Origin of the sequence: Levilactobacillus parabrevis ATCC 53295 (assembly GCF_001434055.1) — a bacterium.
Taxonomy (GTDB): domain Bacteria; phylum Bacillota; class Bacilli; order Lactobacillales; family Lactobacillaceae; genus Levilactobacillus; species Levilactobacillus parabrevis.
Genome location: NZ_AZCZ01000023.1, coordinates 1 through 41,095, shown reverse-complemented (window position 1 = coordinate 41,095; position 41,095 = coordinate 1). Strand labels below are relative to the sequence as shown.

Here is a 41,095-nt window from a genome sequence, read left to right as displayed (position 1 = left end):
CGGTCAGTTATTAGGTGCTTACCGGGGACGTACCCAGGGCAGGCAGTTGTCACCAAACCTTTACAAAAATAGGGGCCTTTCCATACAAAAACGATACATACGCTTGGTATCATGGAATTAAATCAAGGGGAAGAGGATGGTCGTATGTCCGCGACAGACACTGAGACGCTGATCATACTGATTGTTACTTGGTTACCGATGTTGTGGTTTTCCCGACCACCAGAACGTCATAACTAGCCGGTGACTAGTCTTGCCGGCAAGGTTGATTGTGCAGCGAATTCTGTGAAGTTCGCTGCATTTTTTTGCTCTTAGGATAGGACACCAGTTCTTGGCAAGTTATGATGCCCCACTTCATTCACCCCCTTCGCGAGATTGCTCACCATCTGCGGAAACTTTACACGATGTTGACATGGACCATACCGATTATTTACATAAGTTCGCTATGCTGGAACTAGCTTAGGGATTACGGTCGTCAGGGAAGGTATTTTCAACGACCGAACTTTATTTCGGGGGGAGCAACGGGGCCATGAACAAATTTACCATTGTGCATTTATCGGATCCGCAGTTAACCGCGGCCGCCGTCGAACCACAGTATCATCAGCAAGTACCACCCATTGAGAAGCTCCAGCAGATTTTTGACGATGTTTTGACACATCAGATTGCGCCGGACCTCATCGTTATCGGGGGAGATCTGATGCAGGATGGCACCGGCCAAGATTATGCGAAGCTGCGCGCATACTTAAGCGAGCAGGCCGAGCGATTACAGGCGCCAATCCAGGTGATTCTCGGTGATCAGGATGATCGGGAAGCCTTCAATGCCGGCTATCTATCACAGTCGCATCAGCCGTACTATGCGTATAAACAGATGTATCAGAATATGGATTTTTACTTTCTAGATTCCAAATGGGAGACGACCAAGGAAGCCGGCTGGCTGGACCGGGAGCAGTTGGACTGGTTAAATAAGAATTTGCACATTGCGCCGCGGCGGCGGGCCTTTATCTTTCTTCACCATCCGCTTGACGCGCCAGCATTACGGTCGATGCGCTACGCCTTACTGCAGAACAACCGGGAACTCTTGTCGATTCTTCACGGACACAACATTGGTGGCATCTTTACCGGCCATTTACATTTTGGAGCCAGTTACTTGGTCGACAACACGATTCCCGTGACGACTGTGGGTTCGGCAACCACCTACATCAATTGTCAGGATCCACACTATCATGAGGTTCATGACGCGATTAACTACAACGTCATCACGATTCAACGGGGGATGGCGAGTGTGACGAATCATCCGTTGTACTTGGGGCAGGCCGTCATCGACACCATCGCGGTGGGCAACACGGGTTTTGCCAAGCATCGCCCCCGATTGACCGGGACCCGGCGGACAGTCAACGGTCCATTTTTGTCATGACAATAAGTGGTCGTTCTCAAGGTACAACTTTAATCTGACTTTTCAGGAGGGGTGATTCCCAGCTAGACGGCGGGAATCACCCCTCTCATTATTTTCCCAGCGATAGGCGTTTCATGTGAACCGGATTTTCGGTATAATAGGAAACGACGTGATAACGAGGCGACCACCAGCTGGCAGTTTTGCCTGGCAGTTCGGTTGCGTTTCGTTTGTAAGTAAGGTAAAGTATAATCAAACGTGAAACAATTGTGTTTCACAGAAGTGAACTGGGAGATAGTGTATGAATCCAGAAGAGTTTCGTGCCGCGCTAGTCACGCAAGGCATTGAATTAACCGCAACACAGGAACAGCAATTTGCGACGTACTTTGAGTTCTTAGTTGCGACCAACGAACACGTAAATTTAACAACCATTACCGCGGAGCCAGATGTCTACCTGAAACATTTTTACGACTCACTGACGCCCGCTTTTTACGTGCCAGCGATGCGAACGGAACCTCTAACGGTCGTCGATGTCGGCGCAGGTGCTGGCTTTCCGTCGATTCCGTTGAAGATCGTCTTTCCACAGTTACAGATCAGCATCGTGGACTCGCTGAACAAGCGGATCACCTTCTTAAATGAACTCGCTGCCAAGCTCAACTTGACCGGGGTGGCTTTCCATCACGCGCGGGCCGAAGAATTCGGTGGTAAGCGTGCGGCCAACCGTGAAGGTTACGACTTAGTCTTGGCACGGGCCGTTGCCCGGATGTCCGTCCTCAGTGAACTGTGCCTGCCATTGGCTAAAGTCGGTGGGCAATTCGTTGCGCTGAAGGCCGCGGCTACCGCTGACGAATTGGCCGTGAGTCAATCGGCAATTACGACGTTAGGTGGTCAGCTTGCTGCCGACTACGCCTTCGAGTTACCGGTCAGCCACGACCAACGCCACATTGTGGTCATCGACAAGGTCAAGCACACACCCAAGCGTTACCCCCGTAAAGCGGGAACGCCGAACAAAGAACCGTTAGAAGATTAATGGGATGGGGGTAAGATAATTGCCATTTTCATTATTTGGAAATAATCGGGAAAAGGCCACGCAGCCGTCACATCCCGTGAAACAAAACGTGGTGATGATTCCGGTTGCCCAGATCATTCCCAACCGGTTTCAGCCGCGACAACGGTTTGATCCCACGGCCATCAGCGAACTGGCCCAGACCATTGAAGAACACGGGCTCCTGCAACCTATCGTGCTCCGACAGTACGAGACTGACCACTACGAGATCATTGCCGGCGAACGGCGGTTTCGGGCGGTCAATAGTCTGAAATGGACCGAAGTGCCGGCCATCGTAGAAGAAATGAGCGATGACGAGACGGCTTCCATGGCACTGATTGAAAACCTCCAACGGGAGGGATTATCCGCCATTGAAGAAGCGCACGCTTACCAGCAACTGATGACGCTCAATCATATGACCCAGGCCCAACTCGCCGAGGGGATTGGGAAGAGTCAGGGCTTCGTTGCCAACAAGTTACGCTTGCTGAAGCTGGCGGAACCGGTTCGCAATGCCATCTTGAACCGACAGATCACCGAACGCCATGGACGGGCCTTGCTCGCCCTGGCGATTGACGATCAGCCGGCGATGCTGAAGCAGATAGCAGCTAATCAGTTGACCGTCAAGGAGACCGAAGCGCTGATCGCCAAACAGAAACAACCGAAGCGACGGCGCAAAGTCACCAAACAAAGCGTGTCTGGTGATACGCGGGTGGCAGTCAACACGATTCGTCACTCTGTGAAGATGGTCACCGATGCTGGGATGGCACTGACGACCAAGGAAGAAGAAACCGCAGATAGTTACCGCATCATCATTGACATTCCCAAAGAAAGCTAGAGGTGGAACGACATATGGGCTATATCATCGCATTAGCCAACCAAAAAGGTGGCGTGGGTAAGACCACGACTGGCGTTAATTTAGGCGCCGCATTGGCATCAGCGGGCCAAAAAGTCTTGCTGGTCGATACGGATGCCCAAGGCAACGCTACCAGCGGGGTCGGCATTCAAAAGGCCACCATTGAACGTGAAGTTTACGATGTTTTGGTTAACGAGACACCGATTGACGACGCGATTTTGCATACTGAACATCCAGGGTTGGACATCGTTCCCGCAACGATTCAGCTTTCCGGAGCCGAAATTGAGCTCACGCCAATGATGGCGCGTGAAACCCGGCTGAAGGATGCCCTGGATGAGATTCGAGACAATTACGATTATATTTTGATCGACTGTCCCCCTTCGCTGGGACTCCTGACCATCAACGCGTTTACCGCAGCTAACTCGATCCTGATTCCTGTGCAGAGTGAGTACTATGCGCTGGAAGGACTGACGCAGTTGTTGAACACGGTCAAGTTGGTTCAGAAACACTTTAACCGCGACCTGAAGATCGAAGGGGTCCTATTAACCCTCTACGATGCCCGGACTAATCTGGGAAAACAGGTCAACGAAGAAGTAAAGAAGTATTTCCAAAACAAGGTTTACGCCACGATTATTCCGCGGAATGTCCAATTGGCGGAGGCGCCCAGTCACGGGATGCCGATTATTGATTACGCACCAAAGTCCAAAGGTGCTGAGGTATACACTGAACTCGCAAAGGAAGTGCTAGCTGCCCATGGCAAGTAAGAAAGAGAAAAGTTTAGGGCGTGGAATCGACGCGCTGTTTGCTGAGAATGGCGTGGATGCTGGCGAAGAAACGGTCGTGGATCTGACCCTGACCGATATTCGCCCCAACCCGTACCAACCACGGCAGAAGTTCGATCATAAGGGATTAAACGACTTAGCGGCTTCCATCGAAAAGACGGGGGTCTTCCAGCCGATTATTGTGCGTCAACCGGATAAGCGGGCCAACCGTTACGAGATTCTTGCGGGTGAACGGCGTTTCCGGGCTTCCAAATTAGCTGGTAAGGAGACGATTCCCGCGATTGTTAGAGACATTACCGAAGAACAGATGATGGAGATCGCTGTGTTGGAAAACCTCCAACGTGAAGATCTGACACCACTTGAAGAGGCCGAAGCCTACGATACCTTGATGACCAAGCTCACCTTGACGCAGGCGCAGGTTTCCGAACGGCTAGGCAAGAGTCGGCCGTACATCGCCAACTATTTGCGTTTGCTTGGGCTGCCTAAGGCGGTCAAAGACATGTTGCAAAAGAACGAGCTGTCAATGGGCCAAGCCCGGACGTTGCTGTCCCTGAAGGATAAGACCAAGTTAGTGGCCTTAGCCAAGAAGGCAGTTACCGATGGCATGACCGTGCGGACGCTGGAGGCGGAAGTTAGCAAGCTGAATGGCGCAGCTAAGAAGCTGGCTAAGAAGCCCGCCAAGAAGAAGTCGCCATTCCTGCGATCAACGGAAAACCAGCTCCAAGAACGCTTTGGTACGCAGGTTTCCATCAACGAAGGCAACGGCGATGACCATCAAGGTCGCATCGAGATCGAGTATCTCTCGAACGACGACTTGAACCGCATCTTGGACCTGTTGAATATCCAGTCGGATTAAGCTAGGGAGGCCAAAGTATGTATGATTTAGGCGATTTGGTGGAAATGAAGAAGCCACATCCATGCGGGACTAACCGTTGGGAAATTACCCGGATGGGTGCCGATATTAAAATCAAGTGTACAAATTGTGGCCACGTTGTGATGCTGTCACGGCGCGAGTTTGAAAAGAAACTAAAAAATGTATTGGTTCGTAAGACCGACACCGATAATGGAAAGAGTGAATAATTGCTATGTCATTAACTGCAGGGATCGTTGGCCTGCCGAACGTCGGGAAGTCAACTTTATTTAACGCGATTACCAAGGCGGGTGCCGAAATGGCGAACTACCCGTTTGCGACGATTGACCCAAACGTGGGGATGGTGGAAGTTCCAGATAGCCGTCTCGACCGGATTCAGGAATTAATTCCAGCCAAGAAGGTTGTGCCAACGACCTTTGAATTTACCGATATTGCCGGGATCGTTAAGGGTGCCAGCAAGGGTGAAGGTCTGGGAAACAAGTTCCTGGAAAACATTCGCCAAGTCGACGCCATTGTCCACGTTGTGCGGGCATTTGATGACGACAACATCACCCACGTTTCCGGGAAGATCGACCCAATCGATGATATCGAAACAATCAACTTGGAACTTGGTTTGTCCGACTTGGAAGCCGTTAACAAGCGGTTGGCCAAGGTTGAACGGGCTGCTAAGGGGAGCGATAAGGAAGCTAAGGAAGAATTAGCTGTCTTGACGAAGATCAAGCCCGTCCTTGAAGACGGTGGTGCCGTTCGAACCATCGACTTTGACGAAGACGAGACCAAGATCGTTAAGGGCCTCTTCTTATTAACGTCTAAGCCAGTCCTGTACGTGGCTAATATTGCCGAAGACGACATGGCTGATCCTGAAGACTCCAAGTACTTCAAGTTGATTCAGGACTACGCCGCCAAGGAAGGCGCCGAAGCCATTGCCGTTGCCGCCGAAGCCGAAGAAGAAATAGCTGAGTTGGATGATGACGAAAAGCAAGACTTCTTGGAAGCTGAAGGGGTAGAAGAACCTGGGCTGAACCGGTTGATTCGGGCCTCATACCACTTATTAGGTCTGGAGACATTCTTCACGGCTGGTGGTAAGGAAACGCGTGCTTGGACCTACAAGACGGGCACCAAGGCACCACAAGCTGCTGGGATCATTCACTCCGACTTCGAACGTGGATTCATCCGGGCTGAAGTGATGGCGTTTGACGACTTAGACCAATTCAAGACCGAAGCTGCCGTTAAGGAAGCTGGTAAGCTGCGGGTCGAAGGTAAAGACTACGTGATGGAAGACGGCGACATCGTCGAATTCCGTTTCAACGTTTAGAAGGGAACAGAAGTAGATGAGTGATAACAAGCAAACTCCGCGGAACGCGGGCGTTCATCAGAAGCGTAATAACGTTGCTGTGAATGAACGGGCAGCGTTTGACAACATTGGGTTGACCAAGCGTAACGCCGAATACATGTACCGCTTCAACAAGGAACTCGAAAAGACCAAGCTCACGCCAGAAAAGAAGGCTCAGGCCGTCCAAGACATGGTTAATGAACTGGTCGAGGGCCAAAAGAGTGGGAAGACCGGTAAGAATACTTACGGTGGTATCGAAGCACGAGTTAAGGAAGTTGTTGAAGGGCCAACGCGGCCGGATAATGAATTGTTTGGGCGCAACTACTGGCCAAACATGATCTACAACTCCCTGACGTTCTTCATGATCTTTAACTTGATGTTTGGGATCATGTACCTCTTCTCACCAAAACTGATGACGACTAGCCGTCCCGTTGGGATCACGGCCATCACTGTCAGTGCGCTGATTGCTGGGTTCATCCTGCCAATCATGCCACGGTTATTCAGTCCTAAGATCAAGCACACGCTGAATGGGTTCTTGCGGGCCCTGATTGTCTTAGTCGGGTTCCTGGTTTGGATGGCGTTGTTCTACTTGGCACAAATGCTGCCAGGTGTCGTCAACCCAATCCTGATGCCATGGCCAAGTATTATCTTGGGCCTAGTCTCCATCGCAGGGATGTTCTGGTTACGGCGGACTTACAAGATCAACGGTGGTTTCTTCGGTTAATCGCCTAGGTTAGACTGGCGCCGCCTGCGGGAATCAGGGATTTTGCCGCTGTGGGGACCGTCCGCAGCCAAAGCGCGGTCTGCGGGCTCGCCTCGAAGCCACGCCCCAATCGCGTGTCTCCAAGGCGTCCCGTGCTGTAAATCGGCTGGAAAACGCCAATTAACACCACTGCCACGGCTGGCGCCATCCCTAGTTCCCTCCGGCTCTGCCGGTTGCTGAATCTGGCGTAGTTAACCCGAAGTAATCGTTAAGATTGATATTAAAGTAAGGTCCTGTCCGGTTGTTGCCTTTGTGGTAACTGCTGGATGGGACCTTTTGTGATCTGTTGGCGGTTATTTGATGTTGTGGATAAGTCCGTGAAGTGGAAAGCTAGTTTAGATGGGGGAAGTCCAAGACCGTACTTTGGATTGGACAGGTCTCCGCAGTGGCAGAATCCCAGCAGCCGCAGGCGATAACCAGCGAGCCATGGTCATTATTCGCTCACAACCTGGTTGGTACGAGACAAGTTCCGCGGTAATCATCGCCAATCCCGCTGATTTTATTTCGCCGCTAAGTCGCTAAATTCTATGGCTTGTTGTCCATTCATGAATGACCTATGATGCTATCAAGTAGTTGAGCCAGTTAGTGGCTTGATGAAAAATTTCATTTTCGTGGGGAGGATTTTTTATGAAAAAAATCTTTGGGTACGTACTGGGATTAGTTGCTGCACTGTTCGCTGCTGGGGCCATTGCGACCAACGCTAACGCCGATGGGAGCGACGCCGATGCCGCGAGTGGCAGTAGCAATGCCGGTAGCGCGTTGATTGGGCCAGCCATGGGGTCTAGCGATGCTGGGGGCGCGGCCGAAATCAGCTCTGCTGAAAGCAGTAGTCAGCAACCGGCAGAAAAACCTGCCAAGAAACCGGCTAAGAAGCCAGCAAGAAAGTTGGCGAAGAAGTTAGCTAAGCGCGAAAAGAGAGTCGCAGCTGACAAGAAGTTACGGGGTCGCCTGCACTATCGGAAGGACGCCCGCGAGATCTTGTTCCAAAAGGGTAAGAAGGGTGAAGAAGTTTACCTTTACAACCGCAAGGGCAAGGAAGTCAAGAAGTTCCGTGTTGCCAAGAACGGCCGGTTCGACATCAAGCTGTCCAAGAAGCAAGCTAAGAAGCTGGACGAAGGCGGCAAGTACTTCCACTTTGCTGTTTACCAAAAGGGCTACAAGCCTTACGAGATTCGCTACTACATTTACAAATAAAGTGCGTTTACTGTTCGTAGGTAGCGTAAGTGCGTAGACTGACAGCATGAGTTGAAGTGGCGTTGGATCGCAGCCAGACCGATAGTGTTTCAGGGGTGCCATTGCTTGGAAATCTTCTTGAAGCTATCGGGCGATGCAGCGACTACTTAACGCAGAGAAAGGGCGTGGGCAACCACGCCTTTTCTTATCCACTCAGATTGATTATTCACCGAATTAATGAGGAGGGGTCACCATGTTGCAGCGAATCCGCTTGAAATTGCGCAGTCCGGACTGTCAGTCGTTGGGGCTGCTAGCCATCGTTGGCGCGTTTATCATGACGTTTTGTTCCTACACGTCGCCGGCTTTTTACTTCGATACCTCGCCGGACAACAACGCCTTCTTCACGGTGGGCAAAGCCATGATGCATGGCATCGTCCCGTATAAGGATATTTTCGAGCAGAAAGGCCCTTACGTGTACTTTCTCCACGGCTTGGCCTACCTAGTTTCATCGCGAAGTTTTCTACTGATTTTTCTGGTAGAGATTGCCACGGTTACCGCCGCCATGTTTTTCGTGTATAAGTTAGCCAAGTTGTTAAACGCCAGTGAGTTACCGGCCCTCCTGACAGCCTTACTTTCTCCGCTATTATTCCTGTACCACCCGTACTACGATTACGGCGACACGGTGGAATTCTTTACGCTACCATTGTTGCTCTCCCTGATTTACTTGATGGTATTGCTAGACCGGCGCGACTTTCGTGTCAGCCACTGGTGGTACTTTGCACAGGGGGCACTGGTCGGTATTGTTTTTCTCTCGAAATACACGCTGCTAGGCGCCTGGATCGTGTTCTATCTGGTGGTTGTGGGTCGGCTACTGGTCAAGCGTCAGTGGCGGCGACTGGGACGCGTCATTGGGTGGAGTGCCGGAGGCTTTCTACTGGCAACTTTGCCTTGGTTGATCTACTTCTTGATGACCGGATCGTTACAAGCCTTTATTAACGTATATATTCTATTCAATACTAAAGTTTACCTGACCTCTTCAGTGGCGGCTTTTGCTAATCTGGTCCAGTCGGCCACACTGGTCTCGCAGTTCTACTGGGGCAACGTGCTGTTCTTTCTGCTGGGCGTCGTGGGGACACTGGTTGTAATTTTTCAGCGCGGCATTTTCACCAACAACTTCAGTCGGGGGCTGTATCTGGCGAGTGCCCTGGGTTGTGACTTGCTGGCACTCTACGGCTACCAGGCGGGTGCGGTCTACCAGTACTACCAGTTGATTTACTTTGGTTTTTTCGTTCTACCGTTCGTGTACTTCTGCCAAATTTTCTTCAGACACGTGTCGTTGCCGACAGGGGATGCGCCGTTTCCCATCCTGGTGACGTTGTTACTGAGCCTGTTTCTGGTGCTGGGGGTCAACAATAACGTGACCAATTCAAAAGTTTTCCCGAACAATACATCAATCACAGAAAAACAGACGACAAAGCCACAACAGCCTGCTCAGATTGACTTCGGTCGACTCATGCGGCGACGCACGCCAGCTGGCACGCGGCTGACGCTGTTGAATTATGGATCAATCGACATGGGCTTCTATACGGCATCTGGGGCCATACCGAATACGTATTTCTTCCAGAACTATAATATTCCACAGAGTGCGGCCCCTCAGATTCTCCAATCACAGCGCAATGTGATTCGCCAGCATCAGGTGGAATGGGTCGTCCTCAATACGCCGGCTGGCAAGACCGTCAAGCAGTGGCAGGGCGGGAGTGGCCGAATTACCAGTGGTAACTTGAATCCGGGCACCAGCAAGCTGACAAAGGACTTGAAACGCCATTACCGCTGTGTCACACAGCATACGCAGGTCTTTGAAGGGGTTAACGTGACTTATTGGCTGTATCAACGGAAATGATGACTCGTAGAATGTGGAAACCAGTTAGATAAATAGTTGTTTAGCGCCTCGTTAATTTACTCGGTGGATTCGATTGAAGTATGATAGTTCGGTGAGAGTCCTTGACCTGAGTGGCCTAGACTGGTAAATTTAGAAACAATATCTCCCAGGATTCCTAACCGAGCCTGAGACTAAATTAAAGAGGAGCGATATCAACTATGTCTAATTGGGACACGAAGTTTGCTAAAGAAGGAATCACATTTGATGATGTTTTGTTAATACCCGCAGAAAGCCACGTTTTACCGAATGAAGTTGATCTGAGTGTCCAATTAGCGCCAAACTTGAAGCTGAACGTTCCGTTCTTAAGTGCCTCGATGGATACGGTCACCGAGACCACGATGGCCACGACCATGGCCCGTAACGGGGGTCTCGGGGTCATCCACAAAAACATGAGCGCCGAATCACAAGCCAAAATGGTTGCCGACGTGAAGGCGATTGCTAACGATGCTGACCAGTATCCTAACGCTGCCGTTGACGCCAACAATCACTTGCTGGTCGCCGCTGCCGTTGGGGTGACCTCCGACACATTTGACCGGGCCGACGCCTTACTCAAGGCCGGTGCCGACGCCATCATCATTGATACGGCGCACGGTCACTCCGCTGGGGTGCTCCGCAAAGTTGCCGAGATTCGCCAACAGTTCCCAGATGCGACGCTGATTGCTGGTAACGTTGCTACGGGCGAAGGGACGCGGGCCCTGTTTGAAGCCGGCGTCGACGTCGTTAAAGTCGGTATCGGTCCTGGTTCCATCTGCACGACGCGGGTGGTTGCCGGTGTCGGTGTTCCGCAGATTACCGCCATCTATGACGCTGCCAACGTGGCCCGTGAATTTGGCAAGCCAATCATTGCCGATGGGGGAATCAAGTACTCCGGTGACATCGTGAAGGCCTTGGCCGCTGGTGGTAACGCCGTGATGTTTGGCTCCATGTTGTCCGGGACCGATGAAGCGCCTGGCGACATCATCGAAGACGGTGGCAAGAAGTACAAGACTTACCGGGGGATGGGAAGTCTGGCTTCCATGTCTCATGGTTCTGCCGACCGTTACTTCCAAGGTGGCGTCAACGAAGCCAACAAGCTGGTACCAGAAGGTATTGAAGCCCGCGTGGAATACAAGGGTAGCGTGAACGACATCATCTTCCAAATGGTAGGTGGCTTACGTTCCGGCATGGGTTACACCGGGAGTGCCAACGTGCAGAGCCTGATCGACAACGCCCAATTCGTCCGGATCTCTAACGCCGGGCTGATTGAATCTCATCCACATGACGTTCAGATCACGAAGGCCGCACCTAATTACAAATAAATTATGACTGGGAAAAGCTAACTCGATACATGGAGTTGGCTTTTTTTGAGCAATCCCCTAGGTTTTTGTTCAAGTGATGTAATACAATGTAATACAAATGAGGTGAAGACTAATGGCAATGATTTCAATTCGAGTGAGTGAGGCTGAGAAGGACTGGCTGACCCATATGGCAGAGTTCTATGGCACATCGCTATCTGATCTGGTTAAGAAGTATTCGATGGAACAGTTAGAGGACAAATACGATACCTTGATGGCCGAAGCGGCGTACAAGCACTACCAGGAGAGTGGTCAGAAGTCGGTCTCTATGCAGGAGGTCATCGACGAGTTCGGTGGGTTCAAGGAATGAGCTATCGTTTGGAATTCAGCCATGACGCCGTTAAGCAACTGCGCAAAATGGATAAACATCAGGCCATGATTATTTCGCGGTGGCTCTATGCAGATATTGATGGGATTGTCGACCCGACTGCCAAGGGTAAGGTGTTGGCGGCCAATCTTGCTGGATTATGGCGCTATCGGGTGGGCGACTACCGAATTATTTGTGAGCTGCAAGCTGATAAGCTGGTTGTTTTGACGCTGTCAATTGGTCATCGACGCGATATTTATGGTTAGGCTGGTTAGTGGTAGCGACTATACCTATACCTAAGTCATGATTTCGGCTTAATTGAACCTTAACTGTTGGGTTGGCGAGTCACTCGAAAATAGTGTAAGATTAAGGAATGGTTAAGTGCCTTACGCCCGGCTAAAGGTTCGGGTTTTCCGGTCGCTTGGCCCAGGTTATTTGTTAGAATAGACTTAAACCTACGGGGCAGGACCGCTAGTGAATTAGCCTAGTGATTAAAGGAGAATAGACCACATGAAAATTTTAGTTGTCGATGACGATAAAGAAATTGCACAATTACTTGAAATCTACATTAAAAATGAAGGTTACGAACCCATCACGGCTTACGATGGGAAGGAAGCCTTGACCAAGCTCCACACCACGCCGGACATTGCTTTGATGATCTTAGACATCATGATGCCTGAAATGAGCGGGATCGAAGTCATGAAGGAAGTTCGGAAAGACTCTCAGATTCCCATCCTGATTCTGTCAGCGAAGACTGGCGACATGGATAAGATTCAAGGGTTGATTTCTGGTGCCGATGATTATGTCACCAAGCCATTTAACCCCTTAGAGGTTATGGCACGGGTCAAGTCACTGTTGCGGCGGAGCCAAGACCAAGTGACCGATGACAGCCCGGATATCTTGGATATTGGGACGCTGACCATCAACAAGGATTCTCACGAAGTCAAGACGATTGCCGGCAAGACAGTTTCTCTGACCGCCTTGGAATTCGGGATTCTCTACTTACTGGCTAGCCACCCTAACCGCGTCTTCTCAGCGGACGAAATCTTCGAACGGGTATGGCGTCAGGAAAGTATTGTGTCGGCCAAGACCGTCATGGTCCACGTCAGTCACTTACGGGATAAGATCGAAGACGCCACCAACGGCGAAAAGGTCATCCAGACTGTTTGGGGCGTCGGGTATAAGATCGAGTCCCGTTAAAGAGTGTGGAGCGGAAAAGAGTGTGGAAGCAGGCGGGAGTTAGTGAGCATTAACGTCGCTAGGGTGAAAATCCCGGGCTTGTATTTTTGGCCTCGCGGAACACGTTTCGGCAATCTAAAATGAACGGACAAGTGGGTTGAGAAAATTTGATCACTGCGCAATCGCGATTCAAACAATCTCAACCGCAATCCCAACCAGTTACCGAACCCGTCAAGCCGGGCGCCACAATCCCAACCGTAACCAGAAGAGTAGGAGCGCAACATGGACTTAATCAACAATTACCAATTTAATATCTGGGAGGCCCAACCATGAAGCTAACCACGCGCGAGAAGAGTGCGCTGTTCATGGAAGGGGTCGTAACCGTTATCCTCCTGCTGATGCTGAACTTGGCCTTACTGGTACTGATCGTGCAGGCCATCGAGAGTAATCCTGGTTTGCGTGATGGCATCTTCATCATCAAACGGTCTGTCGTCTTGGGGCCTAACCACTTTCAACTTTGGAGCTGGGAGAACCTGTTCATTGGTCTGATGCTGGTGGCCGATACCTGGGTCGTCTGGTGGCGGCTGATTCGGCGGTACCGGCAGATGCAATTGTGGCACATCATTGATGAACTGCACTACATTGCCAGCGGTCACTTCGACCACCGGATTCCGTTTCGGGTCAGTGGTGACGTTCAGCGGGTCGTGGATTCCGTTAACGCACTGGTCGATTCCGTCATCAATTCGATGAATGAGGAACGGGCCATTGAGAAATCCAAGGATGAGCTGATCACCAACGTCAGTCACGACATTCGAACGCCGTTAACATCGATTATCGGCTATTTGGGGCTGATTGAGGATAAACAGTACCACAGTGAGGATGACCTCCTTAAGTACACGCACACGGCATTTTTGAAGTCTAAACAGATGAAATCCTTGGTGGATGACCTCTTCGAGTACACCAAGGTCCGGCAGACGGATACGCCGCTGAGTTTAACCAACATCAACTTGGCAGCGATGCTCGAGCAATTGGGTGCCAGCTTTGAACTGGAGGCCCAGAAGAAGGGCATGACGATTGGTGCCGAGAATTCATCGGAAACGATGATGATGGAGGCCGACCCCGAGAAATTGGTGCGGGTCTTCAATAATTTAGTTGCCAATGCCTTGAAGTACGGCGATGGCGGGAAGCACATCAATTTAGTCGCTAACCAGATCAGTTCCACTGAATTAGAGGTTCGCGTGACCAACGATGGACCAAAGATTCCTAAAGAGTCATTGAACATGATCTTCGAGCGGTTCTACCGGGTTGAGGAGTCACGCTCCAAAGAGACTGGTGGAACCGGACTGGGCCTGGCCATTGCCCAGAGTATCGTGGCCCTTCACGGCGGGTACATCTACGTGGAGTCGGACGATGCGTTGACCAGCTTCGTGATTCACTTACCGGTCAAGCACGACCAGCCGCTGGCCATTCCGCAGCGTTTGAAGACGCCGGGAACAGTAAGCTAAGTATGACATTGCTAAATTTGACATAAAAAACAAGGGCCGTTTCTGGCCTTACATAAGATAGAGGAGTTTTGATTTTAATGATGAAACGATTACGGCAACTCGTTATTGGGCTGGTGACTGCGGTAACGCTGGTCACTGGTGGTATCAGTAGTTTGAATGCACCGGTTACGGCTCAGGCCGCAACCAACAGTAACAGCACCACGGTTAACTTGAAGGCCAAGGCCGGTATTGCGGTCGACGCCAAGACCGGTCAGATCTTGTACAACAAGAATGCTGACCAAACATTGCCCGTTGCGTCGATGACCAAGCTGTTGTCGATCTACATGGTGCTAGATGCCATCAAGTCAGGCAAGTTAAAGTGGGACCAAAAGATTACCATCAGTAAGGATATCGCCAAGGTTGCCCAAAATACAGATTTGTCCAACGTCCCGTTGCGGGCGGGTCACAAGTACACGGTTAAGTCCCTGTATCAAGCATCCTTGATCTACTCGGCCAACGGGGCTGTGGAAGCTCTGGGGGTCGCTGTGGCGGGTTCACCCCACGCGTTTGTGACCCAGATGAAGGCGCAAGCTAAGAAGTTGGGGATGACGGACGTTAAGATCTACAATGCCTGTGGGCTGACCAACAAGCAAGTTGGGAATCTCGGTTACAGTAATGTTAAGGGGTCTGCCGAAAACGAATGGTCTGCGGCTGACCAAGCTAAGCTAGCGGTTGCGCTGTTGGACAAGTACCCAGAAGTCTTACAGACAACGAGCATTAAGAAAATGTGGTTTGAAAAGGGCACGAACGACGCCACCAAGATGGATAACTGGAACTGGATGTTGAAGGGCTTGTCCGCTTCTTATTCTAAACTCCACGTGGACGGCTTGAAGACTGGGACGTCTGACGCTGCCGGTGCGAACTTTACCGGGACGGCTAACAACGATGGTAACCGAATCGTGACGGTCGTGTTGCACGCGGCTCATAAGTCGGAGACCGATGCTTCCCGTTTCCAACAAACGCAAAAGATGATGTCTTACGTCTACAACAACTTCAAGACGGTCAGCTATAAGGCTGGCACGCAGATCAAGGGTGCTAAGACGGTTACGACTCACGATGCCAAGGCTAAGACCGCTAAGACGGCGCTGGGTCAAGACGTTAAGCTGTGGATTCGCGATGACCAAGTTGCTAGCAACGTTTCTGCTAAGACGCAGTTGAAGTCCAAGTACAGCAACAAGGGTGACTTGGAAGCACCTGTGACTAAGAACGCAACGATTGGGACAGCCAATATTTCTTTGAAGGGCGACCAGTTAGGCTTCTTGGGCAATACCAAGACGACTAAGGTGCCATTGAAGGTAATGCAGTCCGTTGAGAAGGCGAACGTCTTCGTCCGGATGTGGCGGTCAATTGTGGCTTTATTCTAAATGAAGAGATTAAAGGGTCGCTTGCCGGTGGGTGGGCGACTTTTTATGTGGCGGCGAATTTCACAAGTTTCGGCAAAATAGTTGTGCCGGTTGGGCTATTTTCGGTTATCATGGTTAATAGCGCCATTCAACTTGATTTCGGTCAAGGCGGTTGCCGTTTAGGCCCGCTACAATTAGGCATATCGTTAGGAAATTACCTGAACGTTGTGCTCAGTGAAATTTAATTTATTATATGTGAGGACGCTTGAACGTTGACTTTATAGGATTGGTGACGATTTCTAAAGATTGTCGATGGCGTGTTGTATTTTTGACAAGTCAAGCATTAATGTGCGAAGATACTTTTATTATTAGCTGAAAACGCGCAATTTTAAAGCAATTTTGAGGATAAAGGGAGTTGGCATTTGTGAATATGATTAAAGGCGAATGGAATTACATTCGGCATAATCGGTTGATTTTAATCTCCGTTCTTGCCATTATGTTTATTCCATTCCTCTACAGTATCTTCTTTCTGAAGTCGGTCTGGGACCCGTATGGGGAGACCGGCGAACTGCCCGTTGCGGTGGTCAACCAGGATAAACCGGTGACTTACCAGGGCCAGAAGCTAAACGTTGGGGATCAAACGATTACCAATTTGAAGAAGAACAAACAATTGGGTTGGAAGTTCGTGTCCGCTAAGACGGCGGCCGATGGGTTGAAGCATCACAAGTACTACACGGTGATCACGATTCCCAAGAACTTCTCTGCCAACGCCGCAACGGCGCTGAACAAGAACCCCAAGAAGATGACGTTTACCTACAAGACAAACGGTTCTGCCAACTACATTGCCCAAGTCATGAGTGAAGTGGGTTCATCCAAGCTGGATAGCGAAATTCGTGCTAAGGTGACGAAGGCTTACGCCCAAGCAACCTTCAAGCAAATCTACGCTGTCGGTCAAGGGATGGACAAGGCTGCCAAGGGTTCCGCCAAGTTAAAGGACGGGACAGTTACCTTAACGGATGGCCTGAACACCTACACGACAGGGGTCCACACGCTGAACAATGGCTTACAACAAATGAAGACTTCCGTTAAGCCATTGGCTACCGGGATTCAGAAGTTGTCGACTGGGTCACAGACGCTACAATCTGGGCTGGCGAAGTATACCAGTGGGGTTGGACAGTATGCTAATGGGGTTAATCAGTATACTGGCGGTGTCAGCAAGTTAAGTGCTGGAATGCCGCAGTTGACTGCAGGGACTTCCAAGCTAGCTGGTGGAGCAAGCTCATTAAAGTCTGGGACTTACAAGTATGTCGACGGGGTCTACACGTTGAACTCAGGTGTTAAAACGCTTGGTAAGGGTTCAACGTCGTTGGCTAGTGGTGTGACTAAATTAGCTGATGGTAGTAAGAGCCTGAATTCAGGGCTATCTACTTTGAGTGGAAAGTCTAGTGACTTGAACAGTGGGGCCAAGACCTTATCTGAACAGGCCACAACTTTATCTAGTAATGTTGCGAAGCTTGGAGCGGCGGCAGATGAAGTGTCAGCTGAGCTTGCTGGTTTAAGTACAACGCTCAGTGGAGTTGGCGATATTACTAGTCAGTTAAACACGCTGGAAACTGGGCTTGATCAATTCGGTAAAGGTATTTCAGCAATTGAGGGTGCGGCTAATGATATCAAAAATAACCCAACCTCTGGTAGTAGTGTAACTGGGGTTTCTGAAGCGCAAAGTGCTGCAGACAAGGCTGCAACTACGGCGGCTGCCTTACAACAAGCCGTTACATATAATGATACTTCCAAGATCAAGACGTTGTCTGATGAACTTGTAAGTGAGACGGCTGCAACCAAAACAGCAACTGGAAATATTTCAGGTGGTGCAGGCGGAAGCTCTAGTGCTATCGTGAAAGATACAACAATCATTTTAACAGCGACAAGTCAGATGACGGCTGGCCTGAAGCAGATTAACGACGGTTTGGGGAGTATTAAGATTCCTGACACAACTGGTCTGGGAGACAAGGTCGCGTCTCTACAAGCGTTTGCTACAGGAGTTCACGATTTAAACGCAGCTGTTAATCCAGCAAATGGTACTAGTCTGACAGATGGCGTTAATCAGTTAACTTCCGGTGTGACGCAATACACGTCCGGAGTTGACCAAGCCTTCGCAGGCTCAACCACGCTGAATAAAGGCTTATCGACACTGAACAGCCAAGTACCAACTTTAACTAACGGGGTAGCTCAGATCATGAATGGGACTGCTAAGTTAGCGAAGAATGGTGCTTCATTGAAGAGTGGCTCTAACCAAGTTTCTGCTGGAGCTACGCAATTAAATGGTGGCCTTCAGACTGCCGCTGCCGGTGTCAACAAGCTTAACGCCAACACGGGCAAGTTAACCGCTGCTGGCAACAAGCTGACCAGTTCATCTGCACAACTCATGAATGGGTCCGGTCAACTGACGTCTGGCTTAAACACACTGAACAGCAAGGTACCAACGCTGACCAGTGGGGTTAACCAACTGGCTGACGGTTCTGGGAAACTTGATGGTAACAGTAACAAATTGATGCAAGGGACCAAGAAACTCTCCGATGGAAGTGGCACGTTAGCCAAGTCATTGAAGAGTGGTGCTGATCAAATCCAAGCACAGCCATTGAGTAGCAAGACGGCTGACATGTTTGCCGCACCAACCAATCTGAAGCATGAAAGCTACAGTTACGTGCCAAACTATGGTCACGCCTTAGCACCTTACGTGCTGTCTGTTGCCTTGTACGTTGGGGCTTTGGTCTTCAACTTTGCCTTCCCAATTCGGAAGGTTTCTCGCGAAGGTGGGACCGCTACGGGTTGGTTCTTGAGTAAGGTTTCCATTGGTGCAGTCGAAGGACTCGCCATGGGGCTGATTGAACCAGCATTGATGATGCTAGGGGGCTTGTCCGTCGATCACCCAGGTCAAATGATTCTGATCTCCGTGTTCTTCGCCGAGGCGTCGATGTTTATCGTCATGTTCCTGTCAATGTTACTGGACAACCCTGGTCGTTTCATCGCCATGGTTCTCCTGATGCTGCAATTAGGTGGTTCCGGTGGGACGTTCCCAATGGAAGTAACGAACCACTTCTACAACGTCGTGCACCCATTCTTGCCAATGACTTACTCAATCCTCGGATTCCGTCAAGCCATTACGTCAGGGATGTCCGGCATGGTCGGTCAAGCACTGTGGGTCTTAGCGCTCTTTACCATTCTTGGTTTAGCACTGCTCTGGCCAACAATGGTTTGGTTGCAAAAGAAGCATTTGATGGGAATCTCGCAATTGGATGACAACCAGAAGTTACAAGCGGTTGAAGATCCGAACACGAATGCTCATTCCTAAAAATTAAGAAGTGTCGTGAAGCCTCTGGTTTCGCGGCACTTTTTGCGTATAATGGATTGCAGATAAGAGAAAAGAGGAGACAGTATGTCCGTTAACTTTCGGATTGCTGAGGTCGACGACCAGGACGCAATCATTGCGATTTATAATCAGGCAGTTGCCACAAAAGGGAGCACGGCAGACTTGACGCCGGTGACGGTGGCTCAGCGGCAGCCTTGGTTCGCTTCGTTCGACCCGCAGCACTTCCCACTGTGGGTGATTGAGAGCGACGGAGAGACCGCTGGCTTCGTGGGCTTGGAACATTACAGTGATCGGGCAGGCTACCGTCATACGGCCGAAATTGCGCTGTATTTGGACGCTAACCATCAGGGACAGCACATGGGAACGCAAGCAGTGGACTGGGTGGCCATGCAGGCACCACGACTGGGTATCACCAGCGTCATCTCCCGGATTTTCGGCCACAACCAGGCAAGTCGGCATCTTTTCGAAAAGGCGGGCTATGCGCACTGGGGGCACTTGCCGGCGATTGCGGACATGACGGGATTCACCGCCGATCTAGAGGTTTATGGGCATCATTTCTAATAGGTTCATTAGTTATGAAAACTTGCCGTGATTTTTCACAAATGGTTAATGAAACCGGGAATAATGCGGGCTCATCCTTGATAAATATTGTATATGTTATATGAAAATGCCCTGAAACATGTTAAAATATCATCGTGTGGTTTTATGCATAACGGGGGAACCCGTTAGGTTGCTTCATATCTCAGAGTATTCGACGGAGGCAAACATTCTTGAATAAACGACGGCCAAACCCCAAGCAAGTGCCGGATCCCAACGAACCCTTATGGCGGTCGACATTGCGGGTAGCCATGCCCCTTAATTTAAGCTACATTCCAATTGGGCTGGCTTGTGGGATTTTGCTACACGCGGCAGGGTTCAATACCTTACTGACTGGATTAGTTTCTTTGTTGATCTTTTCCGGTGGGGCACAATTTTTAATTGCCACGATGTTGACTATTAATTCCCCATTACTATCAATTGTTTTGATGCTGTTTTTCCTGGAATTACGGTATGCATTACTGAGTTCGAGTTTATCACCATACTTAAAGGGCTCATCCAACCGCTTCCTTTTCATGTTCGCGGTTTCGTTAAACGATGAAAATTACGCCATTAACTACTTAAAATTTGCCACTGATAAAAAGTGGACGGGTAAGGAAGCTCTAATGGTGGAGCATTATTCCTTACTATTCTGGGCGGCTAGTAACGTTGTTGGGAGTCTGATTGGCAGTGCCTTGAAGATTGATCTCAGTATCGTTAATTTCGCGCTGACGGCGTTGTTCTTGTACATGATCGTTATGCAGATCAAGAACCGCCTGACCATCGTGATTTGCCTGATTTCAGGGGTGCTCGCGGCGGTCTGCATGATGTTGACTAAGAGCACGTTAGGGTTGGTTATTTCGACAATTATTGCTTCACTGATCGGTTTCGGATTGGAAGCCACGCTCCGCAAACGGTTGCCAGACAGTCATTGGCTGTGGCGCCTGCGAAGTCCGGGGTCCAAGAAGAAGGCTGTGGAGCATTCGGATGCTAATTAGGACACAGGGAGAGCTATATGAACGCAGTTAATACGTGGAACAGTACGCAACATTTTTGGCTAATTATCTTAGGCTTTATTGTGGCCTTTATCCCGCGTTTCTTCCCGCTGATGTTGTTCACGAAGCGGGCGATTCCGGAATGGTTCAACGAATGGATGAAGTTCGTGCCGGTATCACTGTTTACGGCGCTGGTCGTGAAGGATATCTTCATCGATAGTGCTAGTTACGCACTGCTACTCGACAAATATTCAGAAATGTTGGCCGCAGTGGTCGTGATTATTGTCGCCTACCGTACCCGGTCGATGGCCATTTCGGTTGTCGTGGGACTGATTGGCGTTTTCGTCTTGTCGATGTTCATGGCGTGATCAAATCAAATTTGTAAAATTAATGGGACTTTGCCAGTTGGTGAGGTTCCCTTTTTAAGTGAAGAAATTTCGGTATTGACGAGCAATTACGTTTTTTTGTACGAGCTGTGCTGAATCGGAAACATTGGAAAATAACTAGTATATTATTCTGGGAAATTGTGATAAAGAAAAACACTTCATTTGAGAAGTGTTTTTGGAGAGAGTGACTAAAGTTTATCGTACATAATGATATTGTCAGCAATGTTAGCTGCAGACTGATGGGTACCGCGATTGGGAGTAGTGTAATCGTATTTCCAAGACTTAATTAATTCACGATATTCAAGCATTAACTTTCCAGCGCGTTCGTTGGAGCAACCACGATCGACCATTCTTTGTCTAATATCATGATCTAATTCTTCCGACGAAGAAAAATGAATATTCGGACTAATCATTGTAGCACCACCTTTCAGAGCGTTAGGATATCTTTTCCCAGTATACTAACATATTCTTTAGTGAATTTCGAATTTCTAATACATAACTGCGTCTGGGCGTACTTATATACAATCGTCTTTTTTGCCATATCAAGACTAATGATTTTAAGTTGATAAGCTCTTAGTGTATCGAGTAGATGGACACCGTCAGCAACTAAACCATATACGAGGTCAAAATCATTATTCGCTGAATTTGCTAGACGATTATCAATTAGAAAATTTAGAAGGGATGAACTCATACGATTTCCAAAATCATTGGTTTTGAAGTCATTAATGTTTTTAAAATCAATGGTAAAAGTTATTAGCATAGGGAATGCTTGGGGCTTGTTAATCTTACGCACCTTGTTGTATTGGCGTGTAATCCTCTTTGCCCATCGTATGGCCTGTTGCTTGTTCTCTGTCAAGTAAAATCCTGAGCCAAAGTCCAAAGGGCGACTCTTAGTTGGTATTTTTATGGTGTTGAAGCTGTGTTTAAATAGTGAAAGAGTTCCGTGATACCAAATTTTATTTTTAGAAAAGTTATACAAACTGCTCCCCACATTCTTTTAACTAGCCTTTTTCAATTAAGTTCTTAATAAATTGTGTCAATAGTAGTCGGTTGGTTAAATAAGACTAATTAAGAAGCATAGATGTTTCTAGATTCGGAGATATTGATAATCAAATTTGTATATATTTAAGGAGAATGGCATGATTTAAGCGATTGAGATATATACTCAGTAGGCCAACTATAACATGCTGATCAGTCTAGCAAAAGAAGAGATGGAAATCACTAACAATGGTTTATATGGGTTGATGAAGTGAAAGGCTATCCTGGCAGGATTTTGGGAGGGGGGTAGTTCAAGAATCTTTTAATAGAGAGTCACCTTGAGTCCATTTTTTGGGGGATAGATAAATATTATGTATTGGACGAAAGCTACTTTAGCCGGAGGAGGTCGGGGATGGCGCCAGCCGTGATAACGATGTTAGATCGGTCGATTGATTTTTCCCGGTCTNTGATTTTTCCCGGTCTCCACAGCGGCAGAATCCCTGACAGCCGCAGGCGCCACGTCAGCCTCCATTCAAAACCAAAAAGCACCACCCAACCCGGTGATCAATCCGAGTCGAGTGGTGCCTTAAGTATCAGATGATCCGCGGTCACCTGAAGATTTGAATTAGTCCGTTACCGGCGCTTGGGCGTGAGTACCATCGTACATGTAGTCCCGCGTCATGGGTAACATCCGGGCAGAAGGGCCCTTTGAAATCAAATACTGAATCACGTCAATATTACCAGATTTGAACGATGCCGCGCAAGCTTGGAGATAAAGATCCCACATCCGCACGAACTTTTCGTCAAACATCTTGGCAACTTCATCGCGGTGTTCATTGAAGTTCTTGTCCCAGATTTCCACCGTCTTTTGGTAGTGACGACGGAGAGGTTCCATGTCGTCAATCTGGAGGCCATTTTCAATGATATGCGTGGTGTTTTCAATCAATCCAGGAACGTAACCACCTGGGAAGATCCATTTGTTCAACCAGCCGTTGTTGGCGCCGCCTTGTTGCCGGGTAATCCCGTGGATCAAGGCAACCCCATCGTTCATCAGGTACTTTTGAACGCAGTCGAAGTATTGACCTAAGTTTTCTTGGCCAACGTGTTCGAACATCCCCACGGAGGTGATGTAGTCCCACCGTTCGTTGCCTAACTCACGGTAGTCTTCCAACCGAACTTCGGCAACGTCGGCTAAGCCTTCGTCTTGAATCCGTTGGTTAACGTAATCGTATTGTTCTTGGCTCAGGGTGATCCCGGTGACGTGCAAGCCGTATTCCTTGGCCGCCGTCAGCATCAGAGTTCCCCAGCCACAACCGATATCCAGCAGTGTTTTGCCAGGTTGTGGGTTTAATTTTTTAATAATATGGTGAACCTTGTTGACCTGTGCGGTATACAAATCATCATCGGGTGATTCAAAGTAGGCACAAGAGTAGGTCATGGTGTCGTCGAGCCACAATTGGTAGAAGTTATTCCCAATGTCGTAGTGGTTCTGCACATCAGTCTTACTTTCCTTTTCAGTGTGCTTTTGCTTCGGCAGGAAGTGGATGAACTTCGAATTGTGGAAGAAACTGTCGGCGTTTTCGTAAGCGGCCGTCAATAAGTCTTCAATACTTCCGTCGATTTCAATCTTGCCATCCATGATGGCTTCACCCAATGCAATCGAGGCATTGCGAGAGATCTCTTTAACCGGGATGGCCTCGTGAATGGTGATGGTGACGTCAGGAGTGCCGGTCCCGTATACATCGCTGGTGCCGTCCCAATAGTTGACGCGGACAGGGATGTTAAAGGTGTGGCTCAGAAACGTTTTGTAGAAAGTTTTTTCAAGCATGTCATGGGTCCTTTCCGGTTTCTCCATTAATGAAGAAACAAAATTACTACGCCATTATACGCCTATCAATGGGGTAAACGTAAGGGGAAGCTCTTAGTGTAAGCGCTTAACCTTTTTCTTTACCTGACTTAGCCCGGTAAAATCCACCGATTCATGGAACAGGCATGGTATAATATAACCATAATTTACCAGCGGAGGTCTTTTATTTTGAAAAAATGGGTATGGGTCGTGGCAACAATCGTTGTGGCACTGCTAATTGGCGGTTACGCGTATTCGAACCATCACGCGACAGCTAAAGAGTACCAAGCGGCAATGGCCAACGGGCGTACAGCCATTCAAAGTAAGCATTACACCCAGGCAGAGAGTTACTTTCAGAATGCCTTAAAACGGCGTCTGAATGATCAGACGGCGCAACACTATCTGACACAGACGCAACGGTATGTTTCCGGCGAGAATGCTTTGGAAGCTCGGCATTTCAGTAGTGCCCAGAAGTACTACGGGGAAGTCAAGGACACATCGAATGCTTCAACGGTCTTGGTCAAACGGGCCAAGGATCGCTACAAGCAGGTCAAAGAGATCAGAACTAACGTTAAACAATTCAAGCAGATTTTAAACAAGGCGCAAGGTGAAAATAAGGCGCTGAACTACGGCCAATCCAACACCACGCTGGATGAACTCTTTAACAACGCGAAGTTCCGGCAGAGTTACTACAAGGACTTGTACGATCAAGCCTTGGCTTTACGGAAGTCGAATAACGCGGGGCAAACGAGTGAAACGAGTTCGGCAGCATCGTCCTCATCGTCAACGGACAGCAGTAGCAGTGCCGCTAGCAGCTCTAGCGCTTCGCTGACGTCCGCTGAGAAGCAGGCCGCAAGCAATTACTCCGGGAGTAACGAATACACCGTCACGCAGAGCCAGAAGGAACTGGACGGCAAGACGATTACCGATGGTCAGATCAGTAGCGCTCGGCAGACGATTAACGCCGCTGGCGGTCAAGCCGATGCCATGAGTGATCAGGACGTCCGGGTAGCCTTACAACAGGCTAACAAGAAGGGCCTCTCCTTGACGAAGTACACGCAACAGTATCTGAAATAGATTTCTAGTAAGGAACGCGGCTACGGTGGCGTTCCTTTTTGTTTGCCCATAGGTTGGGGAGTTTAGCGGTGCCCATTACTGTAAGGCCTCATGAGTTTACGGTGGGCACCAGCCCAAGACATATTTTGGCTTAATTTGTAAAGCGCCGCATCTAATTTGGTAAGCAAACTTACCATTTCTAACGAATGAGTTCTAAAATTTGACAGGATGGTAAGTTTATCAAACAAATAGTTTATGTGGGTATATAATATAATTAATTGGTCTACAAGCATTTTAGTGGCTAGAAAGCCTATCATAGCAAGGAATTCCCGCCACGATAGCCCTAAAAGTCCCCAAAAACTTCACAAGTCGTTTTTCACGCCAAATTGGTAAGCGTGATTTACTATGTATTTAGAATCAGAAAATTCTACTAAGGGGGGTAGAGTAATGCTTCCCACAGTGGCTAGGTGAGCACCAATCTTGGGGGATGGGGCGAGACCTAAAACTGATTTGATTCCCAAATCACCACGAAGCCACAGTGAGATTGCATTACAGAAAATTATGATTATCAACAAACATATCATGCGGACAACTAATGAGAAGCAAGTTCTTCAACAGATCGTTAACGCAGGGCCCATTTCGCGTAGTCAAATTTCCCGGAATCTTAGTTTAAACAAGGTGACTGTTTCTGACATTTATAGCCAGTTGCTGCACGAAGGCCTGATCCGCGAGGTGGGTCACGGTGTCAGCACGCGTAACGGTGGTCGGAAACCAGTCATGGCATTGCTAAACGTGGGGTATGGTTATGTCGTCAGTATCAACATTTTACGGCAACGGTTCTCGATGATTACCAGTCGGCTGGATGGCCGGTCTGAAAATTATGCGAGCGTGTCTACCCGTGACGTGGATCTGACAACGGTGCTGGACATGATCGATGAGAAGATTGCGACGACCGTGGCGGAGAGTGACAATCGTCTGCTAGGAATTGCCTTTGGTCTGGATGGCACGATTTACGAGAATCAAATTTTGGGAGCTTCACTAAAGGGCTTTAAGAACTTTGATTTGGCGAAATACTTCAGCGATAAGTTCCAAGTTCCCGTTATTTTGGAAAACTTGGCTAACGAGTCTGCCATTTACGAACGAGACTTTGCGGGTGAGGGTGTTTACCGCAATCTGATTTCCGTGACGATTCGGGATCAGGTCTCTGCCGGTATCGTGACGGAGGGGCACCTCTATCGTGGTCATAACGGTGAGGCCGGTAACATTGGGACCTGCCCACTGGCCGATCGTTATCAGGAAAAGAGTATGCAGACAGTTAACCAGTATGTTGCGGAAGGAACCGTCCTCCAACGGATTATGGCGTATCAAAAGCTGGATCACGTGGATGTTAACCGAATTCGCCGTGACTATCTGGGGCACCGGCCAGAGTTGCTGGCAATCCTCGATGAATTCTCGTATTACCTGGCAAAGGTGCTCGGCAACCTGTCGAATACCTTTGCGCCGGATGCAATCATCGTGAATGCACCGATTCTGGAGCTCTTGCCTGAGATGATGGATACTGTGAGAAAGTACGTTGACGACATGTCAATCATTCGTAAAGCACCGCTGCTACTGACCAAGAACGCCAAGGAAGCATCCTTGAAGGGTGGGGCTTCGGCCATCATCCACAAGGCACTGGGCTTGGACGACTTACAACTGACGTTTAGCAATCAGCGGTCGGCAGTCTTAGAGGGTGTCGAGTCATAACTGAAAAGGATTTACACCGAACCGCGATGAATGGGGCTTTTGAGCTACCGTTCAACGCGGTTTTTAATGTAAAATGACCCAGACCAAAACTTTATGCTAAGCCGCAAACGGTGGGATAGTACGGTTGCGGCCAGTGACCCATTTCAGACTGTTGAAAATCATTAGGGATTTGACAAGGATGTTGTATAATGAAAGTAAGATGGAATGGGGGATTTATAATTGAGCTTGTGGGAACGGTTTATCGCTAACATTCGACTCCGCCGTTTCGTGGTGTTGGTCGTGTTGATCTTCATTTTGTGGCTAATCCGGGCCGAAATGAATATGATCTTGCTAACGTTTATTTTTACTTTTTTGATTTTGCAATTGGTCAAAGCGGTGCGCAAGGTGGTTAAACTACCACCGGCACTGATTGTATCGTTGGCGTACATCATCATCATTGGTGGCTTGTACTTGGCGATTACGACCTACCTACCGGCGCTGATCACGTCGTCCATGAAGGGTGGGGAGACGCTCTTTAAGTTCTATCAAGATCCGCAGACGGATAACAATGAGGTTGTTCGGTGGATTTCGGATTACATCAAGAGTTCCGACATCGTTAACCAGCTTCAAAATGGCGCCAAGGTCGTCTTGACCTACATCTCGACCATTGGATCGTTCGGGTTAACGCTGTTCATGTCGATGATTCTGAGCTACTTCTTCACGATTGAAAGTAAGCAGATGGTAGCATTCTCCAAGCATTTCCTGACGAGTACCTATGGCTGGATTTTCCAAGACATCAACTTCTTCGCAACGAAGTTCGTCAATACGTTTGGGGTCGTGCTGGAGGCGCAGTTCTTTATTGCCCTCTGCAATACGGTGATTACGACGGTGGTGCTGGCCATTATGCACATGCCGCAATTGCCAACGCTGGCCATCATGATCTTCATCTTGAGCTTGATTCCAGTCGCTGGGGTCATCGTGTCTGTGGTGCCACTGACGATTCTGGGTTATTCGGTCGGTGGGTTCCGCTACATCGTTTATATTCTGATTATGATTGTCGTGGTCCACGCGTTGGAGGCATACGTGCTGAACCCGAAGTTCATGTCGAGTCGCACGGAATTGCCAATCTTCTATACTTTTGTGGTACTGTTGGCTGGTGAACAATTATTTGGTGTCTGGGGGCTGATCGTGGGGGTGCCAATCTTCACGTTCTTCCTGGATATCTTGGGTGTGCGGCCGGTTCATGGGCTGCATCCGCGGCCACAGGTTGATGTGCAGAAGATTCGTGAGTATCGGCACCACCATGGGAAGTCGGATGGCTCCGATGGGGATGACGACAAGTCGTAGGCATTTTGCCAGTTGGTGAGGGAAGAAAAGTGATAGGTAAGCGGTGTCATGAAAAGAACCGCACAATTAAGCTGAAATTCGCCGCTAGATGGTGTAAAATAACAAGGTATTCTATCAAAGAAAGAGGTTATAAGTGATGGCAAAATTAGTATTGATTCGCCACGGCCAAAGTGAATGGAACTTAGCTAACAAGTTCACTGGCTGGGTTGACGTTGACTTGAGCGAAAAGGGTGTCGAAGAAGCCAAGGCTGCTGGTCAAAAGATCAAGGAATCTGGCATGAAGTTCGACTACGCCTACACGTCAGTCCTGAAGCGGGCAATCAAGACGTTACACTACGTTTTGGAAGAATCCGACCAACTTTGGATTCCAGAAGCCAAAACTTGGCGTTTAAACGAACGTCACTACGGTGCTTTACAAGGTTTGAACAAGAAGGAAACCGCTGAAAAGTACGGCGATGACCAAGTCCACATCTGGCGTCGTTCTTACGATGTTTTGCCTCCACTCTTGGATGCAGACGCTGAAGGCTCAGCTGTTAAGGACCCACGTTACGCTAACTTGGACCCTAACATCGTACCCGGTGGTGAAAACTTGAAGGTTACTCTGGAACGGGTTATGCCTTTCTGGGAAGACCAAATCGCACCTAAGTTACTTGACGGCAAGAACGTGATCATCGCTGCCCACGGTAACTCATTACGTGCCTTAAGCAAGTACATCGAACGGATCTCCGACGATGACATCATGAACCTCGAAATGGCAACCGGTGAACCAGTTGTCTACGACTTCGATGACAAGTTAAACATGACTAACAAGACGAAGTTAGGTAAGTAATTACCTGATTGAGTCAGAGCCGCCTCGTTTGTGGGGGCGGCTTTTTCGTGGGAAAAATTGTCACTAGCGGTCACTAGAGGGGCCGCTGTTGACCGAAAATTTAGCATAGAGAAAAGAGATTGAATTTGGCAGAAAAAGAAGTAACCCAGATTGAAATGATGAAGATTATCGGTTTGTTTCGTAAGGAAGGGTATACCGGCGAGTACGAAACGTTTCAACGCGTGAGTGGGACCGACCGTGAATTCTTTGTGGTCATGAGTAATGAACAAGGCATCAAGGCTTTGTTCCGAGCTAGTTTGATGTTGAACGCCGTTGAGTTCCAGTATGTGTTGGATGACAAGCATACGTTTGTGACGGAAAAAGCTGAATAGTAAGCAATGTAAGGTGACTAGTTCTTATCAATGGAGCTAGTCACCTTTTTTGAATTTCAAAAGAGTAACCGGCAAGTGATATAGCTGTTGATTGTACTCTTTTTTTGCTCTCCAATTCCCCCAAGTTCACCAAATGGGGGAATTGGGGGGACTGGGGAATGAATTTAGACTTGTATACATGAAAAGTAACGGGTACTCTTAATGGGAGATTCGAAAGGACCTTGAAAGGTTGGTGATGTATGTGCAAAAGATAAGTATCAATAGTGTACTTAAAGGAATTGTAAGTATTGGTGTACAGAATAAGGATGATGAGCAGGCTCAGAACCTGATGGAATTACGCAGCAGGAAGGTCCTTGTTCGGAATACTTTTTTGAAGTTACTCAACGATGGAAATTTTTATGAACAGTCAGTACAATCGGGACTTTTACAAGAGTACTCGAGATGGCTAAAGGATACGTTTGATATTGAAGATAAGAAAAACAAGGAATCTAAATCGAAGAAGCTTAAGTCGAAGAGACCACACTCTACCTTTCTGTCTCGACCTCGCGAGTGGGGTGATGAGCAGTTATTTGCATTTATCATTGTCGCATTCTCTTCAGATATTTATCACGAAGAGCTAAGTTTAGACACGAATAATTTTGAAAAAATCACGCTTGATAACTTGATAATGCAGTCAATGGGACTAGATCAGCCGCGAGTGGCAATTAAAAAGCTAAATATAAGTACATTAAAGAAGGCAGGGTTGAAACGCACAGTAACTGATTTAAATGGGGATAATGCTCAAGTAGTGCTTCGAATTTCACATGAGATGGTTCGCCGAGCAACCAGACTAGCACAAATGGTTTCTAGAGAATTTAGATATGGTAGCACTGATAAAAGAGAAGTGACGATTGATTATCGAGCTATTAAAAGTGACATAATTATTGGAACTTCGGGTCATGGGTTGCAACTTTCTCCATATCATACGACAGCCGATAGTATCCACATTTTAACAGGAATGATTTCCGCAGCAGTCGACCCGGTTGCGCCTAACGATAACTTTAGTGAAAAATCCATTGATTCAGATGGACTAATTAAGCAAGTATGTGAAAAGATTAATGAGATAAGTAAGCTTAGAGATTCTTTAGATGATGCATCTAGTATAGTGAAGTTAAGCACGCAAGCGCGATTAACAGACGCGCTGAATGAGCTAATCAGTGTAGCAGCGGCTCTAAAGGGAGTAAAGAAACGGTCCTAAATTTAAAAGAATCGGAGAAATTTTAGAATTCGCGAGTTCCTAGTACATCAATATTCATCAACTACTTTTACACCTGTTTGCCCAAACAGGTGTATTTTTTTTGTCTTCGCGCGCAGTAATCTAAGTACATCAAAGGGATATGACATCAGTCATACCCGATGATATCTAACATTATGAACATCAAAGCACCGCGTGAGTACAATCGAGGATGTAATGCTGAACAGTCTCAATTGCTACTCGTCATAACCCAGACATTGGCGAGGTGATTTGCTATTCATATATTAGGCTGGCTCCTTGAAAGTCGAATAAGGAAGGTGTGATTATATGGTTACTAACGACGGTCTATCCGTCACAACCCTTGAAAGAATGGCTTTCCTAGGCCCGGGTACAATTAAAACCCCGGAGGGCTTACGAAACTGCGAAGACTATGTTCAAGCTATGGGAATGACAACTGCTTTGGAAGTTCAAAAGCGCGTTAATCCTATTATTGAATCCATGAATTCTACATCACTCGCATTAGATTACGAGTCATGGACAACTTCAGGGATTCAACCTTGGATTGCTAAGAGAGAAGCCATTCTCGATAGGATTCAAAATTACCTTCATATTGGGACCTACTCGGTACAAAATGACAATCAGATTGTTGAACGAGCTCGTCTTAAGGGAATTACGATTGAGTCAACAAGCATTAGGTGGTTGGCAAAACATCGTCATGATGGCCCACTAATTAAGCTTCTTTTAGAGAAGCGAAACGTGGAGCAACTCCTTAAACGGTTTAGTACGGGGCTACCTAGTCCAGACCATTCGGGTGTATCTTTGCTAACTGGCAAGTGGGATGCGTATTCTTCATATAGCGGAAGAATATCAGCTAGCCACATGGCTATGACCGCTTTCCCTAGGGCAATGCGTGAATATTACGTAGCGCCCGATATCGATGGGGAGAAGGCTGTATATGTGAGCTTCGATGAATCTCAAATCGAATTGCGTCTATTGGCAGGGTATGCTAACTGTTCGAAATTGCTATCACAGCTACTTTTAGGCGAGGACGTCCATCGGTACTTTGCTAGTAAACTCTTCGGAATTCCCGAAGATGAAGTGAGTGATCAGATGAGGCGATTGTCCAAGAAGCTGATTTATGGAACGATTTATGGTGCTGGTGCAAACCGGCTTCATGAAATATCGTTTAAGAGCAACCTGGAAGTAGTAAGCTCACCGATTGAGCTGGTAAAGCAATTGTATCCCGAAATGTTGATGGCACTGAGGCGTTTTCGCCGAGCAAATGTTGTTTGGTACGGGCTCCAACCGACTAGGATACCTCCAAAAATCGGAAGTACATGGATTCCGTTGGCAACAAAGCAAAACCTAAGTTTACAATCAGCATCCGCAATGTTGCTGAAACAAGCTTTAGTACGACTTCCAGATGATGTTCGCATCGTTAATATCATTCACGATGAAATAATTTGCTGGTGTAAGCCTAGTGAAATTCCATTAGTGTTGCAGCAGGTCTGCAAGGCTTATGAACTGGCAGCAACTGATTTACACTATCGGCTACCGCTTACCAATCTCATCAAACTACAAATATTAGGAGGAAATTAATTATGAATAACGATTATTTAGATTTAACTGCACTGACCGCATTAAAGGAAGGTACGTACCAGGATTGCACGTTGGTTAGAATTGACGTCACTCGAGAAGGCAGTAAGGGCCTTGATTACTTGGACCTCATTTTTCAGATTAATGGTCACAGTGTTGTTGACAGAGTATTTGGCAATAATAATCCTCGTTTACAAAGCCTGATTAAAAGCTTAATGCCATATGTTCCAGATGGACAACTGAATCTTTCCGCTTGGCGCAATGTACGCTGCAATCTTAAGCTAAAGAATTATGTCAGTGGGGTAATCGAATATCAGCAAACGTTTGATTGGGATTGGATTAACCCCTCAAATAGGAATTTGACCACCTCATCCCACGTTTCCCCCAATGTAACAGCGCCATCTACCAGTGATAAAGTTCACGAGGAAATGTTCCGCGCTAATGATGAGGACGACGATCCAATTAGTAGCATCGATGCTGAGACAACAAACTAGGGGGGTACACTAATGAACGAAAGCAAGGCTTTGAAGAATTCACGGCTAAATTACATTCGTCGGTATGTTAATCCTGATTTTACTTTTACTAACGTAGGTAATGTAGGTGACGAATTACACATCAGCTCGTTTCGGGTGTGTGATAAGCAGTCTCACCTGTTTGCGAAGGAGTTTGGCTTTATGGGAAAAATCATCGAAAAATGCTGGATGATGTACTTGGATTCAGGAAGGGAGAGTGACAAGAAAAGTGAACTTCCGGTGAATGAAGCAATTAGCGAGTTTGGATTGCGGCTTCTTCAAAGAGAAACCCAGATGATTTCTTCATCACAAGAGACGCTGACTATAAATCATGAAGGCATGGCAAAGTTCTTATTAAAGATTTTTGCTGTTACTCAATTGGCTAATGGACAGGGCTTGCTTCTCTATGATTGGGATAAGAAGTGCTATGAACATGCCGAAGAAAATGATGTTCTGCGTAAAGCAATTGCAGCCTTTTTAAACACGATTACCATCGATGGTTGGACCAGCTATACGGAGACAAGAATTTTAGACTTGGTAGGGCACTCGTTAAAGCCGGTACTGCTGGCTGATTTTGACACCGAGTATAGTAGTTTTGGCGGAAATCTCTTAGACTTGAGAACTCTAAAAGATGGAGGCAATGCTAATCCTGACAAATTGGTATTGCATTATTCTGATGTTACTTTAGATGAGACAGCCCAATGTCCAAACTTTCAAAAGTTTTTGGATGAAGACTTGCCGGATAAAACAAGCCAAGAATTCTTGCAAGAATATACTGGATACTTACTTGATGCCACGAATAAAGCTCATGCGTTTCTCATCATTCATGGTGCTGGCCAGAATGGAAAATCAGTTTACCTGGGATTAGTAACACAGCTTCTGGGTTCGGATAGTGTTTCGGCTGGCAATATTGAAGCGTTGGGAAAGGACTTTGGCTTATCACCGTTAGTTGGAAAATTGGCCAATATTAGTAATGAAGGCGAAGCCGTTGATTTTTCGACGGCACAGCTTAAGGCAATAACTTCTGGTGATCCAGTGCAGGTCAATCCGAAGAACCGAGATATGTTTTCGTTGGTTCTGCGGACAAAATTTATTTTTAGCACAAACAATTTGCCAACAACTACGGATACATCAGAAGGCTTCGTACGACGTCTTAATATCTTGCCTTTTAGTGTTCATATTCCAAAGGATAAGGTTAACCCTAATCTTCCTGGTGAGCTGGGCCAAGAACTGCCGGGAATCCTTAACTGGGCGATTGAAGGGCTGAAGCGGCTTCGTAGTAACGGCTATCATTTCACGGAATCTGAAGAGATGCGGAATGCGAAGAATCGCTATGTTTTGAATAATCAACCAGTTCGCAGATTCGTCAAAGAGTGTTTTACATCTAGAAATGGTAGCAAGATTGCTTTCAGTGATTTACGGAATCTGTACGGCACATGGCTTCAAGACAATGAGCTTGCAGACGTTGGTACATTAGACAAGCGTGTCTTTTCAGAAAAGGTGAAGGCAGAGGTTTGTAATTTCACCAACAGGGAACCGACTATTGTTAACATGCACGGTCACCGAAAGGGCATTGCTGGATTTTACATCTCTATCGAGGGTGGTGAAGTTGATGGGGAATAGTTCCGATGTTAGTTCGGAGACACTGTTGACCATAGCAAAAGCAGCTAAATTGCTGGGAGTGTCAACAGATGATGTACGAGAATTGCTATTAGATCCTGAACTGCCCCGTATGCAATTTCGGCATGGTCGAAGTGTTCGATTACCGCAACAAGCGCTGTTGGACTATGTTAAACAGCGTAGCCGGGATTGGTTTGATTATTGTTAGATTTGAGAGGAGTGTCTATGTGACGCTCCTTTTTTAATCGAAGGAGGTTATACATTTATGTCACGAATCATTAAGAACCCATGTAAGGGGAAGCAAGCTAGGCCATGGAAGGCAGAGTTTAGTCAGGGTAGTGGGAAGAAGCACCGCACAAGAATATCAAGTGTTTTTGATAGTAAACGGGAGGCTCAATCCTGGCTGGCTGAGATGGTGGCTACGCACGCAACAAGTCAGTACTTCAATCGAGACATGTTATTAGCTGATTACCTACGAATTTGGTTTAAGCTATTTAGAAAGGATGCTGCACCCGCTACAAAGGCGACGTACACTGCGACCAGCAAACATGTTCAAAAGTATCTGCCGACAGTGACACTAGCCGATTTGAATCAGGCTACACTCCAAGGCTTTTTCAATGCGCTGGGGCGTACTCATTCAAAAGAATCATTAAGGAAAGACCTTGTCCATTTACGAATGGCTTTAGGCAGTGCCACCATGGATGGAATCATTTCTAATGATCCAACTCAGCGAATTCGGCTGGTTGCTGATGTTGGTCGTACTCGGAGCGACAAGCAAAAGTTCATGAAGAAATCGCAATATCAAGCGGTGCGAGATGAACTCATGAAACAAGTACCGGGTATAAATCAGATTTCGTTGATGGTGTTAGTCGTGATTTCACAAACCGCGTTGCGGGTTGGAGAGGCTCTAGCACTTCGTTTCGATGATATCAACTTTGAAACAGGAGTTCTACACGTAGATGAGAGCTTTGATACTTGTTCTGGTGAACTCCGACCTCCCAAGACACCGAGCGCTATTCGAGATGTCCCCGTGACTGAACGGCTTCGTTCAATGCTTGTGGTCTGGCATAAGCAGCATAGTGATTATCTATCGACGCAAGGCGTTGATAATACTAAAGGATTATTGTTTCTGCGAGGAGATGGCAAGCTGCCACGGGGAACAAGTGTTAATTATCGGTATCAACAGCTACAACGGAGATTAGGATTTGAAACCTTGTTTAGTACGCATACGCAACGGCACTTCCTCGTTTCACAGATGATTCAGAATCCAGCCATTTCGCTGACATATGTTTCTCGGTTCCTTGGACACAGCTCTGAGACTATCACCCAGCAATACTATCTTGGCCTCATTCCAGATGAGATAGATGAACAAAGCGAGCAGGTTGCTCAAGTGATTGCTGAAATATAGGGCGGGTTTTATGCTTAGCCACCACCTAGCCCACCTGACCCACCTACTGAACAGGAACCGATTATAAATATATATTATCAACATGAGTAACTACTGGAGCACCTACTGGAGCACCTACAACCTTAAATGGCTGTAGGTGTTTTTTCGTTAGTGGCTAAGGTGGGTCAGGTGGTTACTAAATAAAAAAATTGAAGGATGATATGTATGACAGCAACAGCAGAAGATCGCAAACACTTGTCCAAAGCAACAGTCGAAGTGACCCAGAAATCAAAGGGAGAGGATGTCTATTGGGTGAAATACGTCTGGGATACTTCCCGGCCGATTGTATTGGTGCTGGCTAATTATCCAGCTAGTCATGGTCTCTTGGAACAAGACCTTACAGGAACGCTTATTAGGAATGCAACGCTTGATATGGAAACGTATGGTGGTGTCATTGTGGCTAATCTATTTACAAGATCAGTGAAATGGCCAACCAATAAGAGCTTAGCAGCTGCGTATGCAGAGGACAGCATGACAGAATTAATTAAAGCATGTAAGGAGGCTGTTCAGATCATCGTGGCCATCGGTTCCTTACCAGACCGTTCCGAGGTTGCTCTAGCTCGTGCGAAGGAGTTCTGGCTTGCAGCTGGACAAGAACAGATGTATAAGAAAATCCTGTTGTTGGTTAATGGTGAAGGCAAGCCTGTTCACCCGCTTGCTATTCGTAATGAAAAATGGCAGTTCTCTGCATGGCGAACAGATTGGATGAAATCAGAGAGGAGAGAAGAGCAAGATGAGTCGAGTGTATCTGAATCCGATGAAGGGCGGAAGAACGTATAAGGCAGAATTTACGATTGGTTCAGGATCGACTAGACGGCGTAAAACGAAGACTTTCGATGACCAGAAGCAGGCTAAAAATTGGATTCATAAGATGCAGGTGGACTTCGATACTGGAACTACTTTCGAAATGGCTAATTGGAGTTTCGTGGATTACTACTGGCATTGGGTTCAGTTGTACAAGGAGCCAGTAATTAGTCCTAATACGCTTGAGACCTATCGAACGAGCTATCAGCACTTCAAACGGTGTATGGGTAACGTCAAGGTTGAACAGCTTAGTCGAAATACGATTCAACGATTTTTAAATGTACTAGGAATGAGCCATGAGAGCGCACGAAAAGACTTGATGCATATACGAGCTTGTCTTCGGGATGCAGTCATTGATGGTGTCATTGCTCGTAATCCAGCACTAGGAGAGTTGAATATTATCGCTGATCCAAATCTGACTAAATCGGATGATAAGAAGTTTATGGCGATTAGTGAATTCAAGAAGGTTCGAGATTTCTTATTAGACTACGATTACCAGATGTATGACATCAATCGGCTAGCCCTAATGATTATTTCACAGTCGGCTCTACGAGTTGGCGAGTGTCTAGCTTTGAAGTATGAGGATATTGATCTCCTTCACAACACGATTCGCGTTGATGAATCATGGGATAGTATGCATTACACCTTGAGAGAGCCTAAGACGCCACATGCAGTCCGTAGGATACCTATTCCACCAAAGGTAGCTTTAATTTTGCGCCACTGGATTAGTTTCCATCGTCAAAGTTTGTTCCAGTTAGGGATTGCCAACCCACAGCATCTATTATTGCTGAACCGTAGGGGGGTGTTGACTCGAGCTTCAAGTATCAATACATCCTATCATCAATTGCAAAAACATCTAGGTATCACACCTAAGTACAGCACTCACACGTTACGCCACACACTGGCCAGTCTGATGATTGGTGATAAGAACGTTTCTATCAACTACATTTCTCGCTACTTGGGACATGCCAGTACGATGATTACTGAAAAATATTATATTGGCCTACTACCAGAACAGATAGAGGAGTTCAACAATGAAGCATTAAGAGTAATTAGTGAATAGTGACTTCAAGGAAGAATGACTTAGCAACGGTAGGCAGAGTTCAAGGAAAGGTGATGGCCGAAGTGCTGTTCCGAAAGGCGGATGACTTATCTAATATTAAGGCTAAAGGTGGTGAGGATGAGATGGGCGAGAAAATCGAAATATCGGCACTGCATCACTTCTACCGAGGGCTTAGTGAGTTAGTAGGAGTGGAATCAATGCTGAAGATCTATCACCAGTACAAAGGGATGCAGATGACAATTCCAACACATTTGTACGATAGGACTTTGGCAGCAAAAAAGGTGAGGGCAGAATATACCGGGCAGAATCAACAAGAGCTAGCTAGGAAGTATGGCTATTCTCAAAAATGGATTCGTCAGGTGACACGAGAGTCAGAGAATCAAAAAAATAATGAGGAGTTGTTTTAAGAATGAAATATTGCGTGAAGTGTGGCCATGAATTAGCTGAAGGGGCAAAGTTTTGTCCAGCATGTGGGACGCCGGTGGCTACTACCCAGTCAAGTGCGACTGATGAAAGTACGACTCAAAACCAGTCAGCGCCAGCAACGAATGTATCAGAGACAGTAAACGCAGAATCAGTGAAGGAAAGTCAAACGGGTAACTCAAATAGTGAAGGGGCACAATCACAACCCCAATTAGGGTTTGTTGGTAGTATCCAATACATCTTAAAGCACATGTTCGAGTTTAATGGGAATGTACCTGAGAGTCGTAAATCGGTTTTTTGGTGGGGATATTTAGGACTTGTTATCTTTTGTATTGTAGTTATGTTTATTCCTGTGGTCGGTGCAATATTAGTTACATTATCACGAGTATTGCTGATTTCGGCTGCAATGCGTCGTTTGACTTATATTAACCAGAATACGGGACTAGCTTGGTTATTGATTATCCCAGTGGTTGAACTGTACGTATACTTTTTGATGATTTTAGACAAGAAAGAGGGATAGGCCAATGAAGAAAAAAGACATAATCGCATTAGTTATTGTCGTTTTGGTCGTGCTGGCAGGTGGACTTCTCTTTGTCAAAACGCGAGTGGCTGTCTCTGAGAATCGCTTGGCAAGTAATATTACGAAGGCGGTTGAAAACAAGGACGGCAAGCTATTCTTGAAGCAATTTGCTAAGGACAATCAGGACACTAAATTCAGTGACATTGGGGCACAAAGTGTTGTGAAAGATATGTACAACAACTCAACTGATGCACGTAGTGAAATTGGACGAATTATAGTTGATGGTCGCCGAGTAGCCGGAACGAAGGCAGATTATCACTTCAATGTTGAAAGTAAGAAAGTGATGGGACTCTTCAATAGCTACTATTTGACGACACGTAAATCACCAGTCAAGGTCTATAATTACACCGGTTACGATGATGATATGACAGTCAAGTTAACGGATGGTGGTAAGAATCAGACGGTAACGGAGAGTGACTTGAGTAGTGGTTTCTTCCCCGGAACGTACCACTTTGATATTTCTTTGGGTGATACCGATGGTACCTATTGGGTTAGGCCATCGGGTGAAGGCGATACTATTGATTTAACGGTTACAGATTATTAGCAATTGAATAGACATTGGGCCCTCAACTCTTAGTGGTTGAGGGCCTTTTGTATTGCATATGGATCATAGGAACATAGAAAAAACGAGGTGATTTTGGTGATTGACCAGAAGATGTGGCGAGAGTGGATCCGTTCGAAGATGGGATTAGTCAGTCAACGACAGATACCAACTGAGTTGGCGGAAGAGTCTTACTTGCTGGAACGTAATGAATTAGACGAAAACTACCTACCGCAAGCGTTAGATATAGATGAGTTGCCCCGACACTTAGTAGTTTACCTATATGGTGCGTATGGCAATGAACTAATAGGGTATGTGGTGACGAACGGTGATTTGGAAGCAATGTATGTAGCTGGTGTTCTAGTGAATGGCAGATTGAGATGGTCAGAATTGAAAGGAGAAATTGAGTGATGTTTGATCGTTACTTAGTAAAGCGAATCTTGTTGAAGATGACTGCTGCGGTGATTGTGGAGTTGGTGAGAGTTGTGGATATGCAGGCTAAGGAAGCTCGGAAGAAGTATGCTTGATTAAATTTGAAAGATGCTGAGCGCTGTTGTGGTGCTCGGTATTTTTTTGCAAAAAAATATCAATATTATGGTGTTTTGATTATGCAAACGTACGTTTTGCTGGTACAATATTTAGTGTCCCATTGAAATTGACGCTACCGTATATTGTGAAAGAGGTCGGAATATGAAGTCGAAATTTGATCGAGCCACGCGTGGATTGTTCAGCCATAGCAGTTATTTAAAATCTCCAAAGGAAAATAATACTATTCGAGAAAAACTGGCTTTCGATGACTATAGGGAAAAACTAACTGAACGAGAAAGTGAACGGCTACATGATAGTATGACGATATGGATAACACAGTGTCAGAAAGAGTGGCAGAGATACGGTAGTAATAATGTTGTGGAGCTAGGGAACGATACAAAATTTCATTGTGAGCTCTGCAATACAAGGCTGAAAAAAAAGAAATTTCACGTTAAAAATCGGTATACCGGTGAAATATTATGGGTTGGTGCGAACTGTTACCAGAATATCATTAATCGAGTCGAAGGAACTTTGGGCCAAACCTATACACCTGATCAGGCTAAGAAGTATGAAGAATTTATAAATGGCAATTCGTCTATTACTGTTTTTATCAACGATAGGCCTACGGGTAAATCAAAATATATCCAGCCGAGTTTCATTGTTGAGGCAGAAGAGAAAGTAATTAAAGGAATTCGTGATTACATCAGGCATCATGTGATTACTGGATTAGCGAATGAAAATAAGTATGAAGACTTATATGCGGGTATGAATAAGGTTAAAAAGATGGTTTATGGTTTCGATGAGAAAGCCAATCACATGACAAACTTATCTAGACCATTAGCGGATGAGATTGTCCGTACACAAAGTAATGGGAACGAAATAGTTCAGCGGGTATCTAGAAACAAAGGGGAAATTAGCTCTCAGATTGCTCAAAGTATAAAAGGCATCGTATTTCTTTCTAATTATATTTCAGATGAGGAAGTGCATTGGAAAGATCTGAAGCTGAGTGTTCAAAGATCTGGTGAGATTAAAGTCACTGTTGTCTTTCAGGGCCTAGAGTTCAGTTTAAATATTCCTGCTACGATTGTAATTGACAAGCTTGGATACCCGATGAATTTAGAACAGATGGGTGGTAGCTGGGATTTATTAAACATACTTACGTATCACCATGCAGGGGTGCCTTCTGATACAACGACTAAAAATAATCTTCAAATATTGGCAATTCGATCTTTGAGAAAGTCTGGATATCGTGAATGCAAAATTAGAAAGAATGAGCTGTCTAATTACATTAAAAAAAGGGAAAGTAATATTAAAGAGAAAACGCAATTCTCTGGAAGACGTTTTGAAGAGATGATAAATCGGATTAAATTATATTGGGTTGGAGAAAAACTTTGGATGTAAGCTGATTCCTGAGA

At 46.9% G+C, this 41,095-nt stretch carries 41 protein-coding genes; 38 read left to right on the top strand and 3 right to left on the bottom strand.

Annotated elements, in window-relative coordinates; translation table 11 throughout:
* Positions 1-526: 526 nt before the first annotated feature.
* The 20 genes from FD07_RS07350 (at position 527) to FD07_RS07245 (ending at position 21,162) form a co-directional block, all read left to right on the top strand.
* Entirely contained in the window at positions 527-1,411 is an 885-nt protein-coding gene (locus FD07_RS07350) for a metallophosphoesterase family protein (protein WP_020089636.1), read from the top strand.
* 277 nt (positions 1,412-1,688) lie between these two features.
* Positions 1,689-2,417, top strand: a complete 729-nt coding sequence (gene rsmG, locus FD07_RS07345) for a 16S rRNA (guanine(527)-N(7))-methyltransferase RsmG (protein ID WP_020089637.1) — start codon at positions 1,689-1,691, stop codon at positions 2,415-2,417.
* Between the two features lie 19 nt (positions 2,418-2,436).
* A complete protein-coding gene (gene noc, locus FD07_RS07340; protein ID WP_020089638.1) occupies positions 2,437-3,267 on the top strand; it encodes a nucleoid occlusion protein in 831 nt (276 codons plus the stop codon).
* A 14-nt stretch (positions 3,268-3,281) separates the two neighbouring features.
* A complete protein-coding gene (locus tag FD07_RS07335) occupies positions 3,282-4,049 on the top strand; it encodes a ParA family protein (protein ID WP_020089639.1) in 768 nt (255 codons plus the stop codon).
* On the top strand, positions 4,039-4,923 hold the full coding sequence (locus tag FD07_RS07330) for a ParB/RepB/Spo0J family partition protein (protein WP_020089640.1): 885 nt from the start codon (positions 4,039-4,041) through the stop codon (positions 4,921-4,923). Before FD07_RS07335 ends, FD07_RS07330 begins: the two co-directional genes overlap by 11 nt.
* A gap of 17 nt (positions 4,924-4,940) precedes the next feature.
* Positions 4,941-5,147, top strand: coding sequence for a DUF951 domain-containing protein (locus FD07_RS07325; RefSeq protein ID WP_020089641.1), 207 nt, complete (start codon positions 4,941-4,943; stop codon positions 5,145-5,147).
* A 5-nt stretch (positions 5,148-5,152) separates the two neighbouring features.
* Positions 5,153-6,253 (top strand): redox-regulated ATPase YchF, encoded by a 1,101-nt coding sequence (gene ychF / locus FD07_RS07320; protein WP_020089642.1) that lies wholly within the window; start codon positions 5,153-5,155, stop codon positions 6,251-6,253.
* A gap of 16 nt (positions 6,254-6,269) precedes the next feature.
* Positions 6,270-6,995, top strand: coding sequence for a DUF1129 domain-containing protein (locus FD07_RS07315; protein ID WP_020089643.1), 726 nt, complete (start codon positions 6,270-6,272; stop codon positions 6,993-6,995).
* A gap of 666 nt (positions 6,996-7,661) precedes the next feature.
* On the top strand, positions 7,662-8,228 hold the full coding sequence (locus FD07_RS07305; protein WP_027825981.1) for a hypothetical protein: 567 nt from the start codon (positions 7,662-7,664) through the stop codon (positions 8,226-8,228).
* Between the two features lie 232 nt (positions 8,229-8,460).
* Entirely contained in the window at positions 8,461-10,107 is a 1,647-nt protein-coding gene (locus tag FD07_RS07300; protein ID WP_020089645.1) for a glycosyltransferase family 39 protein, read from the top strand.
* A 197-nt stretch (positions 10,108-10,304) separates the two neighbouring features.
* Positions 10,305-11,444, top strand: a complete 1,140-nt coding sequence (gene guaB, locus FD07_RS07295; protein ID WP_020089646.1) for an IMP dehydrogenase — start codon at positions 10,305-10,307, stop codon at positions 11,442-11,444.
* 112 nt (positions 11,445-11,556) lie between these two features.
* Complete coding sequence (relB, locus tag FD07_RS07290) at positions 11,557-11,790, top strand: type II toxin-antitoxin system RelB family antitoxin (protein WP_020089647.1); 234 nt, start codon at positions 11,557-11,559, stop codon at positions 11,788-11,790.
* A complete protein-coding gene (locus FD07_RS07285) occupies positions 11,787-12,053 on the top strand; it encodes a type II toxin-antitoxin system RelE family toxin (RefSeq protein ID WP_020089648.1) in 267 nt (88 codons plus the stop codon). Before relB ends, FD07_RS07285 begins: the two co-directional genes overlap by 4 nt.
* Positions 12,054-12,297: 244 nt before the next feature.
* Positions 12,298-12,987: a response regulator transcription factor gene (locus FD07_RS07280; protein WP_020089649.1), complete on the top strand. Its 690-nt coding sequence runs from the start codon at positions 12,298-12,300 to the stop codon at positions 12,985-12,987.
* Between the two features lie 308 nt (positions 12,988-13,295).
* Positions 13,296-14,471, top strand: coding sequence for a sensor histidine kinase (locus FD07_RS07275; RefSeq protein ID WP_020089650.1), 1,176 nt, complete (start codon positions 13,296-13,298; stop codon positions 14,469-14,471).
* A 77-nt stretch (positions 14,472-14,548) separates the two neighbouring features.
* Positions 14,549-15,874: a serine hydrolase gene (locus FD07_RS07270; RefSeq protein WP_020089651.1), complete on the top strand. Its 1,326-nt coding sequence runs from the start codon at positions 14,549-14,551 to the stop codon at positions 15,872-15,874.
* Positions 15,875-16,277: 403 nt separating this feature from the next.
* A complete protein-coding gene (locus tag FD07_RS07260; RefSeq protein WP_020089652.1) occupies positions 16,278-19,205 on the top strand; it encodes a YhgE/Pip family protein in 2,928 nt (975 codons plus the stop codon).
* Positions 19,206-19,289: 84 nt separating this feature from the next.
* Positions 19,290-19,784, top strand: coding sequence for a GNAT family N-acetyltransferase (locus FD07_RS07255; RefSeq protein WP_020089653.1), 495 nt, complete (start codon positions 19,290-19,292; stop codon positions 19,782-19,784).
* Between the two features lie 287 nt (positions 19,785-20,071).
* The gene (locus FD07_RS07250; protein ID WP_051089606.1) at positions 20,072-20,797 is read left to right on the top strand and encodes an AzlC family ABC transporter permease; all 726 of its coding nucleotides are present in this window, start codon (positions 20,072-20,074) and stop codon (positions 20,795-20,797) included.
* Positions 20,798-20,814: 17 nt separating this feature from the next.
* Complete coding sequence (locus FD07_RS07245; protein ID WP_020089655.1) at positions 20,815-21,162, top strand: AzlD domain-containing protein; 348 nt, start codon at positions 20,815-20,817, stop codon at positions 21,160-21,162.
* Between the two features lie 206 nt (positions 21,163-21,368).
* Here FD07_RS07245 and FD07_RS07240 read toward each other — a convergent pair whose 3' ends face one another.
* The 3 genes from FD07_RS07240 to FD07_RS07230 form a co-directional block, all read right to left on the bottom strand.
* Complete coding sequence (locus FD07_RS07240; protein WP_020089656.1) at positions 21,369-21,593, bottom strand: hypothetical protein; 225 nt, start codon at positions 21,591-21,593, stop codon at positions 21,369-21,371.
* Between the two features lie 14 nt (positions 21,594-21,607).
* Entirely contained in the window at positions 21,608-22,159 is a 552-nt protein-coding gene (locus FD07_RS07235) for a DUF3990 domain-containing protein (RefSeq protein ID WP_162254220.1), read from the bottom strand.
* Positions 22,160-22,783: 624 nt separating this feature from the next.
* Positions 22,784-23,986 (bottom strand): class I SAM-dependent methyltransferase, encoded by a 1,203-nt coding sequence (locus FD07_RS07230; RefSeq protein WP_020089658.1) that lies wholly within the window; start codon positions 23,984-23,986, stop codon positions 22,784-22,786.
* A gap of 207 nt (positions 23,987-24,193) precedes the next feature.
* On the opposite strand from FD07_RS07230, the gene FD07_RS07225 reads away from it, so the two are divergent.
* The 18 genes from FD07_RS07225 to FD07_RS07140 all read left to right on the top strand — a co-directional run bounded on the left by FD07_RS07225 (position 24,194) and on the right by FD07_RS07140 (position 41,081).
* The gene (locus FD07_RS07225; RefSeq protein WP_020089659.1) at positions 24,194-25,081 is read left to right on the top strand and encodes a hypothetical protein; all 888 of its coding nucleotides are present in this window, start codon (positions 24,194-24,196) and stop codon (positions 25,079-25,081) included.
* 540 nt (positions 25,082-25,621) lie between these two features.
* Positions 25,622-26,806, top strand: coding sequence for an ROK family protein (locus FD07_RS07215; protein WP_027825985.1), 1,185 nt, complete (start codon positions 25,622-25,624; stop codon positions 26,804-26,806).
* 219 nt (positions 26,807-27,025) lie between these two features.
* Positions 27,026-28,132, top strand: coding sequence for an AI-2E family transporter (locus FD07_RS07210; RefSeq protein ID WP_020089662.1), 1,107 nt, complete (start codon positions 27,026-27,028; stop codon positions 28,130-28,132).
* A 136-nt stretch (positions 28,133-28,268) separates the two neighbouring features.
* Complete coding sequence (locus FD07_RS07205; RefSeq protein ID WP_020089663.1) at positions 28,269-28,961, top strand: 2,3-diphosphoglycerate-dependent phosphoglycerate mutase; 693 nt, start codon at positions 28,269-28,271, stop codon at positions 28,959-28,961.
* A 125-nt stretch (positions 28,962-29,086) separates the two neighbouring features.
* Positions 29,087-29,332 carry a hypothetical protein gene (locus FD07_RS07200; RefSeq protein WP_020089664.1) on the top strand — a complete coding sequence of 82 codons (246 nt, stop codon included), beginning with the start codon at positions 29,087-29,089 and terminating at the stop codon, positions 29,330-29,332.
* Positions 29,333-29,573: 241 nt separating this feature from the next.
* Complete coding sequence (locus tag FD07_RS07195; RefSeq protein WP_156403281.1) at positions 29,574-30,569, top strand: hypothetical protein; 996 nt, start codon at positions 29,574-29,576, stop codon at positions 30,567-30,569.
* A 324-nt stretch (positions 30,570-30,893) separates the two neighbouring features.
* Positions 30,894-32,165 (top strand): DNA polymerase, encoded by a 1,272-nt coding sequence (locus FD07_RS07190; protein WP_020089666.1) that lies wholly within the window; start codon positions 30,894-30,896, stop codon positions 32,163-32,165.
* 2 nt (positions 32,166-32,167) lie between these two features.
* Positions 32,168-32,656 carry a hypothetical protein gene (locus FD07_RS07185; RefSeq protein ID WP_020089667.1) on the top strand — a complete coding sequence of 163 codons (489 nt, stop codon included), beginning with the start codon at positions 32,168-32,170 and terminating at the stop codon, positions 32,654-32,656.
* Positions 32,657-32,668: 12 nt separating this feature from the next.
* Entirely contained in the window at positions 32,669-34,297 is a 1,629-nt protein-coding gene (locus FD07_RS07180) for a DNA primase family protein (protein WP_020089668.1), read from the top strand.
* Positions 34,287-34,502, top strand: coding sequence for a helix-turn-helix domain-containing protein (locus FD07_RS12800; protein WP_081624591.1), 216 nt, complete (start codon positions 34,287-34,289; stop codon positions 34,500-34,502). The genes FD07_RS07180 and FD07_RS12800 overlap by 11 nt, the downstream gene beginning before the upstream one ends.
* Before the next feature lie 57 nt (positions 34,503-34,559).
* Complete coding sequence (locus FD07_RS07175; protein WP_020089669.1) at positions 34,560-35,702, top strand: tyrosine-type recombinase/integrase; 1,143 nt, start codon at positions 34,560-34,562, stop codon at positions 35,700-35,702.
* A gap of 204 nt (positions 35,703-35,906) precedes the next feature.
* Positions 35,907-36,521: a DUF1643 domain-containing protein gene (locus tag FD07_RS07170; RefSeq protein ID WP_020089670.1), complete on the top strand. Its 615-nt coding sequence runs from the start codon at positions 35,907-35,909 to the stop codon at positions 36,519-36,521.
* Positions 36,475-37,608, top strand: a complete 1,134-nt coding sequence (locus FD07_RS07165; RefSeq protein WP_027825986.1) for a tyrosine-type recombinase/integrase — start codon at positions 36,475-36,477, stop codon at positions 37,606-37,608. Before FD07_RS07170 ends, FD07_RS07165 begins: the two co-directional genes overlap by 47 nt.
* The gene (locus FD07_RS07160; protein ID WP_020089672.1) at positions 37,608-38,015 is read left to right on the top strand and encodes a Mor transcription activator family protein; all 408 of its coding nucleotides are present in this window, start codon (positions 37,608-37,610) and stop codon (positions 38,013-38,015) included. The genes FD07_RS07165 and FD07_RS07160 overlap by 1 nt, the downstream gene beginning before the upstream one ends.
* A gap of 2 nt (positions 38,016-38,017) precedes the next feature.
* Entirely contained in the window at positions 38,018-38,551 is a 534-nt protein-coding gene (locus FD07_RS07155; RefSeq protein WP_020089673.1) for a zinc-ribbon domain-containing protein, read from the top strand.
* Between the two features lie 4 nt (positions 38,552-38,555).
* Positions 38,556-39,155, top strand: a complete 600-nt coding sequence (locus FD07_RS07150; RefSeq protein WP_020089674.1) for a hypothetical protein — start codon at positions 38,556-38,558, stop codon at positions 39,153-39,155.
* Between the two features lie 96 nt (positions 39,156-39,251).
* The gene (locus FD07_RS07145; protein WP_020089675.1) at positions 39,252-39,563 is read left to right on the top strand and encodes a hypothetical protein; all 312 of its coding nucleotides are present in this window, start codon (positions 39,252-39,254) and stop codon (positions 39,561-39,563) included.
* A gap of 279 nt (positions 39,564-39,842) precedes the next feature.
* Positions 39,843-41,081 (top strand): hypothetical protein, encoded by a 1,239-nt coding sequence (locus FD07_RS07140; protein WP_020089677.1) that lies wholly within the window; start codon positions 39,843-39,845, stop codon positions 41,079-41,081.
* Positions 41,082-41,095 lie beyond the last annotated feature (14 nt).

Coding starts and splice junctions, on each gene's coding strand:
- FD07_RS07350 (WP_020089636.1), top strand. CDS start 527: ATGAACAAATTTACCATTGTGCATTTATCGGATCCGCAGTTAACCGCG.
- rsmG (WP_020089637.1), top strand. CDS start 1,689: ATGAATCCAGAAGAGTTTCGTGCCGCGCTAGTCACGCAAGGCATTGAA.
- FD07_RS07335 (WP_020089639.1), top strand. CDS start 3,282: ATGGGCTATATCATCGCATTAGCCAACCAAAAAGGTGGCGTGGGTAAG.
- FD07_RS07330 (WP_020089640.1), top strand. CDS start 4,039: ATGGCAAGTAAGAAAGAGAAAAGTTTAGGGCGTGGAATCGACGCGCTG.
- FD07_RS07325 (WP_020089641.1), top strand. CDS start 4,941: ATGTATGATTTAGGCGATTTGGTGGAAATGAAGAAGCCACATCCATGC.
- ychF (WP_020089642.1), top strand. CDS start 5,153: ATGTCATTAACTGCAGGGATCGTTGGCCTGCCGAACGTCGGGAAGTCA.
- FD07_RS07315 (WP_020089643.1), top strand. CDS start 6,270: ATGAGTGATAACAAGCAAACTCCGCGGAACGCGGGCGTTCATCAGAAG.
- FD07_RS07305 (WP_027825981.1), top strand. CDS start 7,662: ATGAAAAAAATCTTTGGGTACGTACTGGGATTAGTTGCTGCACTGTTC.
- FD07_RS07300 (WP_020089645.1), top strand. CDS start 8,461: ATGTTGCAGCGAATCCGCTTGAAATTGCGCAGTCCGGACTGTCAGTCG.
- guaB (WP_020089646.1), top strand. CDS start 10,305: ATGTCTAATTGGGACACGAAGTTTGCTAAAGAAGGAATCACATTTGAT.
- relB (WP_020089647.1), top strand. CDS start 11,557: ATGGCAATGATTTCAATTCGAGTGAGTGAGGCTGAGAAGGACTGGCTG.
- FD07_RS07285 (WP_020089648.1), top strand. CDS start 11,787: ATGAGCTATCGTTTGGAATTCAGCCATGACGCCGTTAAGCAACTGCGC.
- FD07_RS07280 (WP_020089649.1), top strand. CDS start 12,298: ATGAAAATTTTAGTTGTCGATGACGATAAAGAAATTGCACAATTACTT.
- FD07_RS07275 (WP_020089650.1), top strand. CDS start 13,296: ATGAAGCTAACCACGCGCGAGAAGAGTGCGCTGTTCATGGAAGGGGTC.
- FD07_RS07270 (WP_020089651.1), top strand. CDS start 14,549: ATGATGAAACGATTACGGCAACTCGTTATTGGGCTGGTGACTGCGGTA.
- FD07_RS07255 (WP_020089653.1), top strand. CDS start 19,290: ATGTCCGTTAACTTTCGGATTGCTGAGGTCGACGACCAGGACGCAATC.
- FD07_RS07250 (WP_051089606.1), top strand. CDS start 20,072: ATGCCCCTTAATTTAAGCTACATTCCAATTGGGCTGGCTTGTGGGATT.
- FD07_RS07245 (WP_020089655.1), top strand. CDS start 20,815: ATGAACGCAGTTAATACGTGGAACAGTACGCAACATTTTTGGCTAATT.
- FD07_RS07240 (WP_020089656.1), bottom strand. CDS start 21,593: ATGATTAGTCCGAATATTCATTTTTCTTCGTCGGAAGAATTAGATCAT.
- FD07_RS07230 (WP_020089658.1), bottom strand. CDS start 23,986: ATGCTTGAAAAAACTTTCTACAAAACGTTTCTGAGCCACACCTTTAAC.
- FD07_RS07215 (WP_027825985.1), top strand. CDS start 25,622: ATGATTATCAACAAACATATCATGCGGACAACTAATGAGAAGCAAGTT.
- FD07_RS07205 (WP_020089663.1), top strand. CDS start 28,269: ATGGCAAAATTAGTATTGATTCGCCACGGCCAAAGTGAATGGAACTTA.
- FD07_RS07190 (WP_020089666.1), top strand. CDS start 30,894: ATGGTTACTAACGACGGTCTATCCGTCACAACCCTTGAAAGAATGGCT.
- FD07_RS07185 (WP_020089667.1), top strand. CDS start 32,168: ATGAATAACGATTATTTAGATTTAACTGCACTGACCGCATTAAAGGAA.
- FD07_RS07180 (WP_020089668.1), top strand. CDS start 32,669: ATGAACGAAAGCAAGGCTTTGAAGAATTCACGGCTAAATTACATTCGT.
- FD07_RS12800 (WP_081624591.1), top strand. CDS start 34,287: ATGGGGAATAGTTCCGATGTTAGTTCGGAGACACTGTTGACCATAGCA.
- FD07_RS07175 (WP_020089669.1), top strand. CDS start 34,560: ATGTCACGAATCATTAAGAACCCATGTAAGGGGAAGCAAGCTAGGCCA.
- FD07_RS07170 (WP_020089670.1), top strand. CDS start 35,907: ATGACAGCAACAGCAGAAGATCGCAAACACTTGTCCAAAGCAACAGTC.
- FD07_RS07165 (WP_027825986.1), top strand. CDS start 36,475: ATGAGTCGAGTGTATCTGAATCCGATGAAGGGCGGAAGAACGTATAAG.
- FD07_RS07155 (WP_020089673.1), top strand. CDS start 38,018: ATGAAATATTGCGTGAAGTGTGGCCATGAATTAGCTGAAGGGGCAAAG.
- FD07_RS07150 (WP_020089674.1), top strand. CDS start 38,556: ATGAAGAAAAAAGACATAATCGCATTAGTTATTGTCGTTTTGGTCGTG.
- FD07_RS07140 (WP_020089677.1), top strand. CDS start 39,843: ATGAAGTCGAAATTTGATCGAGCCACGCGTGGATTGTTCAGCCATAGC.